General features: G+C 68.3%; 41 protein-coding genes and 1 pseudogene (2 of these 42 only partly in view). 24 read left to right on the top strand and 18 right to left on the bottom strand.

The window, feature by feature from the left end:
• From GGR64_RS10505 to GGR64_RS10495, 3 genes are all read left to right on the top strand, one after another.
• Positions 1 to 320, top strand: the 3' end of a protein-coding gene (locus GGR64_RS10505; RefSeq protein ID WP_160965522.1) for a peptide chain release factor 3. 1,285 nt of this gene lie to the left of the window's left edge; only the last 320 of its 1,605 coding nucleotides appear in the window; the start codon falls outside the window, past its left edge; it ends in the stop codon at positions 318 to 320.
• A gap of 109 nt (positions 321 to 429) precedes the next feature.
• A complete protein-coding gene (locus tag GGR64_RS10500; protein ID WP_160965524.1) occupies positions 430 to 1,101 on the top strand; it encodes a hemolysin III family protein in 672 nt (223 codons plus the stop codon).
• Positions 1,102 to 1,153: 52 nt separating this feature from the next.
• Positions 1,154 to 3,115, top strand: a complete 1,962-nt coding sequence (locus GGR64_RS10495) for an AsmA family protein (RefSeq protein WP_184645679.1) — start codon at positions 1,154 to 1,156, stop codon at positions 3,113 to 3,115.
• 141 nt (positions 3,116 to 3,256) lie between these two features.
• Here GGR64_RS10495 and GGR64_RS10490 read toward each other — a convergent pair whose 3' ends face one another.
• The 3 genes from GGR64_RS10490 to mtgA all read right to left on the bottom strand — a co-directional run bounded on the left by GGR64_RS10490 (position 3,257) and on the right by mtgA (position 5,938).
• On the bottom strand, positions 3,257 to 3,685 hold the full coding sequence (locus GGR64_RS10490) for a CBS domain-containing protein (RefSeq protein ID WP_184645677.1): 429 nt from the start codon (positions 3,683 to 3,685) through the stop codon (positions 3,257 to 3,259).
• On the bottom strand, positions 3,645 to 4,667 hold the full coding sequence (locus tag GGR64_RS10485) for a glycosyltransferase family 2 protein (RefSeq protein ID WP_184645675.1): 1,023 nt from the start codon (positions 4,665 to 4,667) through the stop codon (positions 3,645 to 3,647). The genes GGR64_RS10490 and GGR64_RS10485 overlap by 41 nt, the downstream gene beginning before the upstream one ends.
• A 527-nt stretch (positions 4,668 to 5,194) precedes the next feature.
• Positions 5,195 to 5,938 (bottom strand): monofunctional biosynthetic peptidoglycan transglycosylase, encoded by a 744-nt coding sequence (gene mtgA, locus GGR64_RS10480; protein ID WP_160965660.1) that lies wholly within the window; start codon positions 5,936 to 5,938, stop codon positions 5,195 to 5,197.
• A gap of 81 nt (positions 5,939 to 6,019) precedes the next feature.
• Between mtgA and GGR64_RS10475 the strand changes: the two genes are divergently transcribed.
• The 3 genes from GGR64_RS10475 (at position 6,020) to GGR64_RS10465 (ending at position 10,986) form a co-directional block, all read left to right on the top strand.
• Positions 6,020 to 6,913: an Hsp33 family molecular chaperone HslO gene (locus tag GGR64_RS10475; RefSeq protein WP_160965532.1), complete on the top strand. Its 894-nt coding sequence runs from the start codon at positions 6,020 to 6,022 to the stop codon at positions 6,911 to 6,913.
• Between the two features lie 115 nt (positions 6,914 to 7,028).
• Positions 7,029 to 7,889, top strand: coding sequence for a hypothetical protein (locus tag GGR64_RS10470; protein ID WP_184645906.1), 861 nt, complete (start codon positions 7,029 to 7,031; stop codon positions 7,887 to 7,889).
• A 220-nt stretch (positions 7,890 to 8,109) separates the two neighbouring features.
• Positions 8,110 to 10,986, top strand: coding sequence for a TonB-dependent receptor (locus GGR64_RS10465; protein ID WP_184446889.1), 2,877 nt, complete (start codon positions 8,110 to 8,112; stop codon positions 10,984 to 10,986).
• A 122-nt stretch (positions 10,987 to 11,108) separates the two neighbouring features.
• On the opposite strand, the gene GGR64_RS10460 is transcribed toward GGR64_RS10465, so the two are convergent.
• Positions 11,109 to 11,720, bottom strand: a complete 612-nt coding sequence (locus GGR64_RS10460; RefSeq protein ID WP_160965538.1) for a TetR/AcrR family transcriptional regulator — start codon at positions 11,718 to 11,720, stop codon at positions 11,109 to 11,111.
• Between the two features lie 139 nt (positions 11,721 to 11,859).
• On the opposite strand from GGR64_RS10460, the gene GGR64_RS10455 reads away from it, so the two are divergent.
• The 3 genes and pseudogenes from GGR64_RS10455 (at position 11,860) to GGR64_RS10445 (ending at position 15,787) form a co-directional block, all read left to right on the top strand.
• Entirely contained in the window at positions 11,860 to 12,780 is a 921-nt protein-coding gene (locus GGR64_RS10455) for an alpha/beta hydrolase (protein ID WP_184645673.1), read from the top strand.
• The gene (locus tag GGR64_RS10450) at positions 12,777 to 15,263 is read left to right on the top strand and encodes an acyl-CoA dehydrogenase (protein ID WP_184446891.1); all 2,487 of its coding nucleotides are present in this window, start codon (positions 12,777 to 12,779) and stop codon (positions 15,261 to 15,263) included. The genes GGR64_RS10455 and GGR64_RS10450 overlap by 4 nt, the downstream gene beginning before the upstream one ends.
• Before the next feature lie 69 nt (positions 15,264 to 15,332).
• Positions 15,333 to 15,787: pseudogene (locus GGR64_RS10445) on the top strand (hotdog fold domain-containing protein).
• A gap of 40 nt (positions 15,788 to 15,827) precedes the next feature.
• On the opposite strand, the gene GGR64_RS10440 reads toward GGR64_RS10445, so the two are convergent.
• Positions 15,828 to 16,181 carry a DUF1304 domain-containing protein gene (locus GGR64_RS10440; protein ID WP_010344196.1) on the bottom strand — a complete coding sequence of 118 codons (354 nt, stop codon included), beginning with the start codon at positions 16,179 to 16,181 and terminating at the stop codon, positions 15,828 to 15,830.
• 78 nt (positions 16,182 to 16,259) lie between these two features.
• On the bottom strand, positions 16,260 to 17,606 hold the full coding sequence (locus GGR64_RS10435) for an MFS transporter (protein ID WP_184645671.1): 1,347 nt from the start codon (positions 17,604 to 17,606) through the stop codon (positions 16,260 to 16,262).
• 206 nt (positions 17,607 to 17,812) lie between these two features.
• Here GGR64_RS10435 and GGR64_RS10430 point away from each other — a divergent pair, with 206 nt between their 5' ends.
• Together GGR64_RS10430 and GGR64_RS10425 are read left to right on the top strand one after the other, a co-directional pair.
• Positions 17,813 to 19,411: a choline dehydrogenase gene (locus GGR64_RS10430; RefSeq protein WP_184645668.1), complete on the top strand. Its 1,599-nt coding sequence runs from the start codon at positions 17,813 to 17,815 to the stop codon at positions 19,409 to 19,411.
• 373 nt (positions 19,412 to 19,784) lie between these two features.
• Entirely contained in the window at positions 19,785 to 21,137 is a 1,353-nt protein-coding gene (locus GGR64_RS10425; RefSeq protein WP_184446895.1) for a serine hydrolase domain-containing protein, read from the top strand.
• 1,582 nt (positions 21,138 to 22,719) lie between these two features.
• Here the strand turns inward: GGR64_RS10425 and GGR64_RS10420 are convergent.
• The 11 genes from GGR64_RS10420 to nudE all read right to left on the bottom strand — a co-directional run bounded on the left by GGR64_RS10420 (position 22,720) and on the right by nudE (position 31,177).
• Positions 22,720 to 23,175 carry a hypothetical protein gene (locus GGR64_RS10420; protein WP_010344200.1) on the bottom strand — a complete coding sequence of 152 codons (456 nt, stop codon included), beginning with the start codon at positions 23,173 to 23,175 and terminating at the stop codon, positions 22,720 to 22,722.
• 314 nt (positions 23,176 to 23,489) lie between these two features.
• The gene (locus GGR64_RS10415; RefSeq protein ID WP_184645666.1) at positions 23,490 to 23,801 is read right to left on the bottom strand and encodes a hypothetical protein; all 312 of its coding nucleotides are present in this window, start codon (positions 23,799 to 23,801) and stop codon (positions 23,490 to 23,492) included.
• Positions 23,802 to 24,402: 601 nt separating this feature from the next.
• On the bottom strand, positions 24,403 to 24,798 hold the full coding sequence (gene gcvH, locus GGR64_RS10410; protein WP_184645664.1) for a glycine cleavage system protein GcvH: 396 nt from the start codon (positions 24,796 to 24,798) through the stop codon (positions 24,403 to 24,405).
• 100 nt (positions 24,799 to 24,898) lie between these two features.
• Positions 24,899 to 26,005 (bottom strand): glycine cleavage system aminomethyltransferase GcvT, encoded by a 1,107-nt coding sequence (gcvT, locus tag GGR64_RS10405; protein ID WP_160965554.1) that lies wholly within the window; start codon positions 26,003 to 26,005, stop codon positions 24,899 to 24,901.
• Between the two features lie 324 nt (positions 26,006 to 26,329).
• Entirely contained in the window at positions 26,330 to 26,761 is a 432-nt protein-coding gene (locus GGR64_RS10400) for an NfeD family protein (protein WP_160965556.1), read from the bottom strand.
• A gap of 3 nt (positions 26,762 to 26,764) precedes the next feature.
• Positions 26,765 to 27,727, bottom strand: a complete 963-nt coding sequence (locus tag GGR64_RS10395; RefSeq protein ID WP_160965558.1) for an SPFH domain-containing protein — start codon at positions 27,725 to 27,727, stop codon at positions 26,765 to 26,767.
• Positions 27,728 to 27,795: 68 nt separating this feature from the next.
• Positions 27,796 to 28,098: a DUF962 domain-containing protein gene (locus GGR64_RS10390; RefSeq protein ID WP_160965560.1), complete on the bottom strand. Its 303-nt coding sequence runs from the start codon at positions 28,096 to 28,098 to the stop codon at positions 27,796 to 27,798.
• A gap of 500 nt (positions 28,099 to 28,598) precedes the next feature.
• Positions 28,599 to 28,922, bottom strand: a complete 324-nt coding sequence (locus tag GGR64_RS10385; RefSeq protein WP_184645662.1) for a YnfA family protein — start codon at positions 28,920 to 28,922, stop codon at positions 28,599 to 28,601.
• Positions 28,919 to 29,695, bottom strand: a complete 777-nt coding sequence (gene mazG, locus GGR64_RS10380) for a nucleoside triphosphate pyrophosphohydrolase (RefSeq protein WP_260302993.1) — start codon at positions 29,693 to 29,695, stop codon at positions 28,919 to 28,921. The genes GGR64_RS10385 and mazG overlap by 4 nt, the downstream gene beginning before the upstream one ends.
• A gap of 130 nt (positions 29,696 to 29,825) precedes the next feature.
• Complete coding sequence (cysQ, locus tag GGR64_RS10375) at positions 29,826 to 30,626, bottom strand: 3'(2'),5'-bisphosphate nucleotidase CysQ (protein WP_160965564.1); 801 nt, start codon at positions 30,624 to 30,626, stop codon at positions 29,826 to 29,828.
• Positions 30,623 to 31,177, bottom strand: a complete 555-nt coding sequence (nudE, locus tag GGR64_RS10370) for an ADP compounds hydrolase NudE (RefSeq protein WP_184645661.1) — start codon at positions 31,175 to 31,177, stop codon at positions 30,623 to 30,625. The genes cysQ and nudE overlap by 4 nt, the downstream gene beginning before the upstream one ends.
• A gap of 74 nt (positions 31,178 to 31,251) precedes the next feature.
• On the opposite strand from nudE, the gene bioA reads away from it, so the two are divergent.
• Together bioA and GGR64_RS10360 are read left to right on the top strand one after the other, a co-directional pair.
• The gene (gene bioA / locus GGR64_RS10365) at positions 31,252 to 32,643 is read left to right on the top strand and encodes an adenosylmethionine--8-amino-7-oxononanoate transaminase (protein WP_160965568.1); all 1,392 of its coding nucleotides are present in this window, start codon (positions 31,252 to 31,254) and stop codon (positions 32,641 to 32,643) included.
• Positions 32,634 to 33,365 carry a 16S rRNA (uracil(1498)-N(3))-methyltransferase gene (locus GGR64_RS10360; protein ID WP_160965570.1) on the top strand — a complete coding sequence of 244 codons (732 nt, stop codon included), beginning with the start codon at positions 32,634 to 32,636 and terminating at the stop codon, positions 33,363 to 33,365. The genes bioA and GGR64_RS10360 overlap by 10 nt, the downstream gene beginning before the upstream one ends.
• Before the next feature lie 308 nt (positions 33,366 to 33,673).
• Here GGR64_RS10360 and GGR64_RS10355 read toward each other — a convergent pair whose 3' ends face one another.
• Positions 33,674 to 34,696: a glucokinase family protein gene (locus tag GGR64_RS10355; RefSeq protein WP_160965572.1), complete on the bottom strand. Its 1,023-nt coding sequence runs from the start codon at positions 34,694 to 34,696 to the stop codon at positions 33,674 to 33,676.
• Positions 34,697 to 35,569: 873 nt separating this feature from the next.
• Here GGR64_RS10355 and GGR64_RS10350 point away from each other — a divergent pair.
• The 11 genes from GGR64_RS10350 to GGR64_RS10300 form a co-directional block, all read left to right on the top strand.
• Complete coding sequence (locus GGR64_RS10350) at positions 35,570 to 38,203, top strand: TonB-dependent receptor (protein ID WP_184645659.1); 2,634 nt, start codon at positions 35,570 to 35,572, stop codon at positions 38,201 to 38,203.
• Between the two features lie 99 nt (positions 38,204 to 38,302).
• Positions 38,303 to 39,997: an alpha-L-fucosidase gene (locus tag GGR64_RS10345; RefSeq protein WP_184645657.1), complete on the top strand. Its 1,695-nt coding sequence runs from the start codon at positions 38,303 to 38,305 to the stop codon at positions 39,995 to 39,997.
• Positions 39,994 to 41,049, top strand: a complete 1,056-nt coding sequence (locus tag GGR64_RS10340) for a glycosyl hydrolase family 18 protein (RefSeq protein WP_184645655.1) — start codon at positions 39,994 to 39,996, stop codon at positions 41,047 to 41,049. Before GGR64_RS10345 ends, GGR64_RS10340 begins: the two co-directional genes overlap by 4 nt.
• A 119-nt stretch (positions 41,050 to 41,168) precedes the next feature.
• Complete coding sequence (locus GGR64_RS10335) at positions 41,169 to 43,661, top strand: family 20 glycosylhydrolase (RefSeq protein ID WP_184645653.1); 2,493 nt, start codon at positions 41,169 to 41,171, stop codon at positions 43,659 to 43,661.
• Positions 43,662 to 43,677: 16 nt separating this feature from the next.
• Positions 43,678 to 46,377 carry a glycoside hydrolase family 2 protein gene (locus tag GGR64_RS10330; protein WP_184645651.1) on the top strand — a complete coding sequence of 900 codons (2,700 nt, stop codon included), beginning with the start codon at positions 43,678 to 43,680 and terminating at the stop codon, positions 46,375 to 46,377.
• 11 nt (positions 46,378 to 46,388) lie between these two features.
• Positions 46,389 to 49,064, top strand: a complete 2,676-nt coding sequence (locus GGR64_RS10325; protein WP_184645649.1) for a glycoside hydrolase family 3 C-terminal domain-containing protein — start codon at positions 46,389 to 46,391, stop codon at positions 49,062 to 49,064.
• Positions 49,065 to 49,695: 631 nt separating this feature from the next.
• Positions 49,696 to 52,677: a TonB-dependent receptor gene (locus GGR64_RS10320; protein ID WP_184645647.1), complete on the top strand. Its 2,982-nt coding sequence runs from the start codon at positions 49,696 to 49,698 to the stop codon at positions 52,675 to 52,677.
• Positions 52,678 to 53,083: 406 nt separating this feature from the next.
• Positions 53,084 to 55,015, top strand: a complete 1,932-nt coding sequence (locus GGR64_RS10315) for a beta-galactosidase (protein ID WP_184645645.1) — start codon at positions 53,084 to 53,086, stop codon at positions 55,013 to 55,015.
• The gene (locus GGR64_RS10310; protein ID WP_184645644.1) at positions 55,012 to 56,388 is read left to right on the top strand and encodes an APC family permease; all 1,377 of its coding nucleotides are present in this window, start codon (positions 55,012 to 55,014) and stop codon (positions 56,386 to 56,388) included. The genes GGR64_RS10315 and GGR64_RS10310 overlap by 4 nt, the downstream gene beginning before the upstream one ends.
• The gene (locus GGR64_RS10305; RefSeq protein ID WP_184645642.1) at positions 56,385 to 57,320 is read left to right on the top strand and encodes a carbohydrate kinase family protein; all 936 of its coding nucleotides are present in this window, start codon (positions 56,385 to 56,387) and stop codon (positions 57,318 to 57,320) included. Before GGR64_RS10310 ends, GGR64_RS10305 begins: the two co-directional genes overlap by 4 nt.
• Positions 57,295 to 57,671, top strand: the start of a protein-coding gene (locus GGR64_RS10300) for a 6-phospho-beta-glucosidase (protein WP_184645640.1). Its footprint extends 1,066 nt past the window's final position; only the first 377 of its 1,443 coding nucleotides appear in the window; it begins with the start codon at positions 57,295 to 57,297; the stop codon falls past the right edge of the window. The genes GGR64_RS10305 and GGR64_RS10300 overlap by 26 nt, the downstream gene beginning before the upstream one ends.

Raw genomic sequence — 57,671 nt, 5'->3', positions numbered from 1 at the left:
TGATGAGCAACGACCTGATCCTGGGCGCGGTCGGTACCCTGCAGTTCGACGTGGTCGCCTACCGGCTGAAGGACGAATACGGCGTGGACGCCAGCTTCGAGCCGGTCGGCGTGGTCACCGCACGCTGGGTGCACTGCGACAACCCCAAGAAGCTGGAAGAGTTCCGCGAGAAGAACGCGATGAACCTGGGCATCGATGCCGCCGGCGAACTGGTCTATCTGGCACCGACCCGGGTCAACCTGCAACTGGCGCAGGAACGCGCGCCGGACGTGCGTTTCGCCGCCACCCGCGAACACGCGTACAGCGTCGCGGTGGACTGAGCCTGCGCCGAGCGTGGGCGCGCGCCGGCTGAGCGCACGCCCAACCGGCGCCACCCGCTGGCGCCACAGCGGATGCGAACCGCTCGCAATTGCGGTACCTTGCGGTCCCATGGATGCAGACCGTTCGCCCGCCTACTCGAACGCCGACGCGCCGCCTTCCACCGACTGGCGCGACGAACTGGCCAGCGCGCTGACCCACGGCCTCGGCGCGATCGCCGCACTGGCCGGCAGCTCGGTGCTGATCACCCTCGCCGCGATCTACGGCGATGGCTGGCAGCTGGCCGGTGCGATCGTGTTCGGGGTCGCTTTGCTGTTGCTGTACACCGCCTCCACGCTGTACCACGCCATCCCGCATCCGGGCGCCAAAGCGCGGCTGCAGGTACTGGACCATTGCGCGATCTACGTGCTGATCGCCGGCACGTACACCCCGTTCACCCTGATCGGCCTGCGCGGCCCCTGGGGCTGGGGCCTGTTCGCCGCGATCTGGACCATCGCCGTGGCCGGGGTGGTGTTCAAGCTCTTCTTTACCGGCCGCTTCCGCCTGCTGTCGACCATCCTCTACCTCGCCATGGGTTGGCTGATCGTCGTGGCGATCGAGCCACTGCTGCGCTCGGTCGATGTTCCCACCCTGTGCTGGCTACTGGCTGGCGGCCTGTTCTACACCCTGGGCACCTACTTCTACCAGCGCGATACCGTGCGCTACTTCCATGCCATCTGGCATCTGTTCGTGCTCGCCGGCAGCGTCTGCCACTTCGTGGCGGTGACCAGCCAGGTGCTTTGAGGCGGCCACTCGCTTTCGCGCCCCGTGCACGGCCGCTGCCTAGGATGGCCGCATGGCTCTCGACCCTGCTTCCGCATCCCGCTCCTGGCCCTGGCGGCGCAACGATGGCCGCCTGCGGCGCTGGCCGTTCGTGCTCGGCGCGCTGGTGCTGCTCCTGCTCGTCATCATCCTGATCTTCGACTGGAACTGGTTCAAGGCGCCGGTGGAACGCGCGGTACAGGCGCGCACCGGCCGCGCCTTTCATATCGACGGCAACCTGGACGTGGATCTGGGCCGCATCATCACCGTGCGCGGCGATCGCCTGCGCTTCGCCAACGCCGACTGGTCGAAGCAGCCGCAGATGGCCAGCGCCGACCGCGCCGAACTGGATATCGCGCTGTGGCCGCTGCTGCGCGGCCGCGTGCGCATCCCCGAGATCCGCCTGACCAAGCCCGACCTGCTGCTGGAGACCGGGCCGGCCGGGCAGCCCGGCAACTGGGCGTTCGACCAGTCCGACGACGGCGGCAAGCCAGTGGTCCTGGGCGCCTTGCTGGTGCAGCAGGGACATCTTCGTTTCCAGGACCCGGCCGGGCGCACCGAGATCGACATCGCCGTCGACAGCCAGGTCGGGCAGCGCCGCCGTGGCGATGCGGCGCCGCCGATCACGGTCAGCGGCGACGGCCGCTGGCGTGGCAATCCCTTCACCCTGAAGGGCAATACCGCCTCACCGTTGGAACTGAGCGAGAGCGACCATCCGTTCCGCGTCGATCTGCGCGGCAGCGCCGGCAGCACGCGTGCGCATATGCGCGGCACCCTGACCAACCCGTTCCAGTTGCGCGTCTTCGACCTGCAACTGCAACTGGCCGGCACCGACATGGCCCACCTGTATCCGCTGCTGGGCATCGCCATCCCTTCCACCCCTCCCTACCAACTGGACGGACGTCTGCAGCGCGACGGCGATCGCTGGCGCTACCAGGATTTCCGTGGCCGTGCCGGCGACAGCGACCTGGCCGGCACCGTGCAGATCGACACCGCCGGGCAGCGCCCGTTCCTGCGCGCCGACCTGCGCTCGCAACGGCTGGATTTCGACGACCTGGCCGGCTTCGTCGGCGCGCCGCCGCGCACCGGCGCTGGCGAGACCGCCAATGCCGAGCAGAAGGCGCAGGCAGCCAAGCTCGCCGCTACCGACAAGGTGCTGCCGTCCACCCCGTACGACCTCGGCAAGCTGCGCGCGATGGATGCCGAAGTGCGCTGGAAGGCGCAGCGCATCAACGCGCCGTCGCTGCCGCTGGAGGACATGGACGCGCATCTGAAGCTCGACGACGGCGTTTTGCTGCTGCAACCGCTGAACTTCGGCGTGGCCGGCGGCGACATCCGCTCGGACATCCGCATGGATGCGCGCAAGCCCACCCTGTTCACCCGCGCGCAGCTGTCGATCCGCGGCATCCAGCTGGGCAAGTTGTTCCCCGACGGCAAGCTGGCCAAGGAGGCCGCCGGCGCGATCGGCGGCGAGGTCGCGCTGGCCGGCAGCGGCAACTCGATCGCGCAGATGCTGGGCAGCGCCGACGGCAGCGTCGCCGTCGGCATGGGCAAAGGCCGCATCAGCAACCTGGTGATGGAACTGGCCGGCCTGGATATCGCCGAGTCGCTGAAGTACCTGGTGACCAAGGACCGCGAGATCCCGGTGCGCTGCGCGTTCGGCGACTTCGGCGTGCAGCACGGGGTGATGACCTCGCGCGCGCTGGCCTTCGACAGCACCGACACCTTGCTGGTCGGCAGCGGCACCATCGACCTGGGCCAGGAGCGCCTGGACCTGCTGCTGAAGGCGAAGCCCAAGGACCACAGCATCCTCGCCCTGCGTTCGCCGCTGCGCGTCGGTGGCACCTTCAAGGACCCGAGCTTCCGCCCCGACTTCAAGGCCCTGGGCGTGCGCGGCGCGATCGCCGTGGCCCTGGGCAGCATCGCCCCGCCGGCCGCCCTGCTCGCGACCATCGAGACCGGGCCGGGCAAGGATATTCAGTGCGGCGACAAGTAGCCGCGGGATTGGAGATTAGGGATTGGGGATTCGCAAAAGCGGCGACCTGAGCCTGCCAAATGCAGATGCATGACGGGCTAGGCGAACCTGCCGCACGCACCACCGCCGCTCTTGCGAATCCCCAATCCCCACTCCCGAATCTCAGCTCCGAATGTACTCCTGCAACTGATCCAGCTCCGCGCGCTGCTCCTCGATCACCGCCTTGACCAGGTCGCCGATCGAGATCACGCCGATCACGGTGCCGGCGTCCACCACCGGCAGATGGCGGATGCGTTGCCCGGTCATCAGTTCCATGCACTGCTGCACGCTCTGCGCCGGGTCCACGGTGTGCACCCGGCTGCTCATGATGTCGCGCACCGGCGTGGTCGCCGAGGAGCGGTCCTGCAGGACCACCTTGCGTGCGTAATCGCGCTCGGACAGGATGCCGGACAGCTGTCCGTCCTGCATCACCAACACTGCGCCGATGCCCTTGGCGGCCATCAGCCGCAGCGCCTCGATCACCGCCGTGTCCGGCGCGACCGCGTGGATCTCATTGCCCTTTTCGCTCAAGACCTGCCGTACCGTCCGCATCGCTGCCTCCCGGTTCGCTGGATCGCCCGGCCGAGCATACTCCTTCGCCCGGTGCACGCCAGGTCTCCACCAGATACAACGGACGTTGTTTGGATTCCTCGTACAGCCGGCCCAGGTATTCGCCGATCAGGCCCAGCGCGATCAGTTGCACGCCGCCCAGGAACAGGATGACCGCCATCATCGTCGGCCAGCCCGCCACCGGATCGCCCCACAGCGCCGCCTTGACCACCACCCAGATCGCGAACAGGAAGGCGCCGACCGCCGTCGCCAGCCCCAGGTAAGTGGCCACCCGCAGCGGCGCAGTGGAGAAGCCGGTGATGCCGTCCAGGGCGAAGTTCCACAGCCGCCACAGGCTGAACTTGCTGCGCCCGGCCAGCCGCGGCGCGCGTTTGTACGGTACCGCCAGACGGCGGAAGCCGATCCAGCCGAACAATCCCTTCATGAAGCGATGGCGCTCGCGCAACTGCCGCAGTGCGGCCAGCGCGCGCGGCGACAGCAGGCGGAAATCGCCGGTATCGGCGGGGATCGGCGTCTTCGACAGCCGCCCGATCACCCGGTAGAACAGCGCTGCGGTGCCGCGCTTGAGCCAGCCCTCGCCTTCGCGCACCAGGCGCGTGCCGTAGATGTCGTCGTAGCCGTCGCGCCAGTGCGCCACGAACTGCCCGATCAGTTCCGGCGGATCCTGGCCATCGGCATCCAGCAGCATCGCCGCGCCGCGATCGACGCAGTCCAGCCCCGCGGTCAGCGCCAGTTCCTTGCCGAAATTGCGCGACAGGCGCAACGCCCCGACCCGCGGATCGGACGCGGCCAGCGCCTGGATCGTCTCCCAGGTGGCATCGCGGCTGCCGTCGTCCACGTACAGCACGCGCCCCTCCAGCCCCGGCACGTCATCGAGCGCGGCGAGGATGCGCGGGTGCAACAGCGGCAGGGTCTGCGCCTCGTTGAACGCAGTGACGACGACGGTGAGGCGTTCGGATTCCATCGGCGGATGGTACGGAGCCGCCTGCGCGTTCACCAGCGGCGGGCGCCGTACCCGACAAGATCCAGAGTCCACTCCCCTCTCACGTCAGGAGTAAGGTGCCCCGAAGGGGCGGACGAGAGTTCGCCTGCCGGCCAACCTCAATGCCCGCGTGCGGCCGTACCCTCACCCCAACCCCTCTCCCCATGCTAGAGGGGCTGAGTCCGGACACCTCAATCTACAGCGCAAGATCCCGCGCCTCCCTTCTCCCACCGGGAGAAGGTGCCCCGCAGGGGCGGATGAGGGTCGCCTGCCGCCGAACCTCAATGCCCACGTGCGGCCGTACCCTCACCCCAACCCCTCTCCCGGTGGGAGAGGGGCTGAGTCAGGACACCTCAACCTACAGCGCAAGATCCAGCGCCTCCCCTTCTCCCTCCGGGAGAAGGTGCCCCGAAGGGGCGGATGAGGGTGCGTCTGCCGCCGAACCAATTCGCGCGTGCCTGCCGTACCCTCACCCCAACCCCTCTCCCGAGGGGAGAGGGGCTCCTAGCCTACGGGGCCTGCAGGTAGGCCGGCCCGCCCAGTTGCCGGGTCTGGCGCTGGATCCAGTTGGCGCGGCCCTGCACGTAGGGGCCGGGACGGGTGGCGTCATAGCGTTGCGGCGCCGGCAGCACCGCCGCCAGCAGCGCGCTCTGCGCCGGCGTCAGTTGCGCTGCGTCCTTGTTCCAGAAACTGCGCGCGGCCGCCTGCGCGCCGTACACGCCGTCGCCGAACTCGGCGACGTTGGCGTACACCTCGAGAATGCGCTGTTTCGACCACAGCGCCTCGATCAGCACCGTGTACCAGGCCTCCAGCCCCTTGCGCAGCCAGCTGCGGCCCTGCCACAGGAACACGTTCTTGGCGACCTGCTGGCTGATCGTGCTGGCGCCGCGCAGGCGCCCGCCGCGCGCGTTGTGGTCGCGCGCCTTCTCGATCGCGTCCAGGTCGAAGCCGTGGTGGCTGGGGAAGCGCTGGTCCTCCGCGGCGACCAGCGAGATCGGCAGGCTCGGCGCGATCTGCGCGGTGTCGCGCCAGTCGTAGGCGATGCGATACGACCAGTCGCCACTTGCCCAGGCGCCGAGCTGGCGCTCCAGCATCATCGCCGAGAACGGCGGATCGATGAAGCGCAGCAGCAGCACCTGCGACACGCTCGCCAGCACGAAGATCAGCGGCGCCAGCAGTACCCAGCGGCGCCAGCGCCTAGTGCGCGGACGCGCCGGCGCAGCGCCACTTGCATCGCGGCGCGCCGCCCCCATTCCTATGCCTTCTTCGATCCGGTTCACCGCGATGAGTCCTTCTCCTGCGGTCGCCATCTTCCCATGCGCAGCGAGGCCGCAATGCATTCTTCCGACGATCGTCTGACCCGCTTCCTGCTGCCCGGCGCCGGCGTGCGCGGCGTGCACGTGCGTCTGCACGACACCTGGCGCGAGATCCTGGCGCCGGCCAGCTACCCCGCCGCGGCCACCGAGCTGCTGGGCGAGGCCTGCGTCGCCGCGGCGCTGTTCACCGGACATACCAAGGTCGACGGGCGCCTGTCGGTGCAACTGCGCAGCCAGGGCGCGCTGCGCACCCTGTTCGCCGAGTGCACCGCGGCCGGCACGCTGCGCGGCATCGTCCAGCTGAGCGAAGGCCAGGACGCCCCGCGCGACCTGCGTGCGCTCGGCGACGACGCCCTGCTGGCGATCACCATCGAGAACCCCGGCCTGGACCCGCGCGAACCGCAGCGCTACCAGAGCCTGGTGGCGATGTCCTCGGCCGAGCTGGACGAAGCCTTCGAGGACTACTTCCGCCAGTCCGAGCAGTTGCCGACGCGGCTGATCCTGGCCGCCGACGGCACCCACGCCGCCGGCCTGCTGCTGCAGAAGCTGCCCGGCGACGCCGGTGACGAGGACGGCTGGAACCGCGCCGGCGCCCTGTTCGAGACCGTCGGCGAGGCCGAACTGCTGGCGACGCCGGCCGAGACCCTGCTGCACCGGCTGTTCCACGAGGAGACCCCGGACCTGCTGGGCGATCGCCCGCTGCGCTTCGGCTGTTCGTGCTCGCGCGAGAGGGTCGCGGCGATGCTGCGCTCGCTGGGCGAGGAAGAAGCCCGGGCGGCGGCCGAGGCAACCGGCCAAGTTGAGATCCGCTGCGAATTCTGCGGCCGTCACTATGACTTCCCCTTGACGGAATTCGGAGTATTGTTTGCCGTAACGCAAGCTGAACCGACGTCCTCGGAGCGCTTGCACTAGCGGGAACACGCGTCGCGACCGGGGAGTCCGACTTGTTAAAGAAACATAAACCCACTAGCATCAACCACCCTGTCCGGCGGGAACTTTCGTTCCTGCCCCAAGTCTCAGATTGCTGATGCGACCCTTCCTGCGCCTACCGCTCGCCCTGCTGATCGCCCTTGCGGCGAGCGCGGGCGTGCATGCGCAGAACAAGCCCGCCAACGGCCAGGACCGCACCGTGCTGCCGGTCTGGAACAAGGGCAGCGGCAAGGTCGAGGCACTGCTGTACCTGGAGCCCACCGGCGAGCAGGCGGTCGGCGCACGCTGGCATTTCGGTCGCAACTCCCTGGATGCCGCGTTCGGCCTGTCCTCCGGCGACTCGCTGGGCCTGCTGTGCAACAGCGCCAGCGGCAGCAGCATCAGCGGCCTGGCCAGCCACTGCATGCTGGCCAGCCTGGGCGACGACGACGGCACCAACGGCCACCATGTCGCCGCCACCACCACCTTCAACCGCCCCGGCGGGCACCTGTCGCTGTCGGCCGGCACCGGCCGCGAGAATCTTCCCGCCTGGCTGGCTGGCGCCAACAAGACGCCGTCGATGCGGATGGAGCAGAACGACCTGACCGTCTTCGCGCAGCAGAACATCGGCCGCGAGGGCTTCGTTTCGATCGGCGGCACCTACGCCAAGGCGCGCCTGGTGCCGATCGCCGACGCCACCCCGGCCATGCTCGACCGCTGGGACAGCAAGAGCCTGAGCATCGGCGGCGGCTACGGCTCCTTCAGCGCCAACGTCATCGGCCGCGTCGTGGATGCCCCCGGCCAGCCCGGCAAGTGGACCGGCCTCGGCGTGGGCCTGACCTGGCGCACTCCGTGGAGCGGCCAGCTCACCGTCGGCGCCGAGAACGTCATCACCCGCGGCAAGAATCCGTTCTCGCCGAACAACATCAGCACCGAAGAGGGGACCATCCCCTACGTGCGCTACGAGCAGGATCTGTAGCCACCCACTTGCGGCACGCGCCGCCCCATCACAATGCATTTTGTGATGGATACGTGATTTTTACTCGAATTCACGTCAAAACATCGCTTTGTTAACGGGACTTTAATTCTTCCTCCGACCGGGATACCATCCAGGCACCCTGAAGGGACTTGGAATCGCATTTTCGATTCCGCCCACAGGCAAACCTTGGGCTTTACCCAATCTTTCGGAGAGAGAGCTAATGAATTGCAAGACCAACACACTGCGTGATGCAGTCGTGCTCGCGCTGGTCGTGGGCGCCGGTGGCACCGCGGGCGCAGCCGTCGCTCAGGACGCAAGCGGCAGCGCCACCAACCTGGATCGCATCGAAGTCACCGGTTCGCGCATCCGTTCGGTGGACGTCGAGACCGCCCAGCCGGTCTTCACCGTCTCCTCTGAGGAGATCAAGAAGTCCGGCCTGGTGAGCGTCGGCGACATCCTGCAGAACCTCACTGTCTCCGGCACCCAGACGTTCAGCAAGGCAGCGGTGCTGACCTCGAACGCGGAACAGGGTGGCCAGTACGTCAACCTGTACAACCTGGGCGAGCAGCGCACCCTGGTGCTGGTGAACGGCAAGCGTTGGACCTCCAGCCTGGCCGGCTACACCGACCTGTCGACCATCCCGAGCGCCCTGATCGATCGCATCGAAGTGCTGAAGGACGGCGCCTCGGCGATCTACGGCTCCGACGCCGTTGCCGGCGTGGTCAACATCATCCTGCGCAAGAATTTCGAAGGTGCCGAAGCCTCGGCGCTGTTCGGCCAGAACGGCCGCGGCGACGGCCAGAAGCAGTCCTACTCGATCACCCTGGGCGCCAGCGGCGACCACTCCTCGCTCATCTTCGGCGCCAGCTACACCAAGGAAGATCCGGTGTTCGCCAAGGACCGCGACCTGACCCGCACCACCTTTGGTCCGAACCACCCGCTGGACGGCCTGAGCGCCACCGGTCCGTGGGGCCGCTTCAACTCCAACGGCAACACCTACGTCCTGAACCACACCGGTTCGTGGGACGGCAACGGCGTCGGCGCCGATTCGCGCAACCTCGCCAACTACCACAATGGCCTGACCACCGACGATCGCTTCAACGTCACCCAGCAGATGATGCTGGCGCAGGGCAATGAGACGAAGTCGGTCTTCACCTCCGGCAGCTTCGATATCAACGAGAACATCACCTTCAAGTCGACGGCGATGTACTCCGAGCGCGATTCCACGCGCCAGGTCGGCGGCTACCCGCTGAATGCGACCTCGCAGCGCACGTTCCCGGTCTCCATCAGCGGCCAGAGCTACTACAACCCGGTCGGCCAGGACATCACCTCGTGGTTCCGTCGCATCACGGAAATCCCGCGCGTGTCGGAAAACAACGTCAAGAGCTTCCACTTCGACGCCGCCCTGGAAGGCGCGTTCGATGTCGGCACCCATGGCTGGAACTGGGACGTCGGCATGAACTACAACAAGTACGACGTCACCCAGATCAGCACCGGCAACATCAACCTGCTGGCGCTGCAGAAGGCCCTGGGTCCGTCGTTCCTGAATGCCCAGGGCGTAGTCCAGTGCGGCACCGCGGCGAACCCGATCGCGCTGGGCACCAACCTGGCTGCCGGGCAGTGCACCCCGTTCAACATCCTCGGCGGCCCGTCCGCGTCCACCGCCGACGCGTTGAAGTACGTCAGCACCCTCGGCCAGGCCACCCAGCAGAGCGTGAGCAAGCAGTACTTCGCCAACATCACCGGCGGCCTGTTCGACATGCCGGGTTCGGCAGGCGAATTCGCGTTCGCGGCAGGTGTCGAGCACCGCGAGGTCAGCGGCTACGACTACCCGGATCAGCTCTCCAGCGCCGGTTACACCACCGACCTGGCCGCCGCGCCGACCACGGGCAAGTACAAGACCAACGAAGCCTACCTGGAATTGATGATTCCGGTCCTGAAGGACGTGCCGTTCGCCAAGGAACTCTCGTTCGACGTGGCGAGCCGCTACTCGGACTACGACCGGTTCGGCAACACCACCAACAGCAAGTTCAGCCTGACCTGGAAGCCGGTCGAGGATCTGCTGGTGCGTGGCACGTACGGCAAGGGCTTCCGCGCCCCGACCCTGGACGACACCTTCGGCGGCGGCTCGCAGTCCTTCGATCCGTTCACCGACCCATGCGATGCGCGCTTCGGCCAGCTGTCCACGCCCGCCGTGGCAGCGCGCTGCGCGTCGGAAGGCCTCTCGACGAACTTCCGCCAGACCGACAACGCCGGCCAGCCGGTCAGCGCCCGCGAAACGCAGAGCAACACCGCGTTCCAGGCGGGTGTGGGCAACGCCACGCTGCAGCCTGAGTACAGCAAGACCCGCACGGTCGGCCTGGTCTTCAGCCCGCACTGGGTGCAGGGCCTGGACTTCTCGCTCGACTGGTACAAGATCAGCATCTCCAACGTGATCACCGCGGTCAGCGCGACCTATGTGCTGAACCAGTGCTACAACGGCGTCACCTCGTTCTGTAACTACACCCGCGATGCGGCCACCGGCCAGGTGGTCAGCCTGAGCCGCGGCAACACCAATCTGGGTGCGCTGGAAACCGAAGGCTACAACTTCGTCGCGAACTATCGCCTGCCGGAATTCGCGGTCGGCCAGTTCTCGCTGCGACTGGATAGCAACTACCTGGTTGCGTTCCGGCAGCAGAGCGACAATGGCAGCCCCTGGAACGACTACGCGGGCTACTGGAACTACCCGCGCGTTCGGGCCACGCTCGGCGTGAACTGGGTCAAGGGCGACCTGTCGGCCAGCTGGAACCTGCGCTACTACGGCGGTTACCGCGATTTCTGCCAGTACGCCGAAGAGTGCAACGATCCGAACTACCAGACGCCCAACGCTGGTTGGGGCGGTGGCGTGGGCGCCAACAAGAAGGGAGCCATCACCTATCAGGACGTCTCGATGACCTGGTCGGCCCCCTGGAACGGCGCGGTCACCGTGGGTGCTCGCAACGTGTGGAACAAGCAGCCGCCGATCACCTACTCGCTGACCAACAACAGCTCTTCGTCCATCGATCCGATGCTGGACTACGACCGTTACCTGTTCATGCAATACACCCAGCGGTTCTGATACCGCCGGATGTTCCGGTAACAAGAACGGCCCCGAAAGGGGCCGTTTTTTTTGCGCCGGTTTTTTATGCGACCGCTTCGGTATGCGTCAGCATTCAATGCCGACACGTCACCCCGCAGGGATCAGCCCGGAATCAAGGTCACGATGACGTGTTCGACGTAGGCCTCGAAGTCCTCGCGCGCCTGCTTGGGCTGGTGCAACTGCAGCGACAGCTGCAGGAAGCCGACGTAGGCGGCATAGGCCAGGCGTGCGCGATGCTGCGCGTCGGTCCGGCTGAGCCCGGCCTGGCGGAACGAGGCGATCAGATACTCCATGCGCCGCTGCGAGACGCGGTCGATCACCGGCCGCACTGCCGGATGGTCGAGCGCCTTCAGCAATTCGCTGTAGATGATGTGCGGCTTGACCTCATGCGCGACCAGTTGGAACAGCGCGCGCAGCCGCGTGCGCGGATCCGGCACTTCTTCCAGGCTGCCGAACACCTGTTGCTGTTCGACCAGTTCCCAGCGCTCCAGCGCGGCCTGCAGCAATGCATCGCGCGAGGGGAAGTGCCAGTAGAAGCTGCCCTTGGTGACGCCCAGGCGCCGCGCCAGCGGTTCCACCGCCACCGCACTCACGCCTTGTTCGGCGATCAGGTCCAGGGCGGCCTGCGCCCAGTCTTCGGCACTGAGCCGGTTGGTGCGGCCGCCGCCGGAAGCGGCGCCGTCATCGGAAGAAGGAGCGGGCGCGGTATTCATCCGTGGATTTAACCATACGGGGACGTCGGTTGCAGTATGTGGCCTTCACAAGGCTGGCGCAAATGCCCGGCAGCATTGGCTTTTCGCGCCCATACTGCATCGTATTGACATGCCCGGCAGAGCGACCATACTATCTCGTATGGTTTCCTCTTCCGCCACTGTCCCGCATGCCGTCTCGGCCGCCCTGTCCGGCGTCGGCGAGCTGGCGCTGGCCGCGACCGTCACCGGTCCCGGCGAGGCCGGATCGGTGCTGTTCGCACATGGCTTCGGCCAGACCCGGCACGCCTGGTCGGCGACCGCCGCGGCGCTGCAGGCGCATGGCTACCGCAGCGTCGCCTACGATGCGCGCGGCCATGGCGATTCCGCACGCAACCCGGCGGATCTGCCCTATCGCGGCGAGCAGTTCACCGACGACCTGATCGTGGTCGCCGGCGAGATGTCGCCGCCGCCGGTGCTGGTCGCCGCCTCGATGGGTGGGCTGTTCGGGCTGATCGCCGAATCGCGCTGGCCGGGTCTGTTCCGCGCGATGGTGCTGGTGGACATCACCCCGCGCTGGCAACCCGCCGGGGTCGAACGCATCCTCGCCTTCATGACCGCGCACCCGCAGGGTTTCGCCAGCCTGGACGAGGCCGGCGATGCCATCGCCGCCTATCTGCCGCAGCGCGCGCGCAAGTCGCCCGAGGCCTTGCGCAGCGTGCTGCGGCAGCACGCCGACGGCCGCTGGTACTGGCACTGGGATCCGCGCCTGGTCGAAGAACTGGCACGCGACAGCGATCAGCGCCAGGGCGCGATCGCGCAGGCCGCTGCGCACGTGCGGTGCCCACTGCTGCTGATCAGCGGCGGCCGCAGCGATCTGGTCACGCCGCAGACCATCGAAGAATTCCTGTCGCTGGTGCCGCATGCGCAGCATGCGCATCTGCCCGAAGCCACGCATATGCTGGCCGGCGACGACAACGCCGCATTTACCGCCACTGTGTTGCACTATCTGGACGCCCTGCCACCGGCCTGCGCCGGCGCATCGTCCGCCGTCACCGAGTACCTCCCCGGAGCACGCCCATGAGCATCATTGCCCCCTTCCTCGTGTTGTTGCTGGCCGGCGCGTTCGCCGCCTATCACCGCATGCGGCTCGCCGTCTGGGCCGCGTTGAGCGCCACGCTGCTGGTCGCGTGCTGGCTGCTCGGCGCCAACCACGTCGCCACCATCGTCGCCGCCGTCGTACTGGCGGTGGTCGCGGTGCCACTGCTGTTGCCGTTCGTGCGCAAGCCGCTGCTCACCGCACCGATGCTCAAGGTGTTCCGCAAGGTGCTGCCGCCGCTGTCGCAGACCGAGCGCATCGCCCTGGAAACCGGCTCGGTCGGATTCGAAGGCGAACTGTTCACCGGCGATCCGGACTGGCAAAAGCTGCTGAACTATCCCAAGCCACAGCTGACCGCCGAAGAGCAGGCCTTCCTCGATGGACCGGTGGAAGAGCTGTGCCGGATGACCAACGACTGGGAAATCACCCACGTCCATGCCGACCTGCCGCCGGAGATCTGGAGCTTCATCAAGAAGAACAAGTTCTTCGGCATGATCATCCCGAAGGAATACGGTGGCCTCGGCTTCTCCGCACTGGCGCACCACAAGGTGATCCAGAAGATCGCCTCGGTCTCCAGCGTGGTCAGCTCCACCGTCGGCGTGCCCAACTCGCTGGGCCCGGGCGAGCTGCTGCTGCACTACGGCTCCAAGGAGCAGAAGGACTACTACCTGCCGCGTCTGGCGGTGGGACAGGAAGTGCCCTGCTTCGGCCTGACCGGTCCGTTCGCCGGCTCCGACGCCACCTCGATCCCCGACTACGGCATCGTCTGCAAGGGCGAGTGGAACGGCGCCAACGTGCTCGGCGTCAAGCTGACCTTCGACAAGCGCTACATCACCCTGGCCCCGGTGGCGACCCTGGTCGGCCTGGCGTTCCGCATGTACGACCCGGAAGGCCTGATCGGCGATACCAAGGACATCGGCATCACCCTGGCGCTGCTGCCGCGCGAGACCCCTGGGGTCGAAATCGGCCGCCGCCATTTCCCGCTGAACTCGCCGTTCCAGAACGGCCCGATCCACGGCCGCGAAGTGTTCATCCCGCTGAGCCAGCTGATCGGCGGCGTGGAGATGGTCGGCAAGGGCTGGAACATGCTCAACGAGTGCCTGGCCGTGGGCCGCTCGATCACCCTGCCCTCCACCGCCAGCGGCGGCGCCAAGTTCGGCGCGGTCGTCACCGGCGCGTATGCGCGCATCCGCAAGCAGTTCGGCCTGTCGGTCGGCCGCTTCGAAGGCGTGGAAGAGGCGCTGGCGCGGATCGGCGGCAAGGCCTATGCGATCAGCGCGCTGTCGCAGGCCACCGCTGCGGCGGTGGACCGCGGCGACGTGCCGTCGGTGCCGTCGGCGATCGCTAAGTACCACTGCACCACGATGAGCCGCGAGGTCATCAGCGACGTGATGGACGTGGTCGGCGGCAAGGGCATCATCCTGGGCCCGCGCAACTTCGCCGGCCGCAGCTGGCAGGCCGCGCCGATCGCGATCACCGTGGAAGGCGCCAACATCATGACCCGCAGCCTGCTGATCTTCGGCCAGGGCGCAATCCTGTGCCATCCGTGGGTGATGAAGGAGATGAAGGCCGCCGGCAACCCGGACCACAAGGCCGGCGTCGACGAGTTCGATCGCAACCTGTTCGGCCACATCGGCTTCGCCATCTCCAACGCGGTGCGCTCGCTGTGGTTCGGCCTGACCGCCGCGCGCATCGGCGCCGCCCCGGGCGACGCCTACACCCGCCGCTACTTCCGCAAGCTGGACCGCTACTCGGCGAACCTGGCGCTGATGGCCGACGTGTCGATGCTGATGCTCGGCGGCAAGCTGAAGTTCAAGGAGTCGCTGTCCGGACGCCTGGGCGACGTGCTGAGCCACATCTACATGACCAGCGCCATGCTCAAGCGTTACCACGACGACGGCGCGCCGGCCACCGACCAGCCGCTGCTGGCGTGGGCCTTCCACGACAGCGTGCACAAGATCGAACTGGCGCTGTCGGCGGCACTGCGCAACTTCCCGATCCGTCCGGTCGGCTGGCTGATGTGGGCGCTGATCTTCCCGTGGGGCCGCCGCGCCGAGGCGCCGGGCGACCGCCTGGGGCACCGTGTTGCCGCGCTGCTGATGACCCCCAACGAGGCGCGCGATCGCCTGGGCCAGGGCGTGTTCCTGACCCCGTGCGAGAACAACCCGGGCGGGCGCATCGCCAGCTACCTGACCAAGGCCGTGCTGGCCGAGCCGGTGGAGCGCAAGTTCCTGAAGGCGCTCAAGAGCAAGGGCATCGAGTCGCTGGACTTCGCCTCGCAGCTGGACGAGGCGGTGCGCGAAGGCGTGCTCTCGGCCGACGAGCGCCGTCAGCTGGAGGAGCTGCGCGAGATCACCATGGACACGATCAGCGTCGACGACTTCGACACCGACGAGCTGCGCTCGGCAAGCTACTACCAGCGTGCCGCCGCCGCGGCCGACGACGGGCATTCGCGCGAAGCGGCCTGATCGTTCTAGCCATGCAGCCACTCACGGCGGCGGACTTCGGTCCGCCGTCGTGCGTTTGAGGGAACTGCGATGCGTCGACTGCTTTCGCTCTATCGCCGCTTGCAACGCTAACCCGGGGGATCCTGGCTATTCTCGCGTGCGGTGTGCTTCAAGGCGCCCTACTTTGCCAGCATCGCTCCGCGCGTCACCGTCCTGGAGCCGGGCCGCTGCGAGGCGCGCATCGCGCACCGGCGCCGGGTCAGCAACCACATCGCACGGTGCACGCGATCGCCCTGTGCAACCGGCGGACTCATGGTTGACGCCAGCCTGCCGCCCTCGATGCGCTGGATTCCCAAGGGCATGCAGGTGGAATACCGCAGCAAGGCGCTTGGCCCGATGCATGCGATGGCCACGCCGGACGTGGCGATCGTCGCCGCCGAACGTGGTGACGACCTGCCGGTCAGCGTGGAGATACGCGCGCGAAGGTGGTGTGCGTCGCGCGCATCGCGATGTGGGTGTCGCCACGCGCGCCGGCCACAGACTGACCGCTGCGTCGCCTGGGCGGTGTGCGGCGCGCGACCGTGCTCAGTACGCCAGCAACACCGCGGCGATCGCCAGCGCCGCCGGCAGCGCCTGCACGAACACGATGCGGCGGCTGACGCTCCAGCCGCCGTACAGACCGGCCACGACCACGCAGCCGAGGAAGAACAGCATCACGTCGACCCGCTGCGCGACCAGGCCCCAGGCCAGGCCGGCGGCGAGGAAGCCGTTGTAGAGCCCCTGGTTGGCCGCCAGCACGCGCGTGGCCTGGGCCTTCTCCGGTGAGTTGCGGAAGACCTTCATGCCCAGCGGACGCGTCCACAGGACCATCTCCAGTACCAGGATGTACAGGTGCAGCAGCGCGACCGCGCCCACCAGGATCGAAGCCAACAGGATCATCGTGCTATCCGGCACAGGAGACAGGGCGCCAGCATAGCCAGCGTGCCGATGGGCGGCCAGTCCCCACGCTGCGCCGGCTCACCGCGTCGGCGGCGTGCGTTCCGGTGGCAGCTTGGCCGCCTCGCGCAGCAGCCGCCACGCGCCCAGGGTCATGCCGGAGGCGGCCAGCAGGCCCGCGACGAACACCACCTGCGAGCCGAACCCCGACAGCAGCTTGTACAACCATGCGAAGCTGAGGTCGCTGCCACGATAGATCACCGTATCGATCGCCGCGCCAGCCTTGTAGCGCCATTCGCGGCCGACCCGGGTGTACAGGGTTTCGCGCGCCGGCTTGGCCAGGGAGAACTCGCCGGCGCGGGTCACCACCTGCACCACCGCTACCAGCATCGGCAGCGGCGACACCGCCAGCACCGAGTAGCCGAGCAGGATCGCGCAGCCGGGAATCAACAGCGCCGGCCCGATGCCGAAGCGCGACAGCAGCGCGCGCGTGACCAGCAGTTGCAGGACCAGGGTCGTCGCGTTCACCGCCAGGTCGATGTTGGCGTAGAAGGCGGTGCTGGCCGCCGCATCGGTGTACAGGCGGCGCACGATCGCCGCCTGTTCGTTGTACAGCAGGGTGCCCACGCCCACGCCGAACACCGACATCAGGGCGAGCCAGCGCAGCAGCGGTTCGCGTGCGATCAGCTTCAGCCCGGCCAGCACGTCGCCTCCCATCGGCGCCTCGCCGCCGACCACGCCACGCTCGCGTTCGCGGGCGACCGCCCACAGCCGCAGGCGCAGCAGGCACACCACGCTGACCACCAGGAAGCCGGCCGACACCAGCATCAGGTTGGCGATGCCGATGCGTTCGACCAGGCTGCTGGCGATCACCGGTCCCAGGAACGCGCCGAGCGTGCCGGCGGCGCCGATGTAGCCGTAATAGGCGCGCGCCTCGGCATTGCTGAAGACATCGGCCATGAAGCTCCAGAACACCGCCACCGCAAACAGGTTGAACACCGAGATCCACAGGAAGAAGGCCATGCCGCGCCCGGGCACGCCGCTGTCGAACAGCACGTAGAACAGCAGCAGCGTGGCGATGAAGAAGCCGTACACCACCGGCAGGAACACCCGTCGCGGATAGCGGCTGACCAGCGCGCCGTAGGCCGGCTGCAGCAACAGCATGATCAGGAAGGTGCAGGTGAACAGCACCTGCAGCGCGAACTCCTTCAGCGGCATGCCGTGCGCCGCGAAGAACGCGATCATCGCCGGCGGGAACACCGCGGCCACGTCGGCGGAGGCGCCCATCGCCTCGCGCACCGGCCGCAGCACGTAGTAGCCGCTGAGCAGCGAGAAGAAGTACAGGAACGCCCACGCCAGCGGTGGCGAATCGCGCAGGGCGCCGCGCAACCGCGCCAGCGCGCCTGGGGCATGCGGGGCGGCGCTCATCGGCGGCGGACCCTGGCGCAGGAACGGGACATGGCGATTTTCGGGGCGGAAAACGCGCACGGTAGCTGATGCACCGCAACACCGCCAGCGCACGCGCCATGCGCACGCCACGCCGCGCTTGCATCGCACCCGGCGGCGGCCGCGCCGAGCATATGCTCTATCCCCGGCGACTAGCGTCGGCGCCAGGAACTGAGGGGACATCGCGGGTGTACGACTTCATCATCATCGGCGCAGGCTCGGCCGGCTGCGTGCTCGCCAACCGCCTGAGCGAGGACCGCGACTGCAAGGTGCTGCTGATCGAGGCCGGGCCGCGCGACCGCAATCCCTTCATCCACATGCCCGCCGGCCTGGCGCGCCTGGCCAACAACCGCCGCATCAACTGGAACTACCTGACCGAGGCCGAGCCGGCCTTGAACGGTCGCCGGCTGTGGTGGCCGCGCGGCAAGGTGCTCGGCGGCTCCAGTTCGATCAACGCCATGTGCTACGTGCGCGGCGTGCCCGCCGATTACGACGACTGGTCGGCCGACGGCGCCGATGGCTGGGACTGGCGCGGCGTGCTGCCGTACTTCCGCCGCAGCGAATGCAACAGCCGCGGCGGCGATGCGCTGCATGGCGGCGACGGCCCGCTGCACGTCTCCGACCTGCGCTACCACAACCCACTCTCGGAGGTGTTCGTGGCCGCCGCGCAGGAGGCGGGCTTTCCGCACAACCCCGATTTCAACGGCCCGCAGCAACAGGGCGTGGGCCTGTACCAGGTCACCCAGAAGAATGGCGCGCGCTGCTCGGCCGCGGTCGCCTACCTGGCGCCGGCGCGCATGCGCGACAACCTGCAGGTGGTCACCGACGCACTGGTGCTGCGCCTGCTGATCGAGAGCGGACGCGTGGTCGGCGTCGCCTATGCGCAGGGCGGCCGCGAGGTGCAGGCGCGCGCGGCGCGCGAGGTGCTGCTCAGCGCCGGCGCGGTGAACTCACCGCAGGTGCTGATGCTCTCGGGCATCGGCCCGGCCGATGCGCTGCGCCGTCACGGCATCGCGGTGCAGTTGGACCAGCCGCAGGTCGGCGCCAACCTGCAGGACCACCTGGACGTGTGCACGCTGTATCGCACCCGCCCGGGCATCAGCTACGACCGCCGCAGCCAGGCCAAGATCGCCTTCGACTATTTCCTGCGCGGGCACCGTGGCGCCGGCAGCAGCAACATCGCCGAGGCCGGCGCCTTCATCCGCTCGCCGCTGGCGCCGGACGCGCGCGCCGACATCCAGATGCACTTCGTGCCGGCGATGCTCGACGACCACGGCCGCAATCGCCTGCCCGGCGACGGCTTCACCCTGCACGCCTGCCACCTGCAGCCGCGCAGCCGTGGCCGCATCGCGCTCAACGACGCCGACCCGCGCACGCCGGCGCGGATCCAGGCCAACTACCTGAGCGACCCCGACGGTTTCGACCTGCGCATGCTGGTGGAATGCGCGCGCCTGGCGCGGCACATCCTGCAGCAGCCGGCGTTCGATGCCTGGCGCGGCGCGCCGCTGCTGCCGGCGCGCGAGGATCTGGACGAGGCCGAGCTGATCGCCTTCATCCGCGCCAAGGCCGAAACCATCTATCACCCGATCGGCACCTGCCGGATGGGCAGCGACGCGCAGGCGGTGGTCGATCCGCAGCTGCGCCTGCGCGGGCTCGACGGCCTGCGCGTGGTCGACGCCTCGGTGATGCCGCGCCTGGTCAGCGGCAACACCAATGGCCCGACGATGATGATCGCCGAGCGCGCCGCCGACCTGATCCGTGGGCGCATGGTCCTGCGGGAGGGGTGAGGCGGCTGCGGGGCGGTGCGGGGAGTTCGGGGTGGTGGCGAGTTTCCCGGAGCTTGCCACCAGATTCCCGCTGCCGCTGGGCGACGTACCCTCACCCCAACCCCTCTCCCGGGGGGAGAGGGGCTAAAAAAGGCTGTGCGCGGCACGGCGATTGCATGTCCATTGGCATCCGCCGCAGTCCACGCCGCCCCTCGCTGGCGGGCCTGCGCACCCCCGTCCGACGCGGGAAATCCCCAGCAGGATCAAGGCGATGCCTATTCATCTTCTCCCAGTTTGTGCATTCGAGAAATCCGGCGCTAGAATCGTGGCCGGCAGCACCTCACAGGCCTCAGGCGCAATGACACAGAACAGCAGGCACCGGCTCCTTCGACCGGTGGCAACCGGGTTGCTCGGGGCATTGCTGCCCTTTGCGATGTCCTCCACCGCACAGACGCCGGCGCCCGCGCAACCGCTGCCGCCGCCGCTGCACACCGAAGCCACGCGCTACACCTCGCCGACCCAGCCGCTGCCCTACCGCGCCTCGCTCACCCAGAGCCAGGTGCTGCCGCTGGCCAGGGACTTCGACGTCGCCGCGCTGGAGTCTGTGGCCGAACAGTTGACCTATGGCGAGCGTGTGCCCGGCCTGGCGATGGCCATCGTGCACAACGGCCAGGTGCTCAGCGCGCGCGGCTACGGCGTCACCGACGTCAACCGTCCCGAGCCGGTCGATGCGCACACCGTGTTCCGCCTGGCCTCGCTGTCCAAGGCGTTCGCCGGCACCATGGCCGGGCTGCTGGTCAACGACGGCACCCTGCGCTGGGACAGCAAGGTCGTCGACTACGTGCCTGGCTTCCAGCTCAGCGATCCGGTGGCCACGCGCCAGTTGAACGTCGCCGACCTGCTCAGCCACCGCGTCGGTCTCACCTACAACGCCTACGACCGCGACGTCGAATCCAACCTCGACTACTACACGCTCAGCCACAAGCTCGCCTATGCGCCGCTGAAGTGCGCGCCGGGCGAGTGCTACGCCTACCAGAACGTCGCCTTCAGCCTGATCGGCGACGTGGTGTTCGCCGCGTCCGGCAGCTTCTACGAGCAGTCGGTGGAGCGCCGCATCTTCAAGCCGCTGGGCATGAACGACGCCAGCATGGGCCTGGCCGGCATCCAGGCCAGCCCACGCTGGGCGCGCCCGCATGTGCGCAGCCGCAACGGCTGGGTCTCGCTGACGCCCAAGCCGACCTACTACCGCCTGGCGCCCGCCGCCGGCGTCAACGCCAGCATCAGCGACATGGCGCAGTGGCTGATCGCGCAGACCGGGCATCGCCCGGACGTGCTGCCGGAGCCGCTGCTGGCGACCCTGCACGCACCGCTGATCCTCACCCCGGGCGAGATGCGCTCGGGCTGGCGCCGCGCGCGGGTCAACTCGGCCAGCTACGCGCTGGGCTGGCGCGTGTTCGACTACTCCGGCCACCAGGTGATCTTCCATGCCGGCGCGGTGCAGGGCTACCGGGGCCTGATCGCGCTGGTGCCGGAACGCGACTTCGCTGTGGCGATTCTGTGGAACGGCGAAAGCGGCCTGCCCTCGGGCCTGCTGCCGACCGTCCTCGACCGCGCGATCGGCCTGCCTGCGCAGCGCTGGCTGGACGTGGACACCGACTTCGGCAGCGACAACCTGATGGCCGAGCGTCCGGATCCGAAGGACAAGAAGGGCGCGTCCTCGTCCAAGTCGGTGGCCTCGCCGCACTGAGCGCGGTGTCACGCAGCATCCTCGCAGAAGGCGGCGCAAGCCGCCTTTCTGCTGTCTGCAGGCGTGGATGCGCTGCAGACAGCTGCTGCCCCGCCGTCGCCGGATGTGCGCTGTTCCAGTTGCGGCGATGCGGCCATGGGGCGGCACGGTCACGTCGCGGCAGCGCAACGGCCGACAGCAATCCACGACGAACGATCGGCCACAGCCACAGCCACAGCGGAACAGGGTGGAGGGCACCTGCATGCGGCCGCTCCAGCCGTGCGCCATCCCTCTCCACAACCATGCAAGACGCACGCTGCGCTTCGCTGCGTCGTCCACGATCCCGCATCTGGCGGACAGCACGCGCCCCGCGGCGCCGTCCCGCGGCCGCCGCCGGCATGCTGGCGGCTAGATCGCAAGCAATGGGCAGCGCGCAGCGCGCCTGCCGTCCATGCAACCGGCGAAGAGCAATGACCCATCAAGCGTTCGGCGTGGCGTACTGGCGCGCCGCGGCGCACGCTACGAACAGCACGCAGAGCACGCAGAGCACGCACGGCGCACGATGCCTCGACCGATCCGCGGACGCCAGGCATCCCCGGTTCCTCCCGCAGCCGCGCATCGCGGCGGTCAGGTGGTCTTCGTCAGGGTGTGTGCATTCACTTGGGTGCGCCTCCCCTGCCTGCCGCCCACCGGCGTGGCGTGACAGGCGTGTCGCCGTGACGCAGTCGCTCACCGCACCCGCCTGCTCGCGCGTTCGCCGAGGCGGTACGCGCACGTCGGGAAGACCTGATGGATGCGCGCCATCACAACTGGCAGCTGCCCCCACAGCGGTGGACAGACGTACAGGTTCGCTCCCGATGCAAGACGCAGAGGCGGAATGCTTATCGCTGTGGCACAGGCCGCTCGCCTCTCCCGCCTGCGCACGCGTGGTGCGCACGTGGTTGCCGAGGCGACACGCGCACGCCGGGAAGTCCCGACGCCCGACGGATGCACCACCATCGGCCACAGGCATCCGACAACGCAGCGATGGCACGACGTGCAGTCGCGATCTGGATGGGAGGTGCGCAGGCAGAACATCTACATGGCGACTGACCAATCAGCGCACAGGGGACCGTCGAAGTGAGTTGAGACGGGCGCACGCAGCAGGTGCTGCCAGTCAGCGAGGCGCGGTACGAGACGCACAGGCACAACGCCGACGTCGCGACCTTGCAGGCAAGGCACAGAGGGCGCTCGGCGTGGGTTGAGGCAGAGGGACGCGGCAGGCGCCGCCAGTCAGCGGTACGCGGGTAGAAACGCACAGGCACGGTGTCCACGTCGCGACCTGGCATGCGGGGCGGGGCGCAGAGGACAGCCGGTGTGGTTGAGACAGGCGGGACGTCCAGGCGTCGCTAGTCAGCCGCGCTCAGTGCAAGTCGCAAAGACACTGTCCACATCGCGACCTGCAATCGGGGCGGAAAGGACGGTCGGCGTGGATTGGGACAGGCGGACGCCTCGGAGGCGACCGGGTCCAGGCTGCGATCACGCACGGCAAGCCATCGCAAATAAAAAACTCCCTCCCCGCTGGGCACCGGGGAGAGAGTCTAGGAACAGCGATCGGGATGGATCAGATCAGCGGCGCGGGCGTCGCCGGCAGCGCGACCGGAGCGGCCTTCTTCTTGCGAGCGGCCGGCTTCTTCTTCGCCACGGTCTTCTTGGCGGTGGCCTTCTTCGCAGTTGCCTTCTTCGCGGCCGGCTTCTTGGCAGCCGACTTCTTCACCGTCTTCTTCGCCGCGGTCTTCTTGGTCGCAGCCTTCTTCGCGGTCTTCTTCACCGCCTTCTTGGCGACGGCCTTCTTCGCGGTCTTCTTGGTGGCGGCCTTCTTTGCCGTCTTCTTCACTGCCTTCTTGGCAACGGCCTTCTTGACCGCCTTCTTCACCTTGGCGACCTTCTTGGCCACCTTCTTGGCGACCTTCTTGACCGCCTTCTTTACCGAAACCTTCTTCGCTGCCGGCTTCTTGGCGGCAGTCTTCTTGACCGCCTTCTTAGCGGCCGGCTTTTTCGCAGCTTTTTTCGTCGCCATGGGATGGCTCCTCGTCAGTGAACTATGGATTGAAAATGCCCAGTTAAAGCAACCTCGCGGCGATGCTCCGCCTGCGGGAACCGCCGGCGCGCGCTGCGGGCCGGATCGGATACAGAAACACCCGTACCGAATGTCGATACGGGTGCGATGCCAGGGGAGACGTTGCGTTTCTCGGAGGGAAGCGACTCCAACTCCACCATCTTCGGGTTCCTGGCGGATGTCCAAGTTGTGCTTCGCGTTTTGATGTCGATCCGATTCACTCGCTTGCGCAGCAACGTCTGCTGGGCGAAACCTAATCACGGTTTTTTTTACTGTCAACACTTCTGCGCAAATTTTTTTTCGCTGGCGCGCGCGCCGCGACCGCCGCATGCCACGCCGGCCGCCTCACCGATGCCGCCGAGCGTCGCTGCCGACACCGCAAGGAAATCGGCGCATGCAAAAAAAGCAGGGAAATTTCCGTGTTTTCTGCAACGACGCACTGCCGCCATCGCGTTGCGGACAGGCATCGGCGACGCGTCGGCGGCAACTGCGGTGGTGCGCGCCAGCCTGTCCGCTAGCTGAAAAAAAATTTCGCGACCGCATGCGGTTCCGGCATCGCACAAGTGCAAATGCGCAAAAGTGCGCAAACTTTTTTGCGTCGTGCGGCGACCTCGACGCGCGCGATGCGTCGCGCACCGCGTCGCCGAGACGCGACACTTCGCACCACCGCGACACGACCTGCACACACGTCGCCGACACACCGCCACGCATGCGACGGCCCTCGCCCACTTCCACCTCGTGCTTCCACCGATGCCGTCGCATGGGTGTGTCGACCGGCGCGGATCGCACAGGTCGCCGGCTGACGCCGGCACACACCGCGCCGTCGCACATCGGCGACGTGCGAAGCGCAGCCACGTCGCCACTGCCCGCGTCGCCAACCCACATCGCGCCTGCATGCCGTGCTGCACCTGCGCCGCGTCGGAAAACCGGCACTGACCGACGCGTGGATCGCATGCATCAGCTACCTACAGCCAGGGCGAACGCGTTGCCCTCGCGGTGCTGCCCGGTGGCGACCTCACATCGTCTTCGCAGCGACGCACGCGGCGACGCCGGCGACGCGGGTTCCGGGATAGCCATGCAAAGAATGGCGCCGCCGACGCGCGGACGGTGGCGACCGCACCGCGCGGCACCCAAAAAGAAACCGGCCGCACTGGGCGGCCGGTTCGGGTGTCGCGACGGGCAGTCGGCTCAGTGGCCGTCTTCCTCGAGCAGTTCGGCGTACTCGTCCGGCGACAGCAGTTCGTTCAACTGCTCGGCATCGTCCGCTTCCAGCACCAGGATCCAGCCTTCGCCGTAGGCGTCTTCGTTGATCGTTTCCGGCTTGTCGCTCAGCGCGGCGTTGACCTCGACCACCTTGCCGCTCAGCGGGCTGTACACGTCCGAGGCGGCCTTGACCGACTCGACCACGGCCACGCCGTTGCCGGCTTCGACGTGATCGCCGACGTTCGGCAGTTCGACGTAGACCAGGTCGCCGAGCAGGCCCTGGGCATGGTCGGAGATGCCGATGGTCACGCGACCGTTACCTTCGACGCGGGCCCACTCGTGGGACTTGAGGAATTTGAGGTCGCCAGGGATCTCGCTCATGGGGCTGCTCCGGAAGAAGACGGTATCGAGGATGGGAGGCTAGTGTAGCGAACCGCGCGCGCGGGAACGATGGCGCGCGCGCCGCGGTCGCGGCCCGGACTCAGCCGAGCACGCCGGGCTGGACCTGGCCTTCGCGCACGAACGGGAACTTGACCACGCGCACCGGCACTTCCTTGCCGCGGATGTCCACGCGCACTGCGCCCGGCTCGCCGGCCGGCACCCGCGCGAAGGCGATCGCCTTGCCCAGCGTCGGCGAGAAGGTGCCGGACAGGATCTCGCCGTCGCCGTTGGCGGTCAGCACCTTCTGCCCGTGGCGCAGCACGCCCTTCTCGTCCATCACCAGGCCGATCATCTGCCGCGGCGCGCCGCCGGCCTTCTGCGCCTCGAGCACGGCGCGGCCGATGAAGTCGCGGCCCTCGTCGAGGGTGACGGTCCAGGCCAGCGCGGCCTCGTAGGGCGAGACGCTGTCGTCCATGTCCTGGCCGTAGAGGTTCATGCCCGCTTCCAGGCGCAGCGTGTCGCGCGCGCCCAGGCCAGCCGGCTTGACCCCGGCAGCGATCAGCGCATCCCAGAACGCAGGCGCCTGCTCTTGCGGCAGCACGATCTCGAAGCCGTCCTCGCCGGTGTAGCCGGTGCGCGCGACGAACAGCGGCACGCCGTCGATCGAGGTCGCCTCGATCGCGGCGAAGCGGCCGAGCTTCTGCGCCGCGGCACGGTCCTGCTCGCGCAACAGGCCGATCGCCTTGGCGCGCGCGTTAGGACCCTGCACCGCGATCATCGCGAAGTCGTCGCGCTCGCGGACCTGCACGCCGAACGCCTGCGCCTGCTCGCCGATCCACGCCAGGTCCTTGGCGCGGGTGGCGGCGTTGACCACCAGGCGGAAGAACGCATCGGACATGTAATAGACGATCAGATCGTCGATCACCCCGCCCTGCGGGTTGAGCATGCAGGTGTACAGCGCCTTGCCCGGCGCCTTCAGCTTGTCCACCGAATTGGCCAGCAGATGGCGCAGGAACGCGCGAACCTGCTCGCCGTGCAGATCGACCACGGTCATGTGGCTGACGTCGAACATGCCGGCGTCGCGGCGCACCTGGTGGTGTTCGTCGATCTGCGAGCCGTAGTGGATCGGCATGTCCCAGCCGCCGAAGTCGACCATCTTGGCGCCGAGGGCGCGGTGGCTGTCGTTGAGGATGGTCTTCTGGGTCATGGCGCGGGTCCGTGAGAAAAGTCCCCCATTATCGCTGGCAGTGAGCCGGGAGTGGGGAGTCGGGATTGGGGATTCGTAAGAGCGGCCTTCCTGGACCCGAAGGACTGGCGCTCGATCGCGCAGCGCCGTAGGAGCGGCTTCAGCGAAGGCTGGGATTGGGGATTCGGGATTGGGGATTCGTAGGGGCGGCCGTCCCGATCCGAAGGATTGGCGCCCGATAACGCACTACGCAGGAACAGGTTCAGCCGCGACCTGCCATCGATCCGGGGTCGCGGATGAAGCCGCTCCTGCGAATCCCCAATCCCGACTCCCCAATCCCGGCGTTCAAGCAGCCTGGACGAGCAGCGTCATGCCGTCCACGCCGACGATACGCACCGCGCTGCCCGCGGGCAGGTCGGGGCCGCCGACCACCCAGAACGCATCGTCGACCTTGGCGCGGCCGCGGCCACCGTGGATCGGCTGATCCAGGATCACCACGCGGCCGATCAATTGCTCGGCGCGGCGGTTGAGCAACGGCTGGTCGCTGGCCCGGCCGCGGTTGCGGAACCAGGTGCGATACACCTGGATCGAGACGAAGCTCAGCACCACGAACGCGCCGACCTGCAGCAGCAGGGAGATGTCCGGGAACACCAGTACCGCGAGGAACACCGCTGCGGCGGCGAAGCCCATCCACAGCATGAAGGCGCCCGGCGCCAGCGATTCGGCCGCGAACAGCAACAAGGTCAGGGCACCCCAGGCCACCACCTCAATGCGCATGGCTCAGACTCCGTTGCGCGGCGGCACGCGCGGCACCGCAGGCGGGGTGGTCTGCTTGTTCAGCGCCTCGCGTGCCAACTCGGCGATGCCGGCGATCGAGCCGATGATGCCGCTGGACTCCATCGGCATCAGCACGAACTTCTGGTTCGGCGCGGTGGCCAGTTCCTTGAACGCCTCCACGTACTTCTGCGCGATGAAGTAGTTGATCGCCTGCACGTCGCCCTCGGCGATCGCCTTGGACACCATCGCCGTCGCCCGCGCTTCGGCTTCGGCCAGGCGCTCGCGCGCCTCGGCGTCGCGGAACGCGGCCTCCTTGCGGCCTTCGGCCTCCAGCACCGCCGCCTGCTTCTCGCCGTCGGCGCGCAGGATCTCCGACTGCCGCGAGCCCTCCGCTTCGAGGATCTGCGCGCGCTTCTCGCGCTCGGCCTTCATCTGCCGGGCCATCGAGTCGATCAGGTCGCGCGGCGGCTGGATGTCGCGGATCTCGATGCGGGTGACCTTGATGCCCCACGGATTGGTGGCATGGTCGACCACGTTCAACAGCTGCGCGTTGATGGTCTCGCGCTGGCTCAGCGACTCGTCCAGGTCCATCGAGCCGATCACGGTACGGATGTTGGTCTGCACCAGCGCGATGGTGGCGATCTCCAGGTTGGACACTTCATACGCCGCCTTGGCGGCATCCAGCACCTGGAAGAACACCACGCCGTCCACCCGCACCACCGCGTTGTCCTTGGTGATGACGTCCTGGCTGGGCACGTCCAGCACCTGTTCCATCATGTTGACCTTGCGGCCCACGCCATACATCCACGGGATCAGGAAGTGCAGGCCGGGCGAGAGCGTGTGGGTGTAGCGGCCGAAGCGCTCCACCGTCCACTGGAAGCCCTGCGGCACCATGCGCACGGTCTTGAACAGCACCACCACGCCGAAGAACAGGATCACCAGCGTGAGGAAGAAGGTAGACGGCATCAGGTTGCTCCATTAACCAGAAGAAGGAATCGAATCGGCAGTATAGCCAGCGCAGGCGCACGTGCCGGTCACCAGCGGATGCGGCCCAGCAGCATGTCCTTGAACATCACCCAGTCGCCGGCGAGCGAGTACAGCGGGTGCTTGAAGGTGGCTGGACGATTCTTCTCGAACACGAAATGGCCGATCCAGGCGCAGCCGTAGCCGCAGACCGGCGCCGCCCACAGCCAGCGCGGCTGGCCGGTGCACAGTGCCAGCAGCAGGCTCGCCAGCACGCCGAGGCTGCCGACGAAATGCAGCCGTCGCGACACTCGATGCCGATGCTCGCTCAGATAGAACGGATAGAACTCACGGAAGCTGGCGAAGCGGCGCATGCGATGGCCCTCCCGAGGCGACGCAGGCGTCCAGCATACGCCGGGAGCGCGGGTGTCGCTCGCAGCGCACGGATGCGACGCGCAGGTGCGGTCGCCGGATGTGCTCACGCAGGAGACCGCAGCGCCGCACCAGGCATGTCTACGATTCGGTGACCGCATGGAAACCGCCCACCTGCAAAGAACTGCTGCAGGGCACAACGCCTCGGAAGCGGGACACGTCATCGCGTTGCGGGCAAGGCGTCGGGTCATCTCCATTCACGCGCTGCGCAGCGCCAACGCAGCGGGACGTGCGGTGAGTTTCGCAGGAACGGGTTCAGCCGCTACACGACTCGCCGATGGCACGTTGCGCCGCTGCAGAGCACCGCCAATCGCAACGAAATGTGTCCTGTAGGAGCGGCTTCAGCCGCGAAGGGCTTTACCGGGAACGCCCGTCGCGGCTGAAGCCGCTCCTACGCGCCGGCCGGCCTCTCGTTGTCGCAAGACAAGCTGCCGCGCAGGCCTCAGCCCTGGCGTGGCGCGAACATGATCACCGCCATGCCGAGCAGGCACAGCCCGGCGCCGAGCAGGTCCCAGCGCGTGGGGCGCATCCCCTGCACCGTCCACAACCACAGCAAGGCGACGGCGACATAGACGCCGCCGTAGGCCGCATAGACGCGGCCGCTGGCGGCCGGATGCAGGGTCAGCAGCCAGACGAAGGCCGCCAGGCTGCCCGCGGACGGCAGCAGCAGCCAGGCGCTGCGCTGTTCGCGCAGCCAGAGATAAGGCAGGTAGCAGCCGACGATTTCCGCGACGGCGGTCAGCACGAACAGCAGCAGCGTCTTCATCCGGCTGCGGCGCGCTCTTCGTCCTTGGCGCGCTGCCAGTACGCCTCCTGCTCCATCAGGGCCAGGCCGTCCAGCGCACCACCGTCCTGCTGCGCCAGCCGCTCCATCGCGCGGAAGCGGCGCTCGAACTTGAGGTTGGCGTGGCGCAGCGCGGCGCCGACATCGACCTCGGCGTGCCGCGCCAGGTTGGCGCAGACGAACAGCAGGTCGCCGATCTCGTCCTGCAGCCGTGCCGGATCGGCCGCGGCGCCCTGTGCCAGTTCCGCGCGCACTTCCTCGAGTTCTTCCTGCACCTTGTCCAGCACCGGCGCCGGGCCGGGCCAGTCGAAGCCGACCCGCGCCGCGCGCGACTGCAGCTTCAGCGCACGCTGCCATTCCGGCAGCCCGCGCGCGATGCCGGCCAGCGCCGAGCCGTCTCGCTCGCCGGCGGCGGCGCGCTCGGCGCGCTTGATCTCTTCCCACTTCAGCGTCTGCTGCTGGGCATCGGCGACCTGGCTGTCGCCGAACACGTGCGGGTGGCGGCGCACCATCTTGTCGCAGATCGCCGCGACCACATCGTCGAAGCCGAACGCCCCCTGCTCGCGCGCCATCTGCGCATGGAACACCACCTGCAGCAGCAGATCGCCGAGTTCGTCCTTCAGCCCGGCCAGATCCTGGCGGTCGATCGCGTCGGCCACTTCGTAGGCCTCTTCGATCGTGTACGCGGCGATGCTGGCGAAATCCTGCTCCAGATCCCAGGGGCAGCCCCGCGCGGGATCGCGCAGGCGCGCCATGATGTCGAGCAGGGCGGGAAGGTCGTAGCGGGCTGGAGTCACGGGCAGGTTCCGATGCGACGGCACCGCTGCCGCCTGCCGCCTAGTGTGGCAGAGCGCGCGCCATGCAGCGCGCGCTCGCCGGCGCGGCTCAGCCCAGCCAGTCGCGCCAGGGCAGCGCCGGATCGCCCAGCGCCACGAAGTCGCCGTTGAGCAGCGATTCGCGGCGGTTGTAGCGGAACGGCTTGCCGGTCGCGGCGGCCAGCAGCGCACCGCCGGCGGCCTGCAGCACGCACTGTCCGGCGGCGGTGTCCCACTCCGAGGTCGGGCCGAAGCGCGGGTACACGTCCAGGTCGCCGTCGGCGATCCGGCAGAACTTCAGCGAGGAACCCTGCGCGACGAGTTCGATCTCGCCCATGCGCTGCAGCAGCGCGTCGGTGCGCGCATCGCGGTGCGAGCGACTCGCCGCCACCCGCAGCGGCGCGGTGGCCGGCCGGCGGGTGTTCAGCGCGGTATCGCGAAAGCCTTCGCGGCGGTACGCCTGCTCGCCACGCACCGCATGCCAGACGCGGCCGTCCACCGGCGCCTGGACCACGCCGAACACCGGCGCACCCTGGTGGATCAGGGCGATGTTGACGCTGAACTCGCCATTGCGCTTGACGAACTCGCGGGTGCCGTCGAGCGGATCGACCAGCCAATAGGTGGTCCAGTGCTCACGCACCTCCCACGGAATCTGCGCCGATTCCTCGGACAGCACCGGCAGGTCCGGGGTGAGCCGTTCCAGGCCTTCGACGATGATCTGGTGCGCGGCCAGGTCGGCCTGGGTCAACGGACTGGCATCGGCCTTGTGCTCCACCTCGAAGCCGGTGGCGTAGACGGACATGATCGCCGCGGCGGCATCGATGGCGATGGCGATCACGGTTTCGCGCAAATCACTGGTCAGACGGATCATTCGGCGCGACCCAGCCACTCGCGGGCAATGAACAGCGCCGCCAGCGAACGCCCCTCGGAAAAATCTTCACGCAACATCAGTTGATCCAGTTCAGCCAATTTCCAGGGCACCACTTCCAATTCCTCCGGCTCGTCGCCGGCTAGTCGTTCGGGATAGAGATCTTGCGCGAGCACCAGCCACGACTGGTGGCTCATGTAGGTCGGCGCCAGGGTCATCGCGCGCAGCACGCGCAGTTGCCGCGCGCCGTAGCCGGCCTCTTCCTTGAGCTCGCGGTCGGCCGCCTGCAGCGGGGTCTCGCCGGCATCGATGCGGCCCTTGACCAGGCCCAGCTCGTAGCGGTGCACGCCGGCGGCGTATTCGCGCACCAGCAGCACGGTCTGCGCATCCAGCATCGGCACCACCACCACCGCGCCGTGGCCCGGCGCCTTGAGCCGGTGGAACACGCGGCGTTCGCCGTTGCTGAATTCCAGGTCCAGCTCCTCGACCTGGCGCTCGGCAGCGGTTTCGCTGCGCGCGCGCACGGCGTTGATGACCGGCAACGGCCGGGTCACGCCGGCACCCTGCGGCGCCGGGCGGCGTCGATCGATAGAATGCGCTGAGCGAAGAACCTGTTCATGAGCGCGAAATGCTATCAGACCTGACCGCAGCACAGATGGCCGACGCGTGGCGCACGCGTGATCTGGCCGTGCTTTGGCACCCGTGCACGCAGATGCGCGAGCACCCCGATACCCTGCCCCTGGTGCCGATCGCACGTGGCGAAGGCGCCTGGCTGATCGACCACGGCGGCCGCCGCTACCTGGATGCGGTGAGCAGCTGGTGGACCAACCTGTTCGGCCACGGCGAGCCGCGCATCGCCGCCGCCATCGCCGCCCAGGCCACGCAACTGGAGCAGGTGATGCTGGCCGGCTTCAGCCACGAACCGGCGGTGCTGCTGGCCGAACAGCTGCTGGCGCTGGCGCCGCGCCAGGAGGGGCGCGCGCCATTGGCCAAGGTGTTCTATGCCGACAACGGCTCGGCCGGCGTGGAAGTGGCGCTGAAGATGGCCTTCCACTATTTCCAGAACCGCGGCGAGCCGGGGCGCACCCGCTTCGTCGCGCTGGAGAACGGCTACCACGGCGAGACCATCGGTGCGCTGTCGGTCGGCGACATCCCGCTGTACCGGCGGGTGTACGCGCCGCTGCTGGCCGAGGCGCTGTTCGCGCCCTCGCCCGACGCCTACCAGGCCGCGCCCGGGCAGAGCGCGCGCGAACGCGCCGAAGCCGCCGCCGATGCGCTGGCCGACCTGTTCGACCGCCATCCCGGCGAGATCTGCGCGGTGATCCTGGAACCGCGCCTGCAGTGCGCCGGCGGCATGCGCATGCACGATCCGGCCTATCTGCGCCGGGCGCGCGAACTGTGCGACGCCAACGGCGCCTTCCTGATCGCCGACGAGATCGCCACCGGTTTCGGCCGCACCGGCACCCTGTTCGCCTGCGAGCAGGCCGGGGTGATGCCGGACCTGCTGTGCCTGTCCAAGGGCCTCACCGGCGGCTTCCTGCCGCTGTCGGCGGTGCTGGCCACCCAGCATCTGTACGACGCCTTCCTCGACGACAGCCGCGAGCGCGCCTTCCTGCATTCGCACAGCTACACCGGCAATCCGCTGGCCTGCGCGGCGGCGCTGGCGTCGCTGCGGATCCTGCAGGAGGACGACGTGATCGCGCGCAACCGCAGCACCGCCGAAACCATGCGCGCGCTGTCGGCCCCGTTCGCCGAGCATGCGCACGTGGCCGACGTGCGCCAGGCCGGCATGGTGGTGGCGTTCGAACTCACCCGCAACGGCGACAAGCGCACACCTTTCCCTGCGTCCGCGCGCGTCGGCCTGCACGCCTACCGCGCCGCGCTGGAGCGCGGGGTGGTGCTGCGTCCGCTCGGCGACGTGCTGTACTGGATGCCGCCGTACTGCGTGGACGCCGCGCAACTGGCGCTGCTGGCCGAAACCACCCTGGCGGCGATCGACGAGGCGGTGGCATGCGCCTGACCCGCTGCCACGTGGACCTGCCGCTGCACGCCGGCGCCGAACTGAGCCTGCCGGAGGACGTCGCCAATCACCTGCTGCGCGTGCTGCGGCTGCGCGAAGGCGATCCCTGCGTGCTGTTCAACGGCGACGGCTGCGATTACGACGCCGAACTGCTGCAGGCCGGCAAGCGCAACGCCAGCGTGCGCATCGGCGCAGCGCGGCCGGCCGACAACGAGTCGCCGCTGGCGATCACCCTGCTGCAGGGCGTGGCGCGCGGCGAGAAGATGGACCTGATCCTGCAGAAGGCCACCGAGCTCGGCGTCGCCGCGATCGTGCCGGTGTGGGCCGAGCGCACCGAAGTGAAACTGGATGCGGCGCGCGTGGACAAGCGCGTGGCGCACTGGCGCAGCGTGGTGATCTCGGCCTGCGAACAGTCCGGCCGCGCGCGCGTGCCGCAACTGAGCGCGCCGCTGGCGCTGGCCGACGCCGCGCGCGCCGCGGCGGACAGCCCGTGCCGGCTGATCCTGGATCCGCAGGGCGAACACCGGCTGCGCTCGCTGGACATCGGCGGCGACGCGGCGACGATCGCGATCGGCCCGGAAGGCGGCTGGTCGCCGCGCGACCGCGCCACGCTGGAGACGGCAGGCTTCGTCGGCCTGCGCCTGGGGCCGCGCATCCTGCGCACCGAGACCGCCGGCCTGGCCGCGATCGCGGCGCTGCAGGCGCACCACGGCGACCTGTGAGTTCGCATACGCGATGACGTAAATAGCGACGCCACGCCGGCAGCACCGTGGGCGCTCGCGCGCCGCTGGAAGCGAGAGGAATCCCAGGAAATTCGACAGCGCCCGGCCTGCGACCTGCACAGGAAGGGGGCGTGGCTCCCTACTCGGCCTGCACGTCACCCCGCAGGCGTGATCGCAACGGCAACAGCCGCTGCTGGCGTGGAGGACATATATAAGTGTCTGCGCGACGCGACCGGCGACGCAGGTCAGGCGCGACGCGCTCAACCGCAGGGCGCGCATCCATCGGCGCGGCCATCGCCGCGCCAGGCTCAGTGACGCTGCTGCAGGAACCAGTTCGCCGCGCCGATCACCCCGAGCTGGCCGTGTTCGACCAGCTTCACCGGGATCTGCTCCAGCGCCGGACGCATCGCGCCCTTGTTCAAGTAGCGCTCGACGAAACTGCTGGCGGACAGGAACGCGCCGATCTGCGGCAGGAAACCGCCGGCCAGGTAGATGCCGCCCTGCACGCCGTACAGCAGCGCCATGTCGCCGATCACGCTGCCGAGCAGGCCGCAGAACGCCGACAGCGCCTCGTGCGCCAGTGGATCGCCGCCGGCCAGGGCGGCCGCGGTGATGTCGCCCGGTGCGGCATGCGCGGGCGTGGCGCCACGCAGGTCGCACAACACGCGATAGAGATTGAGCAGGCCCGGGCCGGACAGGAAATGCTCCATCGGCACATAGGGGCGATCGCGCAACAGGCGCTGCGCCAGCGCCAGTTCCAACGCGTTGCCGACCGGTAGTGCGGCATGGCCGGCTTCGGTGGGCAGCACCACGGCGCCGCCATGGGTGGGAATCCACACTGCGGCGCCAAGACCGGTGCCCGGACCGATCACCAACGCCGGCCCGCGCTGCGCCTTGCGCGGCCCGGTCAGATGCAGCACTTCGCTGGCGTCCATCGACGCCGCCGCATACGCCACCGCTTCGAAATCGTTGACCAGATGCAGCGCCTTCAAACCCAGGCGTTCGCGGATCTCCGGGGGCGACAGCGTCCACGGCAGATTGGTGGTGATGACGCGGCCATCCTCGAGCGCATAACCGGCGCTGGCGATCACCCCGCGGGTCGGCTTCGGGCCCTGCACCTGGTCCAGAAACTCGCCGATGATCTCGGCCAGACCGGGATAGTCGGCGCAGCGGTACTTGCGGTAATCCAGCACATCGACAGACGGCGCCGGGCCGGCATCGGCAGCGCGCGCGACCAGGCCGATCCGCACATGGGTTCCGCCGACATCGGCAGCAATGAAGGGCTCGGCGCGCGGCACGGCCGCTGCCACTGATGAACTGCTTGCGGACACGTCTTCTCCCGTTGCGCCAGAGCAGGCACACGCCGATTCGGCCGATTGATCGATCGAGTGTCCGATCACCCTGACAACGTTGTCAAGATGAATTTCACAGCCTTGTCGTTTTGTCTTCATCGCCTCGACTTCATGCGGCCGATCGCCTTGTTATGTGGATGGCCGCTGGTCGCCATCCGTTGCATGGGTGAACATCCGTCGCAAAACTTCGCCGCATTGCACAAATTTCTGCGACCTGCCCGACAACCCGGCAGCCCTTGCCACGCATGGGCCCGTCGGCCGCGGTGCCGGTGCCGCACACGTGTTCGGCCATGTTTTCTTTTGTAGACAAGCACCTAGAGCGTGCGCCGGACACCCCGTGAAAGCCTCTGGAAAGATGCCGCAGCGAGCCTTGCTGGCAATCGTCAAAACCGCGTGAAACGGGTGTTGACAACGCTGTCAGCGCTACGACAGACTCGGCTCACACAAGTTTTACAACTTCAAGACATGCCACGTTCAGGGGATTCAGACACAGCGACGCATCGCCGCTCCTCCCGCGCCAAGTGGCAGGACGCGCGCTGACGCTGCGGGCGGCATCCCCCGAACCGACGAGACCACGCCCGATGCCGGGCACGGACGCAGCGCGCCCGGACCAGGCAGCAGGTGCACTGCTTCATTGCTGGACTTGGTTGTTACCTGCAGGAACACAGGAAGGACTGGCGCCCTCGATGCCGCCGGTTGGCTACTTCCGCGTCAGCGACCGGACGACGCGCATCGAGATGCGATCCGCGCAGCGCCACCAGGCGCGGCGCCATCCACAAGGCCGGGCAGCGGCCAGCACGCCGGAACATCGGTTGCACCTCATGCCCAAGTACTCACCCAGAGGTTTAGCCAATGAATAGCCGCACCACGACCTTAGCCATCAGCATCATGGCCGCGCTGTACCTGTCCGGTAACGCTGCCGCGCAGGAAGCGCCCGCTTCCGCCAACGCGGATTCCAAGAACGTCCAGCAGCTGGATGCCATCACCGTCACCGGCTACCGCGCCTCGCTGGAGAAGAGCCAGTCGGTGAAGCGCTCGGCCAACTCCATCGTCGATGCGATCAGCGCCGAGGACATCGGCAAGTTCCCCGACACCAATGCCGCCGAGTCGCTGGCGCACCTGCCGGGCATCAGCGTGGACCGCCAGTTCGGCGAAGGCGAGAAGGTCAGCATCAACGGCACCGATCCGGCGCTGAACCGCGTGCTGCTCAATGGCCAGACCATCGCTTCGGGCGACTGGGGCGGCAACCCGACCGACACCAGCGGCCGTACCTTCAACTACACCCTGCTGTCGCCGGAAATCATCGGCCTGATGGAGGTCTACAAGACCCCGGAAGCGCGCATCGACGAAGGCTCGATCGGCGGCACCGTGATCGTGCACACCCGCAAGCCGCTGGACCTGCCGAAGAACACCATCCGCGGCTCGGTCGGCTACAACTACAACGACCGCTCGGAAGAAGGCAATCCGCGTGGTTCGGCGTTGTGGAGCTGGAAGAACGACGACGAGACCTTCGGCGCGTTGATCTCCGCCACCCACGACAAGGAAGACCTGTCGCGCGCCGGCATCGAGTTCTTCGGCTACAACACCGGCGCCGGCATCCCGCCGACCGCGCGCATTTCCGGCGACGGTGGTAACGTCGCGACCGCCAAGATCCCCGTGGGCATCAACAGCGCCTTCTTCCAGCAGACCCGCGAACGCAACGGCCTGCAGGGCGCGCTGCAGTGGAAGCCGAACGATCAGAACGAGTTCAACCTGACCGGCCTCTACATCAAGGGCAAGTACAACAACTTCAGCGAATCGCGCTACGTCTGCCCGGGCTGCGGCGACCAGGACAAGATCACCAGCGCGACCGTGCAGAACGGCTACGTCACCCAGGCCACGGTCACCGACGGCGCCGGCAACGGCAACCAGCCATATGCGCAGCTGGACACCAACTACCGCGAAAGCACCGTCACCACCAAGAGCGTGAACCTGCGCCACGACTTCTACGGCGAGAAGTGGGTGTTCACCTCGCAGGTCGGCACCACCGAGGCCACCGGCGGCAAGAACCCCGAGTACCTGATGAAGTACCTGCTGCAGGACGGCGGTTACAACTTCAATTATGACGGCAGCCACACCGGCGTTACCTACGACAACAACAACGCGTCGAACTGGGGCCTGAAGACCGGCCAGCAGGCTGGCGGCGTCGAATACACCACGACCAAGGACAAGGAAAAGTACTTCCAGTTCGATGCCGCGCGCGACCTGGACTGGGGCCCGCTGAACAAGCTGCAGGTCGGCTACAAGTACATCAATCACGACAACGGCCAGCAGTCCCGCGGCAATTCGCTGTTTGCCAACCAGGACGTGCTGCTCACCTCCTTCAATCCGGGCACCACGCCGAACGGACTGTATGACGGCCTGGGTGCAAGCGGCGATCTGGTCAACTGGCCAACCGCCAATTTGAACTCGGTCCTAAACTATCTGAAGGGGCTGCCGCAGGGTGCCTACGAAGAGAAGTACGGCCAGGAATTCAACGTCAAGGAGATCACCAGCGATCTGTACGCCCAGCTGAACTTCGAGTCTGGCAAGTGGCGCGGCAACCTGGGTGTTCGCTACGTGGACACGAAGGACAAGTCGTCCTACTGGCAGAGCAATACCGGTGCCAACAATGTGACGACTTACGCCCCGATTCAGATCACCAAGCAATATTACAAGCCGCTGCCTAGCTTCAACATTGCGTACGATCTGGACGAAGACAAGGTGCTGCGTTTCTCGGTTGCCAAGGTCATCGCACGCCCGCGCTACGGCGATCTGGCCGGCTCCTTCCAGATCAACAGCAACGGTTCCAACTTGACCGCGAGCGGCGGCAATCCGGATCTGAAGCCCTACGAGTCCACCAACTACGATCTGGCTGCCGAATGGTATTTCGCACCGTCCAGCATGCTGTCGGCTGAAGTGTTCTATCGCGACATCAGCTCTTACATCGTCTCGAATACGACGACAGAGATCCTGAGCGATCCTCAAAAGAACATTTTCAATCAGCCCTACAGCGTGACCCGGCCGATGAATGTGTCCGACGCCAAGGTCAAGGGCGCCTCGCTGAACTACCAGCAGGCCTTCGGCTACGGCTTCGGTCTGCAGGCGAACTACACCTACGCCACCGCCGACACAAGTCCCGGCCTGAACCTGCCGTATCTGTCGAAGAACACCTACAACGTGATCCCCTACTGGGAAAACGGTCCGTGGATGGTGCGCGTCAACTACAGCTACCGCTCCAAATACTTCACTCAGATCGGCCGACTGGATTCGCAGGTGTTCACCGACGAGTACAAGCAGCTGGATCTGACCGCGTCGTATCAGATCAACGACTGGATGAGCGTGAGCTTCAGCGCGACCAACCTGCTCGACTCGACCTACTACTGGTACAACGAGGTCAAGTACGCGCCGATCGGCATGTACAAAAACGGCCGCGGCTACCAGGCGCAGCTGAACTTCAAGTTCTGATGTAGCACCGGCGCGCCACCGTCCCTCCACGGTGGCGCGCTTTTTCGTGTCCGGCGCGGCGGCGCCGGCATCGTCTTCTGCAACAAGGAGTGCCGTTCCATGACGACCGAGACCCGCCCCCGTGCGGACCGATCCCGCCACGCCGGAGCCGCACGCCAGACCCTGGCCAGCGCGCTGGCCCTCATGCTCGCGCTGACGGCCCTGCCCGCCGGCGCCGCGGACGCGCCGTCGCCGACAGCGCCCACCGCCACCACGCTCAGTCCGGAACAGATCGACCAGCAGTGGCTGCAGGCCACCGCCAAGTACACGCCCGAACGCGCGCGTCTGGTGCGCGAAGCCAACGACGGCGCGCGCGGCGGACCGTTCCGGCCCGACTGGACCTCGCTCAAGCAGTACCGCTCGCCGTCCTGGTACGACAACGCCAAGTTCGGCATCTTCATCCACTGGGGCGTGTTCTCGGTGCCGGCCTTCGGCAACGAGTGGTACTCGCGCAACATGTACCAGCAGGGCAGCAAGGACTACCTGCATCACCGCCAGACCTACGGCCCGCAGTCGCGCTTCGGCTACAAGGACCTGATCCCGCTGTTCACCGCGCCCAAGTTCGATCCGCAGGCCTGGGCCACGCTGTTCCGCGACTCCGGCGCCCGCTACGTGGTGCCGGTGGCCGAGCACCACGACGGCTTCGCGATGTACGACTCGCAGCTGTCGGACTGGACCGCGGTGAAGATGGGCCCCAAGCGCGACGTGATCGGCGAGCTGTCCAAGGCGATCCGCGCGCAGGGCCTGCATTTCGGCCTGTCCTCGCACCGCGCCGAGCACGACTGGTTCTTCGACGGCGGCCGCCAGTTCGACTCGGACGTCAACGACCCGCGCTACGCCGGCCTGTACGGCCCCGCGCAGGTGCGGCTGCCGGGCAAGGACGACGCCGACGTGCACAACGACTGGACCCCGGTCTCGCAGGCCTGGCTGGACGACTGGCTGGCGCGCACCACCGAACTGATCGACCGCTACGACCCGGACCTGATCTATTTCGATTGGTGGATCGCGCACCCGACCTTCCGCGGCACGCTGCCGACCATGCTGTCGTACTACTACAACCACGGCGCGGCCAAGGGCGGCGTGGTGGTGAACTACAAGCTCGGCGCCTTCCCCGAGGGCGCCGGCACGTTGGACATCGAACGCGGCCAGCTCACCGGCATCCATCCCACGCACTGGCAGACCGACACCTCGGTCAGCAACGCCTCGTGGGGCTATGTCGAGAACGACACCTACAAGACCCCGACCTTCATCATCCACATGCTGGTGGACGTGGTCAGCAAGAACGGCAACCTGATGCTCAACATCGGGCCGCGCGCCGACGGCTCGATCCCGGACACCGAACGCGCGATCCTGTTGTCGATCGGCACGTGGCTCAAGACCAACGGCGAGGCGATCTACGACAGCACGCCGTGGCGCACCTATGGCGAAGGCCCGACCGAAGTGGTCGGCGGCACCTTCCAGGACACCAAGACCAAGCCGTACACGCCCGAGGACTTCCGCTTCACCACCGGCCACGGCGCGCTGTACGCGATCGAGCTGGGCTGGCCGGCCGACGGCAAGGCGCTGATCCGCTCGCTGAAGCCGGCCGATGGCGTGCGCGGCGTCACCCTGCTCGCCACCGGCAAGCCGGTGCCGTTCGAGCAGCGCGCCGACGGCCTGCACCTGCGCCTGCCGGCCAAGCCGGTGGGCGAACACGCCTACGTGTTCCGCATCGACCTGTCCTCCCCCACCCCGCCAACGGATCCCTCCCGATGATGAAGCGTTTCGCAGGGCTGCTGTTCGCCCTCGCCCTGGTCTGCGGACCGGCCATGGCCAAGAACCCGACCGCGCTGTTCTATCTGATGAACACGCAGAAATCGACCAACTCCTTCCTGGCCCACCTCGACAAGATCGACGTAGTGGTGCCGACCTGGTACGGCGTGGATCAGAATGGCCTGGTCAACGGCACCCCGAACATGTACCTGTACGAGATCGCCAAGCAGCACAAGCTGCGGGTGATGCCGATCCTGTCGATGACCGCCGGCCGCGACGGCTTCCACAAGCTGCTGCACGACGAGGACGCCAAGCAGCGCATGATCGCGGCGCTGCTGATCCATGGCCGCAAGCACGGCTACTACGGCTTCCAGTTCGATTTCGAGAGCATCGCCTGGACCGACCGCGACGCCTATTCGCTGATGGTCAAGCAGACCGCCGAGGCGCTGCACAAGGCCGGCTTCAAGCTGTCGGTGGCGGTGGTGCCGAACGCGCCGGGCTATGCCGAAGGCGGGGCGTTCTCCAAGTGGATGTGGGAATACTGGCGCGGCGCCTACGACCTCAAGGCGCTCGGCGCCTCGGCCGACCTGATCAGCCTGATGACCTACGACCAGCACACCCGCTGGACCACGCCCGGCCCGGTGGACGGCATGGTGTGGATGAAGAAGCACCTGGACTACGCGCTGACCCAGGTGCCGAAGGACAAGCTGTCGCTGGGCATCGCCACCTACGGCTACCGCTGGTACACCGGCAGTCCGGTCAAGGCCGACGGCACCGAAGCCTCGAACATCACCGCCGACTACATCGACGCCGACGAGTCGTTCCCGCTGGCGGAAGAGCAGCATGCCACCGTGCAATGGGACCCGGTGGAGCAGGAGTCGTGGTTCTACTTCTACCGCGACGACATGCGCGAGTGGGTGTTCCGCCCGGACGCGCGCAGCTTCCGCGCGCGTTACGAGCTGACCAAGCAGTACGGCCTGGAAGGCTTCAGCTGCTGGGTGCTTGGCGCCGAAGATCCCAAGGTCTGGGACGAACTGCCGACCGCGGCGCGCTGAGCGGCGGTCACGATCGAGATGCGGGACGAGGCCATGCGGCGCGCAGCGAAAGCGCCGCGCTCACCCCAGGCTACCCCACAGCCTCTACGATACGCATCTCGATCGCTTGAGGTAGACCGATGACTGAAGTGGGTGCACACCCCCGATTGCCGCACCGCCCGATGCCCGCCAGCGCGCGCATCGCGGCGGCCTCCCGCAACGCCTGGCTGGGGTTGTCCCTGCTCGCCTGTGGCAGCCTGCTCGGCGGCTGCGACCGCGCCCCGCCGCCGGCGCCGACGCCCGCGGCCAAGCCCGCCGTGGCGCCGCCGCCTGCCCCGAAACACGATGACGACGACGACAAGACCCCGCTGCCGCTGATCCCGGCGCCGGTCAAGGCCGAGCGCGACGGCGGCACCCTCACCATCGGCACCGGCAGCGTGCTGTCGGTGCCCAACGACGATCCCGGCGCGCAGCGCGTGGCCGAGCAACTGTCGCAATTGCTGAGCAAGACCCGCGGCCTGAACCTGGAAGTGCGCGCGGAGACCATCCCCGCCAACGGCAGCATCCGCCTGCAGCTCAATCCCAATACCGAGGTTGCGCAGGTCGAGGGCTACACGCTGGACGTGGACCCGCACACCATCCTGATCCAGGCGCGCGACGAACGTGGCCTGTTCTACGGCGCGATCAGCGCCTGGCAGTTGATGACCCCCGACGCCGGCAAGGGCGAGGTGGACGTGCCGCAGGTGCACATCCGCGACTGGCCGCGCTTCGGCTGGCGCGGCGTGCTGCTCGACGTGGCGCGACATTTCCATGGCCCGGACACGGTCAAGCGCCTGCTCGACGCGATGGCCCAGCACAAGCTCAACGTGCTGCACCTGCACCTGACCGACGACCAGGGCTGGCGCATCGAGATCAAGCGCTATCCCAAGCTCACCGAGATCGGTGCCTGGCGCACCCCGCCCGGCGCCGGCAGCCACGGTCTGCCCGATCGCTACGGCGGCTTCTACACCCAGGACCAGATCCGCGACCTGGTGGCCTACGCCGCCGAACGCCACATCACCATCGTGCCGGAGCTGGACATGCCCGGCCACGCCCAGTCCGCGGTGGCGGCGTACCCGGAACTGGTCGGGGTGAACCGGCAGCGGCCCAAGGTGTCGGTGGATTGGGGCGTCAATCCGTACCTGTTCAACACCAACGCCAAGAGCATGACTTTCATCCAGGGCGTGCTGGACGAAGTGCTGCAGCTGTTCCCCTCGCCGTACATCCACATCGGCGGCGACGAAGCGGTCAAGGACCAGTGGGAGCGCTCGCCGGCGGTGCGCGCGCAGATGCGCAAGCTCGGCATCAAGGATGCGCATGCGCTGCAGGGTTGGTTCAACCAGCAGTTGGCCGACTACCTGACCCAGCACCAGCGGCGCCTGATCGGCTGGGACGAGATCCTGGAAGGCGGGCTGCCGGCCAGTGCGTCGGTGATGTCCTGGCGCGGCGTGGACGGCGCGGTTGCCGCCGCCAAGCAGGGCCACGACGTGGTGCTGGCGCCGGCCGGCTGGATGTACCTGGACAACCTGCAGAGCGCGCGCAACGACGAGCCCAACGGCCGCCTGGCGACGCTGCCGCTGCAGAAGGTCTACGGCTTCGACCCGGTGCCGGCCGCGCTCAACGCCGAGGAGAGCAAGCATGTGCTCGGCGTGCAGGCTGCGCTGTGGAGCGAGTACATCCCCTCCGCCTGGCATATCGACCATGCGCTGTTCCCGCGGCTGAGCGCGGTGGCCGAGGCCGGCTGGTCGCCGATGGCCGCGCGCGACTGGAACGGTTTCCTGCAGCGCCTGCCGGCGCAGCTGGATCGCTACCGCACGCAGGGCATCGCCTACGGCGACGGCGCCTTCGCTCCGGACATCGCGCTGCAGGGCGGCGACAACGCGGCGCTGGACAGCGGCAAGGCCACCGTGGTGCTGGGCAACCAGGCCAAGTTCGGCAGCTTCCGCTACACCACCGACGGCAGCGAGCCCAAGGCCGACTCGCCGCGCTACACGGCGCCGTTCGCGGTGACCCTGCCGGTCACCGTGCGCGCGGCCACCTTCGCCGACGACGGCCGCCTGCTGGCCGCACCGCGCAGCCGCATCCTCGACCGCGCCAATCTGCTCGGCCGCGATACCCAGGGCCTGGCCTCGTGCGAGGGCGGCGAGCTGGGCCTGCGCGTGCCGCTGCTGCCGGACCTGGCCGACCAGGACACGCCGGTGTTCAACATCGACCTGTTCACCAGTTGCTGGCGCTACGCCGACGCGCGCCTGGACGGCATCGACCGCATCCGCATCGACGCCGCACGCCTGGCGCGCAACTACGGGCTGGCGCACGACCAGGCCAAGGTCAAGCGCTATCCGGCGCACAGCGCGCGCGGCGAGTTCGAAGTGCGGCTGGGCGACTGCAAGGGCAAGCTGCTGGCGCGGCTGCCGCTGCCGGCCGGCAAGACCCTGGGCGACCAGTTCGCGCTGGAAGCACGGCTGCCCAAGCAGACCGGCGTGCACGACCTGTGCCTGCGCTCCACCGCGCCCATCGCCGGCCCGTACTACGCCATCGGCGCCGTCCATCTGATCGACACCGCGGCGCAGGCGCCCCCCGCCGCCGCGCACTGACCACGGAGACCCTCGCATGACCCAGCCGCCCCGCCGCTCCCGTTCCGCGTCGCGCACGCGCCTTCCTGCCCACCTCGGGCTGTTGCTGGCGCTGGCCTTGCCGGCGCTGGGACAGGCGGCGGCGCCGGCGACGCTGTCGCTGCAACAGGGCTGGCAGGTGCGGCTGGCGCCGGGCGATGCCAACGCCAAGGCGCACCCGAAGGCGGCGCAGTGGCTGCCGGCGCAGGTGCCGGGCACGGTGCAGACCGACCTGATCGCTGCCGGGGTGGTGCCGGATCCGTTCTATCGCGACAACGAAGCGCAGATCCAGTGGGCCGGGCTCAGCGACTGGCAGTACCAGACCCATTTCCAGGTCGATGCGGCCCTGCTGGCGCGCCCGCACCTGGAACTGGTGTTCGACGGCCTGGACACCTTCGCCGAGGTCTACCTCAACGGCAAGAAGCTGCTGGCCGCCGACAACATGTTCCGGCAGTGGCGGGTCGACGCCAAACCGCTGCTCAAGCGCGGCGACAACGTGCTGGAAGTCCGCATCGCCTCGCCGATCAAGAAGATCCAGCCGTGGCTGTCCAAGCAGCCGTATGCGCTGCCCGGCGCCTACGACTCGGCGTTCGGCGACGAGCCGGTGGCACGGCACAGCTCCACCTACGTGCGCAAGGCGCCGTACAACTTCGGCTGGGACTGGGGTCCGCGCATCGTCACCGCCGGCATCTGGCAGGGTGTGCGCCTGGAAGCCTGGGACGACCTGCGCGTGGACGGCCTGCGCATCGCCCAGCAGCGCGTCGACGCCGACGCGGCGCAATTGCTGGCGCAGGTGCAGGTGCAGGCCGGACGCAGCGGCGAGGTGCAACTGGATCTCGACGTGCTCGGCCCCGACGGCCAGCGCGTCGGCCAGTTCAGCCAGCATGCCATCGTCGATCCGGGCGCCAATACCCTGACCGTGCCGGTGCGCATCGCCAAGCCGCAGCGCTGGTTCCCGGCCGGCTACGGCCGCCAGGACCTGTACACGTTCAAGGCGCAGTTGCGCGACGCCGCAGGCGAACGCCTGGAGGCACAGCGCGTCACCGGCCTGCGCAGCGTCGAGTTGCGTCGCGAGAAGGACCAGTGGGGCAAGAGCTTCGCCCTGGTGGTCAACGGCATCCCGGTGTTCGCCAAGGGCGCCAACCTGATCCCGTTCGACAGCTTCCCCACCCGCGTCGACGCCGCGCGCATGCGCGGCTTCCTGCAATCCGCGCGCGACGCCAACATGAACATGCTGCGCATGTGGGGCGGCGGCCATTACCAGCCGGACAGCTTCTACGAGGACGCCGACCGCCTGGGCATCATGATCTGGCAGGACTTCATGTTCGGCGGCGCCATCCCGCCCTACGACGTGGCCTTCCGCGAGAACACCCGCGCCGAGGCCGAGGAGCAGGTCCGGCGCCTCGGCGACCACCCCAGCATCGTCATCTGGTGCGGCAACAACGAAGTGCAGACCGGCTGGGAGAACTGGGGCGACCGGGTCAAGTTCAAGCAGTCGATCGACCCGGAAGAGCGCGAGCGCATCGTGCGCGGCATGACCACGCTGTTCGGCACGGTGCTGCGCGAAGCGGTACAGAAGTACGACAGCGACACCCCGTACTGGGCGACCTCGCCGGGCACCGATTTCGACGGCGCCGCCGACCAGCCCGACGACGGCGACATGCACTACTGGAAGGTCTGGGGCGGCCCGGCGCTGCCGGTCACCGAGTACCTCAACTTGACCCCGCGCTTCATGTCCGAATACGGCCTGCAGTCGTTCCCCGAGATGCGCACCATCCGCGCCTTCGCCGAACCCGGCGACCTGCAGCCGGAGTCGCCGGTGATGCGCGCGCACCAGAAGTTCGACAAGGGCAACGGCAACAAGCGTCTGCTGCTGTACATCCGGCGTGCGTTCGGCGAGCCCAAGGATTTCGCCAGCTTCGTCTACCTGAGCCAGATCATGCAGGCCGAGGGCATCACTCTCGCCGCCGAGCACCTGCGCGCGTCGCGGCCGCAATCGATGGGTTCGCTGTACTGGCAACTCAACGACGTGTGGCCCGGCGCGTCGTGGTCGAGCCTGGACTACTTCGGCCGCTGGAAGGCGCTGCAGTACCACGCGCGCCGCTTCTACGCGCCGGAACTGATCGCCGCGCTGCGCAACGACAAGGGCCAGACCCAGGTGTCGCTGGTCTCCGACCGCACCACGCCGCTGGCCGCGCGCTGGCGCATGCGGGTGATGGATCTGTCCGGCAAGGTGCTGAGCAAGACCGAGAAGCCGGTGACGCTGGCGCCGCTGTCCAGCGTGCGCGTGGGCAACTTCAGCGATGCGCAGCTGCTGCGCCGCGCCGATCCGCGCCGCAGCGTGGCGGTGTTCGAGCTGCTCGACGGCGAGCGCGTGCTGTCGCGCAACCTGGTGTACTTCGACGCGGTCAAGCGCCTGCAGTGGCCGCAGGCCGACATCCGCACCGAGCTGCGCGCGGACGGCGACGGCTATGCGCTGACCTTGAGCAGCGCCACCCTCGCCGCGCAGGTGTGGCTGAGCTTCGGCGACCTCGACGTGACGCTGTCCGACAATGCCTTCGAACTGCTGCCGGGCGAGCCGCTGAGCGTGCGCGTGCACAGCAGCGCCACCCTGGAGCAGCTGCGCGCCGCGCTGCAGGTGCGCGACCTGGGCGGGACCCTTGCTGGCGCCCCGGCCGAGCCGGCGGAGGCGAAGTGATGGGCGGGGAGATGTCGCATGCATCGGCCGGTGCGGGGTCGCGGCTGAAGCCGCTCCTACAGCCGCTGGCACAGGCGCTGTGCGCGATCGCCCTGCTCGCCGCCCCGCTCGCCCATGCCGACGAGGCCGAGGACCGCGCCGCCGCGCTGGTGGCGAAGATGACCCGCGCCGAGAAGATCGCGCAGGCGATGAACGACGCACCGGCGATCCCGCGCCTGGGCGTGCCCGCCTACGAGTGGTGGAGCGAGGGCCTGCACGGCATCGCCCGCAACGGCGAGGCCACGGTGTTCCCGCAGGCGATCGGCCTGGCCGCGACCTGGAATCCCGAGCTGCTGCACGAGGTCGGCACCGTCACCTCGACCGAGGCGCGGGCCAAGTTCAACCTCGCCGGCGGCCCAGGCAAGGACCATCCGCGCTACGCCGGGCTGACCATCTGGTCGCCCAACATCAACATCTTCCGCGACCCGCGCTGGGGCCGCGGCATGGAGACCTACGGCGAGGATCCCTACCTCACCGGACGGCTGGCGGTCGGCTTCATCCGCGGCCTGCAGGGCGACGATCCGGCGCACCCGCGCACCATCGCCACGCCCAAGCACCTGGCCGTGCACAGCGGGCCGGAGCCGGGCCGCCACGGCTTCGACGTGGACGTGTCGCCGCACGATTTCGAGGCCACCTACTCGCCGGCATTCCGCACCGCCATCGTCGACGGCCAGGCCGGCTCGGTGATGTGCGCGTACAACTCCCTGCACGGCACGCCTGCCTGCGCCGCCGACTGGCTGCTCGACGGCCGCGTGCGCGGCGACTGGGGCTTCAAGGGTTTCGTCGTGTCCGATTGCGATGCGATCGACGACATGACCCAGTTCCACTACTACCGCGCCGACAATGCCGGCTCGTCCGCGGCCGCGCTCAAGGCCGGGCACGATCTGAATTGCGGCTACGCTTACCGCGAACTCGGCTTGGCCTTCGACCGAGGCGAAGCCGACGAAGCCCTGCTCGACCGCTCGCTGGTGCGCCTATTCGCCGCGCGCTACCGGCTCGGCGAGCTGCAGCCGCGGCGCAACGATCCGTATGCGCGGCTGGGCGCCAAGGACATCGACAGCGCCGCGCACCGCGCACTGGCGCTGCAGGCCGCGCAGCAATCGCTGGTGCTGCTGAAGAACGCCAACGCCACCCTGCCGCTGCGCCCGGGCCTGCGCCTGGCCGTGCTCGGCCCCAACGCCGACGCGCTGGCCGTGCTGGAAGCCAACTACCAGGGCACCTCCGTGGACCCGGTGACGCCGCTGCAAGGCTTGCGCACGCGCTTCGGCGCCACCCAGGTCACCTATGCGCAGGGCGCGCCGCTGGCCGCCGGCGTGCCCGGCATGATCCCCGAAACCGCGCTGCGCAGCGACGGCAAGCCCGGGCTGCGCGGCGAGTACTTCGACAACCTGGACCTGGCCGGTAGGCCGCGCGTGCAGCGCCAGGACCGCGTGGTCGGCTTCAACTGGGATCACGTGGCCCCGGCCAAGGGCGTGGACAAGGACCGCTACTCGGTGCGCTGGAGCGGCGAACTGCTGCCGCCCGGCCCCGGCGACTACACCCTGGCGGTGCGCGTGGCGCGTTGCTTCGATTGCGCCGGACACGACCCGGTGCGCCTGTACATCGACGATCAGCTGGTGGTCGCCGGCAATGCCGAGGACAAGCACGTGCCGGCCGGCATGCACAACGCCGACGGCCGCAACGTCGAGACCGTGCTGCATTTCGACGACGCAAGGCCGCGGCGGATCCGCCTGGAGCTGGAGCACCGTGGCCAGGACCAGGGCCTGCGCCTGGAGTGGCTGGCGCCGCCGGCGCTGCAACTGGCCGAGGCCGAACGCGCGGTGGCGCAGGCCGACGCGGTGGTGGCCTTCGTCGGTCTGTCGCCGGACGTGGAAGGCGAGGAACTGCGCATCGACGTGCCGGGCTTCGACGGCGGCGACCGCAACGACCTGGCCCTGCCGGCCGCACAGCAGGCGCTGCTGGAACGGGCCAAGGCCAGCGGCAAACCACTCGTGGTGGTGCTGATGAGCGGCAGCGCGGTGGCGTTGAACTGGGCCAAGCAGCATGCCGACGCGATCATCGCCGCCTGGTATCCCGGCCAGTCCGGCGGCACCGCGATCGCCCAGGCGCTGGCCGGCGACATCAACCCCGGCGGTCGCCTGCCGGTGACCTTCTACCGCTCGACCAAGGACCTGCCGCCCTACGTCAGCTACGACATGAAGGGCCGCACCTACCGCTACTTCAAGGGCGAGCCGCTGTTCCCGTTCGGCTACGGGCTGAGCTACACCCAGTTCGCCTACGACGCGCCGCAGCTGTCGGCCGCGACGCTGCAGGCGGGCGACGCCTTGCGCGTCACCACCACCGTGCGCAACACCGGCGCGCGCGCCGGCGACGAGGTGGTGCAGGTGTACCTGCAGTACCCGCAGCGCGCGCAGTCACCGCTGCGCAGCCTGGTCGGCTTCCAGCGCGTGCACCTGCAGCCGGGCGAGGCACGCACGCTGAGCTTCGCGCTCGACGCGCGCCAACTCAGCGACGTGGACCGCAGCGGCCAGCGCGCGGTCGAAGCCGGCGACTACCGACTGTTCGTCGGCGGCGGCCAGCCCGGCACCGGCGCGCCCGGCGACAGCGCCGCGTTCTCGATCAGCGGCAGGGTGGTGCTGCCGAAGTGAGCGACGTGGCCGCCTGTGGCCCCGTCTACGAAATGCGCCAACGCATGCGGCGGTGCAGCGCAAATGCCCGCCGGCCTTCTGCCGCCGCGCACCACGATCCCCTGTTGCAGCGTCCTGCCGATTTATTTTTCACGACCTATTGACAGCCTTCCGGGACAGAGGTATCGATAACACGTCGGTGCCACGCACCGACGATGCCAGACGCGCCGGACGCCGCAGCACCTGCGGCGTTCTCCAGGGCAGTTCCAGGGGTGATGTGCCATGTCATGCAGTCGTCGCAGCCAGGATCGATGCCTCGCCGGAGTTCCGGCGCCCTGCCTGTTGTCCGCGCACCGCGCGGGCACGCACGGGAGCCGCTGCGCATGACCCGTCGCTACAAACTGAGCGCGCTGCGTTCGCGCTCCAAGTGCATCGCCGGCTACTCACCGCCACGCCACTGATCGCCGTTTAACGGTCCGCCCAGCCGGCAGACGCCTCGCGTCGGTCGCCGTTCGCTTTGTCCTGCTTGCACGCCGCCCGGCGTGCGGTCCGAGCGCGCGCGCCGTCCGTCCACCGTGTCTGCCTCCCAGGAACGCAGCGGCGCGTCGCCTTTGGCGCGTGCCCGCATCGATCACGATCAGCGAGGTGTCACGTGGCAACCCATCCCTATTGCAAGCGCAAGGCGCTGTGCGCCGCCATTCTGGCCATCACCGGCCTTGCCGCCGCCGCACCGGCGCTGGCCGGCACCGTGCAGGGCGAACTCAAGGAGCGCAGCAGCGGCAAGCCCGCCGCGCATGCGAAGGTCGCCATCGTCGGCACTGCGCTCAGCGCCGTCACCGACGCACAGGGCCGCTTCGTCATCGCCGACGTGCCGGCCGGGCAGTACGCGCTGCAGCTGGACTATCCCGGCTTCAGCGCGCCGGAAACCACCGTGCAGGTCGCCGACAGCGGCGCCGCCAATGTGTCGATCGCGCTGGACGAGGCCAAGCAGTTGCAGACGATCAGCGTGGCGGCCAACCGCTACGACGCCAGCACGCTGAAGATGAACGCCTCGAATACCGTTGACGTGCTGTCGGCGAACGATCTCGAGCACACCGCCGTGCACAACGTCGCCGAGGCGCTGGGCCTGATCGCCGGCATCAACATCACCTACAGCGGCTCGGGCTACTTCGGCGGCGTCGATGGCGCCGCACGCGGCGAAGGCATGTTCGCCTCGGTGCGCGGCCTGCCTTCCGAATACAACGTCAACCTGATCGACGGCGTCACCGTCGCCCAGGGCATGCCGTACAGCCGCAGCGTGCAGCTGAGCCTGTTGCCGCCCTCGGGCCTGCAGACCATCGTCGCCAACAAGACCTCCACTGCCGACATGGACGGCGACGCGATCGGCGGCACCCTGGATTTCCGCACGCCCACCGCCTACGACTACAAGGATCCCAGCAGCGGCAGCGTCACCGTCAGCGGCCGCGTCGAGAGCCGCGCCCGCGACTACGGCGGCGACGGCCTCGGCGGCGGCCTGGCCGGCGAGTTCCAGCACAAATTCGGCGACGAGCAGCAGTTCGGCGTCTACGCCAGCGCCTACTACGACTACCGTACCTCGACCAACAGCGAGGTGGCCGCGGCCACCAGCGCGCTCAACGACGGCTCATGGAAATTCCTGCACGCCAATGCCGACGGCAGCAACGCCGCCGGCTACGCGCCGCAGGACAACCTGACCAGCACCGGCATGAACGTCGGCGTGGTCGCCGGCTGGGAGCGCCGCTACGGCGGCAACGCGGCCTTCGACTGGAACGTGGACGACACCCTGTCGGTGTACGCGCGCGCCACCTACGCCTACGCCAAGACCGACCAGGGCACCACCTTCGTGCAGTTGCTGCCGCAGGACGTCAGCTTCGTGCCGAGCGCCACGCCCGGCGTGTATTCGCCCAACATCAACCGCATCGCCGCGCGCTTCTGGTACGAGACCAACCCGGAAATCGCCGACCTGGCCACCTTCCAGGTGGGCGCGCGCAAGACCGTGGGCAACTGGACGCTGTCGCCGAACCTGTTCTACAGCTTCGGCGACAACGACCGTCCCGACCACATCGAGATCGACGGGCGCGAGGACAAGTTCAGCCAGGCCAACTTCGCCTACTCCGGCAGCAGCCTCATGCAATACGGCAGCGGCGCCTTCCCCTACCCGCAGCTGACCCCGGCGCTGCTGGCGCAGGTCAACAACATCCCTTCGCTGTACGCCAGCAGCTACGGCGAATCGACCAAGATCTACTCCGGGCAGAAGAAGGGCGGCGCCAAGTTCGACGCGCACTACGACTTCAGCGACGGCGCGCTGACCGCGCTGCAGTTCGGCGTGAAGTACAGCAAGAGCAGCCGCCACTACAGCAACCGCGACTGGTGGACCGGCCCGGTGCCCGACACCAGCACGCTGGGCGACCTGGGCATCTTCAACGGCGGCTATGCCGCGATCTTCCCCGGCAAGTACCACTGGGCCACGCCGCGGGTCAGCGAAGGCGCGGTGGCGCAGGTGATCGCCAACCACCTCACCGACGACGACCTGGATACCTGCGGCAGCGCGTTCTACGTCAATAACTACAACTGCAACACCATGCGCGGTACCGAGGCGGTCAGCGCCGCCTACGCGATGGCGACCTTCAACTTCGGCAGCCTGGAAGTGGTACCCGGGGTGCGCTTCGAGCACACCAGCATCCACAACACCTTCTGGACCACGCCCACCGACAGCAATGGCAACGAGCAGGTCGGCTACTTCGCCGCCAACAGCACGCACTACGACCAGCCGCTGCCCAGCGTGTTCCTGACCTGGCGCCCGGACAGCGCCACCACCTATCGCGCCGCGCTGTGGACCAGCTATACGCGTCCGGCGTTCGTGCAGTTGGGTGGCGGCAGCCAAATCAGCGTGTCCAACGCCGTGCCGCCGATCACCACCATCACCCAGGGCAATCCGGACCTGAAGGCGATCACCTCGACCAACCTGGATCTGTCCGGCGAGTGGGCCACCGACCACGGCGGGTTCTTCTCGGTGGCCGGCTTCTACAAGCGCCTGCACCACTACATCTACGACGCCGGTTCCGGCCAGGCCAATTCGGACACCAGCGGCAGCGGCACGGTGTTCTATCAGATGCCGACCAACGGCGGCGACGGCCGCGTCTACGGCGTGGAGGTCAGCGCGCGGCAGCGCTTCCAGGATCTGCCGGCGCCGTTCGATGGGCTGGGCGTCAGCGCCAATGCCACGCGCCAGCATGCGCACGCCGATCTGGGCATGGCCGGCTTCGAAGACGAGCAGATGCAGTCGGCACCGAATGCGATGGCCAATCTGGAGCTGTTCTACGAGCGCTCGAAGTTCTCGGTGAACCTGAGCTATCACTTCAGCAGTTCCTATCTGCTGAACTACGATTTCCTGCACCAGAACGCGCCGTGGGACGACCTGTGGGCGCGGCCGACGCGGCGGGTGGATCTGCATGCGGGTTATCGGTTCGACAATGGGGTGAATGTGGATCTGTCGATCTCCAATCTCACCAAGGAATACAGTTACTGGGGCCACGTGGGCCGGCACAATCTGGCGGTGTCGGACATCGTCGATGCCGGCATGATGACGCTGTTGACCGTCAAGTACGCGTTCTAGGCCGCGGCGTGCGCACGGCGATGCCATCGTTTGGAGGTGCCACGCTTTTTGTGGGAGGGACTTCAGTCCCGACGGGCTTTACCGGTACTGCCTGGGTAGGCAAGCAAAAGCAAAAACTTTCGCCTGACGGCGAGTCACTTTTCTTTGCTTGTGCAAAGAAAAGTAACCAAAAGAAAGCACACCCCGCCGCAGCGCCCGCTGCGCGGGTCCGCTCCGCTGACGGGATTTTCGGACGGGGCATCCTGCCCCGGCCGAAAACGGCGCACGTCCATGTGCGCCGCCCCCCTGCGGGGGGTTTTACCCGCCAGCTCCGCCGCTGCGGAGGGGACCCTGGCAAATCAAAAGCTGAAGAGCAAAAGCAACAGCAACAAACACAGCAACAGCAGTGCTCCAGTTGGAGCCCGCAATGAAGCGCCGCGCGTTCTGCCGGTTCGGGTTGTTGGCGCCGTTGGGATTGGCGGCGATGCCGATGCTGCGCGCAGCTGTGCCAGCATCAGTGCCGGTGCCGGCGCCGGTGCCGGATGGACGGCCGCACGCATTCGGCTTCGCGCAAGGACGCTTCACGCTCGACGGCCAGCCGTGGCAGATCCGCAGTGGCGAGCTGCATCCGCTGCGGATCGCACGTGCGGATTGGTTGCATCGCATCCGCATGGCCAAGGCGATGGGGTTGAACACCATCGCGCTGTACCTGATGTGGAATGCGCTGGAAACGGCGCCGGGACAGTTCGATCTGGACAGTGGCGAGCGCGATTTCGTCGGGTTCATCCGGCTGTGCCAGCAGGAGGGGCTGTGGGTGTATCTGCGGCCCGGACCGTATGTGTGCGCGGAATGGACGCTGGGCGGGTTGCCGCCGTATCTGTTGCGCGAGGCGAACATCCGCCTGCGCGATCGCCACGACACGCGCTACATGGCGGCGGTGGAACGCTACATCGGCGCGATCGCGCCGCGCATCGCGCCGTTGATGGCCAGCGCCGGCGGTCCGGTGCTGATGCTGCAGATCGAGAACGAGTATTCGATGCACGGCAGCGACATCGGCTATCTGCAGGCGTTGGCCGCGCTGTGGCGGGCGCATGGGGTCGAGGGGCCGTTCTCGCTGGCCGAAGGGCTCAAGGATCTGCGCCGGCGTCAGGCCATGCTGCCCGGCGCCGCGCTCGGCCTGGATGGTCCCGATCTGCACGATCTGCAGGCGGCCACGGCCTTCGCCGGGCAGGCGCCGGTGTGGGTGTCCGAGGGCTATCCCGGCTGGCTCACGCACTGGGGCGAGCCGCAGTTCGCGCATCGCGACTACGCGCCGCTGCTGCGCCGCATCGCCGCCGCCGGCTACTCGTTCAACCTGTACGTGGTGCACGGCGGCACCAACTTCGGGCTCAGCGCCGGGGCCAATGCCGAGGACGACGGCTCGCAGTTCCAGCCGGCGCTGACCAGCTACGACTACGGCGCGCCGATCGACGAGGCCGGCCGCGCCCCCCCGGCGTACTTCGCGCTGCGCAAGATCATCGCCGCACAAGCCGACGCGCCACTGCCGCCGGTGCCGGCCGCACCGCGCCGCGCGCACTTCGACGCGGTGCAGGCCACACCCGTGGCCGCGCTGTGGGACAACCTCGGCCCCGCGCTGCAGACCGATACCCCCACCGACAACCAGCGCCTGCTCGGCCAGGACCAGGGCCTGGTGCGGTATCGGCGGCGGATCGGCGCGGGCCAGGCGCTGCACCTGGGGCAGGTCCACGACTACGCGGTGGTGCATGTCGACGGGCGCGAGCTGGACCACGTGTCGCGGGTGCGGCACCCGCACCTGCACAGTGCGCTGCACCTGCGTTTGCCGGATGCAGCAAAGGACACGCGCGATCTCGAAGTGCTGGTCGACAGCTTCGGCCACATCAACTTCGGCCCGGCGCTGGGCGATCGCAAGGGCTTGCTCGGTCCGGTGCGGCTCGATGGCCAGGACCTGCACGACTGGGAGGTGCGCGGGCTGGCGCTGGAAGCAGACCCGACGCCGTCGCTGCGCCCGCTGCAGGCGCCGCCGCAGCGCCCTGGCCTGTTCTTCGCCACCGAATTCAGCCTGGACCAGCCCGGCGACGTGCACCTGGACATGCGCGACTGGCGCAAGGGCTATCTGTGGGTCAACGGGCGCCTGCTCGGCCGCTACTGGGACATCGGCCCGCAGCAGTGCCTGTACTGCCCCGGCGCCTGGCTGCGCGCCGGCGCCAACCAGGTCCTGATCCTCGATCTGCATCGCCTGCAACCGGGCCTGGTGCGCTGTGCCGACGGCCTGGTGCCCGCGCCTGCAACACAGGCCTTCGCTCCCCTTCCCTCCCCGCAGGATCGCGCATGCACATGACGTCGCTCGCCGCCCCCGTCGCGTCCTCTTCGTCCGCCGCGGACCAGGGCGCGCCGCCGCGCACGCTGGGGTTCTGGAGCGCGCTGTCGGCCAACCTGCTCAACATGATCGGCATCGGCCCGTTCATCACCATCCCGCTGGCGCTGTCGGCGCTGGCCGGGCCGGCGGTGCTGCTGGGCTGGGTGGTCGGCGCGCTGCTGTGCCTGTGCGACGGCCTGGTGTGGGCCGAACTCGGCTCGGCGATCCCGCGCTCGGGTGGGCCGTATCACTACCTGCGCGAGGCCTATGGCCGCGACCGCGCCGGGCGCCTGTTCGGCTTCCTGTACCTGTGGCAGACGCTGCTGACCGCGCCGCTGTCGGTGGCTGCCGCCGCGGTCGGCTGCGCGCAGTACCTGGCCTACCTGATGCCTGGATTGAGCCACACCGCGCTCACCGGCATCGCCATGGCGCTGTGCCTGTTCAACACCGCGCTGCTGTACCGGCAGGTGCGCTCGGTGCAGGTGCTGTCGCTGCTGGTCAGCGCGGTGGTGATCGCCGCCTGCCTGTGGATCGTGCTCAGCGGCGCGCTGCATTTCGACATGGCGCTGGCGCGCGAGTTCCTGCACGCGCGGCCGGCCTCGCCGCACGGCTTCTGGCTGGGGTTCGGCGCGGTGGCGCTGATCGCGGTGTACGACTACGGCGGCTACAACAACGTGTGCATGCTCGGCGGCGAGATCCGCAAGCCGCGCCGCACGATTCCACGCGCGGTGCTGTGGTCGATCCCGATCGTGGCGGTGCTGTACCTGGGCTTGAACGTGACCCTGCTCGGCGTGCTGCCGTGGCGGCAGGCGGCGCAGTCCAAGGCGGTGGTCGCCGACTTCATGCAGGCCATCTATGGCCCGGTGGGCAGCACCGTCGCGGTGGCGCTGATCGTGCTCGCCAGTTGGGGCTCGGCGCTGGTGGTGCTGCTGGGCTACTCGCGGGTGCCGTACGCCGCGGCGGCGTCCGGCCAGTTCTTCGGCGTGTTCGCACGGCTGCACCCGCGCGGACGCTTTCCCACCGTGTCGCTGCTGTTCGTCGGCCTCACCTCGGCGCTGGCCTGTCCGCTGTCGCTGGACGACCTGATCGCCACGCTGATGATCATCCAGATCCTGTTCCAGTTCCTGGCGCAATGCATGGCCGTGGTGCTGCTGCGGCGGCAGCCACGGCGCCGCGCCAGCTTCGCCATGCCGCTGTATCCGTGGCCGCTGCTGATCAGCGTCTGCGGCTGGCTGGCGCTGCTGGCCACCAGCCCGCTGCCGCGGCTGCTGGCGGCGGTGCTGGCGCTGTGCGCGGGCACCGCGCTCTATCTCATCCAGGCCAAACGCGAGGCAGCATGGCCCTTCCAGCAATGAAAACCCATGACGTCGCGGTGGTCGGCGAGGTCTATCTCGACCACATCTTCAGCGGCTTCGCCAGCTGGCCCGGGCCGGGCGAGGAAGCGATGGCGCGGCACTACCACCGCGATCTCGGCGGCGGCACCGTCAACACCGCCTGCGGGCTGGCGCGGCTCGGGCGGCGGGTGACGCTCATCGGCGCGATCGGCGCCGGCGACCGCGCCTGGTTCGCACAGCGCCTGGGCGAATTCGGCGTCGGCACCGAGGGCCTGGTCGACCACCACGCCGGTACCGGCGTCACCGCCAGCGTGTCGTTGCGCGAGGACCGTTCGTTCTTCACCTATCCCGGTGCCAATGCCGAGTTGGAACCGCTGCTGGGCAGCACCGCCGCGCTGGAGGCGATGTGCGCCGCGCGCCACGTGCACTTCGCCCTGCCGCTGCCGGCGACGCTGGCGCGCACGCTGCTGCCGGCGTTGCGCGCGGCCGGCTGCAGCACCTCGCTGGACGTAGGCTTCAACCCGGCATGGCTGGCCGATCCGGACAACCACGCCACCTGCCGCGCGGTCGACCACTTCCTGCCCAACCAGAAAGAGGCGGCGCTGGCCGGCTGCAGTGGCGACGACGCCGCGTCCTGCCGCGCCTGGGCGCAGGCGCTGGGCCTGGCGCAGGTGACGATCAAGCTCGGCGGCGCCGGCGCCTGCGTGGTGGACGCGGCCGGCGCGCGCCTAATCGCTGCGCCTGCGGTCGCCGTGCAGGACACCACCGGCGCCGGCGATGCATTCGATGCCGGCTTCATCGACGCGCTGCTCGACCACGCTTCCCTCGATGCCTGCGCGCAGCGCGGCTGCCTGTGCGGCGCCGCCTGTTGCACCGCGCTCGGCGCGCTCGACGGCCTTCCCGATCCCCCACGTCTCAGGAGTCTCCATGAGCAGTTCCTTTCCCAACCGTAAACTCGCCCTGATCGGCGGCGGCGGCGTGCGTGCGCCGCTGGTGGTGTACGGCGTCAACGATGCCGCCGAAGCGCTCGGTGCGCGCGAGATCGTGCTCTACGATCCGGACCAGGAGCGGCTGGCGCTGATGGTCGCGCTCGGCCGCGCGGTGGTCGCCGAGTTCGGCGGCGAGCTGCAGGTCAACGCCGCCAGTTCGGCGGAAGCGGCGATCGAGGGCGCGCACTTCGTGCTCAACAGCATCCGCATCGGCGGCATCCGCCAGCGCGCCGCCGACGAGCAGACCATCATCCGCCACGGCTATGCCGGGCAGGAGACCACCGGCCCCGGCGGCGTCGCCAAGGCGCTGCGCAC

It is taken from the genome of Xanthomonas sp. 3307 (assembly GCF_014199735.1).
GTDB lineage: Bacteria > Pseudomonadota > Gammaproteobacteria > Xanthomonadales > Xanthomonadaceae > Xanthomonas_A > Xanthomonas_A rydalmerensis.
Note: the sequence above shows the minus strand (reverse complement) of the source record. Positions and strands in the feature narration are given on the sequence as shown.

Bases quoted from the DNA above. Each gene is read 5' to 3' on its own strand.
- GGR64_RS10340 (WP_184645655.1), top strand. From the start codon at position 39,994: ATGATGAAGCGTTTCGCAGGGCTGCTGTTCGCCCTCGCCCTGGTCTGC.
- GGR64_RS10310 (WP_184645644.1), top strand. From the start codon at position 55,012: ATGACGTCGCTCGCCGCCCCCGTCGCGTCCTCTTCGTCCGCCGCGGAC.
- GGR64_RS10350 (WP_184645659.1), top strand. From the start codon at position 35,570: ATGAATAGCCGCACCACGACCTTAGCCATCAGCATCATGGCCGCGCTG.
- GGR64_RS10315 (WP_184645645.1), top strand. From the start codon at position 53,084: ATGAAGCGCCGCGCGTTCTGCCGGTTCGGGTTGTTGGCGCCGTTGGGA.
- GGR64_RS10440 (WP_010344196.1), bottom strand. From the start codon at position 16,181: ATGATCCTGTTGGCTTCGATCCTGGTGGGCGCGGTCGCGCTGCTGCAC.
- GGR64_RS10330 (WP_184645651.1), top strand. From the start codon at position 43,678: ATGACCCAGCCGCCCCGCCGCTCCCGTTCCGCGTCGCGCACGCGCCTT.
- bioA (WP_160965568.1), top strand. From the start codon at position 31,252: ATGCTATCAGACCTGACCGCAGCACAGATGGCCGACGCGTGGCGCACG.
- gcvH (WP_184645664.1), bottom strand. From the start codon at position 24,798: ATGAGCGAGATCCCTGGCGACCTCAAATTCCTCAAGTCCCACGAGTGG.
- GGR64_RS10390 (WP_160965560.1), bottom strand. From the start codon at position 28,098: ATGCGCCGCTTCGCCAGCTTCCGTGAGTTCTATCCGTTCTATCTGAGC.
- GGR64_RS10360 (WP_160965570.1), top strand. From the start codon at position 32,634: ATGCGCCTGACCCGCTGCCACGTGGACCTGCCGCTGCACGCCGGCGCC.
- GGR64_RS10455 (WP_184645673.1), top strand. From the start codon at position 11,860: ATGGTTTCCTCTTCCGCCACTGTCCCGCATGCCGTCTCGGCCGCCCTG.
- GGR64_RS10325 (WP_184645649.1), top strand. From the start codon at position 46,389: ATGTCGCATGCATCGGCCGGTGCGGGGTCGCGGCTGAAGCCGCTCCTA.
- GGR64_RS10305 (WP_184645642.1), top strand. From the start codon at position 56,385: ATGAAAACCCATGACGTCGCGGTGGTCGGCGAGGTCTATCTCGACCAC.
- GGR64_RS10460 (WP_160965538.1), bottom strand. From the start codon at position 11,720: ATGAATACCGCGCCCGCTCCTTCTTCCGATGACGGCGCCGCTTCCGGC.
- mazG (WP_260302993.1), bottom strand. From the start codon at position 29,695: ATGGCGCGCCTGCGCGATCCCGCGCGGGGCTGCCCCTGGGATCTGGAG.
- mtgA (WP_160965660.1), bottom strand. From the start codon at position 5,938: ATGGGGGCGGCGCGCCGCGATGCAAGTGGCGCTGCGCCGGCGCGTCCG.
- GGR64_RS10495 (WP_184645679.1), top strand. From the start codon at position 1,154: ATGGCTCTCGACCCTGCTTCCGCATCCCGCTCCTGGCCCTGGCGGCGC.
- gcvT (WP_160965554.1), bottom strand. From the start codon at position 26,005: ATGACCCAGAAGACCATCCTCAACGACAGCCACCGCGCCCTCGGCGCC.
- GGR64_RS10345 (WP_184645657.1), top strand. From the start codon at position 38,303: ATGACGACCGAGACCCGCCCCCGTGCGGACCGATCCCGCCACGCCGGA.
- GGR64_RS10420 (WP_010344200.1), bottom strand. From the start codon at position 23,175: ATGGCGACGAAAAAAGCTGCGAAAAAGCCGGCCGCTAAGAAGGCGGTC.
- GGR64_RS10470 (WP_184645906.1), top strand. From the start codon at position 7,029: ATGCGACCCTTCCTGCGCCTACCGCTCGCCCTGCTGATCGCCCTTGCG.
- GGR64_RS10435 (WP_184645671.1), bottom strand. From the start codon at position 17,606: ATGAGCGCCGCCCCGCATGCCCCAGGCGCGCTGGCGCGGTTGCGCGGC.
- GGR64_RS10465 (WP_184446889.1), top strand. From the start codon at position 8,110: ATGAATTGCAAGACCAACACACTGCGTGATGCAGTCGTGCTCGCGCTG.
- GGR64_RS10335 (WP_184645653.1), top strand. From the start codon at position 41,169: ATGACTGAAGTGGGTGCACACCCCCGATTGCCGCACCGCCCGATGCCC.
- GGR64_RS10385 (WP_184645662.1), bottom strand. From the start codon at position 28,922: ATGAAGACGCTGCTGCTGTTCGTGCTGACCGCCGTCGCGGAAATCGTC.
- GGR64_RS10450 (WP_184446891.1), top strand. From the start codon at position 12,777: ATGAGCATCATTGCCCCCTTCCTCGTGTTGTTGCTGGCCGGCGCGTTC.
- GGR64_RS10475 (WP_160965532.1), top strand. From the start codon at position 6,020: ATGCATTCTTCCGACGATCGTCTGACCCGCTTCCTGCTGCCCGGCGCC.
- GGR64_RS10490 (WP_184645677.1), bottom strand. From the start codon at position 3,685: ATGCGGACGGTACGGCAGGTCTTGAGCGAAAAGGGCAATGAGATCCAC.
- GGR64_RS10400 (WP_160965556.1), bottom strand. From the start codon at position 26,761: ATGCGCATTGAGGTGGTGGCCTGGGGTGCCCTGACCTTGTTGCTGTTC.
- cysQ (WP_160965564.1), bottom strand. From the start codon at position 30,626: ATGATCCGTCTGACCAGTGATTTGCGCGAAACCGTGATCGCCATCGCC.
- GGR64_RS10395 (WP_160965558.1), bottom strand. From the start codon at position 27,727: ATGCCGTCTACCTTCTTCCTCACGCTGGTGATCCTGTTCTTCGGCGTG.
- GGR64_RS10485 (WP_184645675.1), bottom strand. From the start codon at position 4,667: ATGGAATCCGAACGCCTCACCGTCGTCGTCACTGCGTTCAACGAGGCG.
- GGR64_RS10500 (WP_160965524.1), top strand. From the start codon at position 430: ATGGATGCAGACCGTTCGCCCGCCTACTCGAACGCCGACGCGCCGCCT.